This is a genomic window from Winogradskyella sp. (assembly GCF_045105575.1).
Taxonomy (GTDB): Bacteria; Bacteroidota; Bacteroidia; order Flavobacteriales; family Flavobacteriaceae; genus Winogradskyella.
Map to the genome: position 1 here is coordinate 1 of NZ_JBGCDQ010000041.1, position 57,671 is coordinate 57,671.

48 protein-coding genes and 1 tRNA gene (1 of these 49 running past the window's edge) are annotated in these 57,671 nt (G+C 34.4%); 32 read left to right on the forward strand and 17 right to left on the reverse strand.

All coding sequences use genetic code 11. The annotated features are described in order from the left end of the window. Positions 1–138: 138 nt before the first annotated feature. A complete protein-coding gene (locus AB8B52_RS09865) occupies positions 139–816 on the reverse strand; it encodes a ComF family protein (protein WP_406027609.1) in 678 nt (225 codons plus the stop codon). A 70-nt stretch (positions 817–886) separates the two neighbouring features. Here AB8B52_RS09865 and AB8B52_RS09870 point away from each other — a divergent pair, with 70 nt between their 5' ends. Then, the gene (locus AB8B52_RS09870) at positions 887–1,771 is read left to right on the forward strand and encodes a hypothetical protein (RefSeq protein ID WP_406027611.1); all 885 of its coding nucleotides are present in this window, start codon (positions 887–889) and stop codon (positions 1,769–1,771) included. Between the two features lie 73 nt (positions 1,772–1,844). Beyond that, entirely contained in the window at positions 1,845–3,383 is a 1,539-nt protein-coding gene (locus tag AB8B52_RS09875) for a glycine--tRNA ligase (RefSeq protein ID WP_406027613.1), read from the forward strand. A gap of 69 nt (positions 3,384–3,452) precedes the next feature. On the opposite strand, the gene AB8B52_RS09880 is transcribed toward AB8B52_RS09875, so the two are convergent. After that, positions 3,453–6,878 carry a hypothetical protein gene (locus AB8B52_RS09880; RefSeq protein ID WP_406027615.1) on the reverse strand — a complete coding sequence of 1,142 codons (3,426 nt, stop codon included), beginning with the start codon at positions 6,876–6,878 and terminating at the stop codon, positions 3,453–3,455. A 200-nt stretch (positions 6,879–7,078) separates the two neighbouring features. Here AB8B52_RS09880 and AB8B52_RS09885 point away from each other — a divergent pair, with 200 nt between their 5' ends. The 3 genes from AB8B52_RS09885 to AB8B52_RS09895 all read left to right on the forward strand — a co-directional run bounded on the left by AB8B52_RS09885 (position 7,079) and on the right by AB8B52_RS09895 (position 10,283). Beyond that, positions 7,079–7,840, forward strand: coding sequence for an exodeoxyribonuclease III (locus AB8B52_RS09885; RefSeq protein ID WP_406027617.1), 762 nt, complete (start codon positions 7,079–7,081; stop codon positions 7,838–7,840). A 230-nt stretch (positions 7,841–8,070) separates the two neighbouring features. Continuing rightward, the gene (locus AB8B52_RS09890; protein ID WP_406027619.1) at positions 8,071–9,030 is read left to right on the forward strand and encodes an OmpA family protein; all 960 of its coding nucleotides are present in this window, start codon (positions 8,071–8,073) and stop codon (positions 9,028–9,030) included. Positions 9,031–9,245: 215 nt separating this feature from the next. Beyond that, positions 9,246–10,283 carry an aldo/keto reductase gene (locus AB8B52_RS09895; RefSeq protein WP_406027621.1) on the forward strand — a complete coding sequence of 346 codons (1,038 nt, stop codon included), beginning with the start codon at positions 9,246–9,248 and terminating at the stop codon, positions 10,281–10,283. Positions 10,284–10,386: 103 nt separating this feature from the next. On the opposite strand, the gene AB8B52_RS09900 is transcribed toward AB8B52_RS09895, so the two are convergent. Further along, positions 10,387–10,857 carry an Lrp/AsnC ligand binding domain-containing protein gene (locus AB8B52_RS09900; RefSeq protein WP_406027623.1) on the reverse strand — a complete coding sequence of 157 codons (471 nt, stop codon included), beginning with the start codon at positions 10,855–10,857 and terminating at the stop codon, positions 10,387–10,389. Positions 10,858–10,963: 106 nt separating this feature from the next. After that, complete coding sequence (locus tag AB8B52_RS09905; protein WP_406027625.1) at positions 10,964–12,328, reverse strand: saccharopine dehydrogenase family protein; 1,365 nt, start codon at positions 12,326–12,328, stop codon at positions 10,964–10,966. An 82-nt stretch (positions 12,329–12,410) separates the two neighbouring features. On the opposite strand from AB8B52_RS09905, the gene AB8B52_RS09910 reads away from it, so the two are divergent. Both AB8B52_RS09910 and pckA read left to right on the forward strand, forming a co-directional pair. After that, entirely contained in the window at positions 12,411–12,800 is a 390-nt protein-coding gene (locus AB8B52_RS09910) for a DUF423 domain-containing protein (RefSeq protein ID WP_406027627.1), read from the forward strand. Between the two features lie 65 nt (positions 12,801–12,865). After that, positions 12,866–14,482 (forward strand): phosphoenolpyruvate carboxykinase (ATP), encoded by a 1,617-nt coding sequence (gene pckA / locus AB8B52_RS09915; protein WP_406027629.1) that lies wholly within the window; start codon positions 12,866–12,868, stop codon positions 14,480–14,482. Positions 14,483–14,559: 77 nt separating this feature from the next. On the opposite strand, the gene AB8B52_RS09920 is transcribed toward pckA, so the two are convergent. Together AB8B52_RS09920 and AB8B52_RS09925 are read right to left on the reverse strand one after the other, a co-directional pair. Next, the gene (locus AB8B52_RS09920) at positions 14,560–15,309 is read right to left on the reverse strand and encodes a uroporphyrinogen-III synthase (RefSeq protein ID WP_406027631.1); all 750 of its coding nucleotides are present in this window, start codon (positions 15,307–15,309) and stop codon (positions 14,560–14,562) included. Between the two features lie 16 nt (positions 15,310–15,325). After that, complete coding sequence (locus AB8B52_RS09925) at positions 15,326–15,976, reverse strand: DUF4271 domain-containing protein (protein ID WP_406027633.1); 651 nt, start codon at positions 15,974–15,976, stop codon at positions 15,326–15,328. Positions 15,977–16,492: 516 nt separating this feature from the next. On the opposite strand from AB8B52_RS09925, the gene AB8B52_RS09930 reads away from it, so the two are divergent. Genes AB8B52_RS09930 through AB8B52_RS09940 form a run of 3 tightly spaced genes read left to right on the forward strand, consistent with a single transcriptional unit; the run spans position 16,493 to position 19,111 of the window. After that, positions 16,493–17,215, forward strand: a complete 723-nt coding sequence (locus AB8B52_RS09930) for a polyprenol monophosphomannose synthase (RefSeq protein WP_406027635.1) — start codon at positions 16,493–16,495, stop codon at positions 17,213–17,215. 5 nt (positions 17,216–17,220) lie between these two features. Then, positions 17,221–18,564, forward strand: a complete 1,344-nt coding sequence (locus AB8B52_RS09935) for a dihydroorotase (protein ID WP_406027637.1) — start codon at positions 17,221–17,223, stop codon at positions 18,562–18,564. 1 nt (position 18,565) lies between these two features. Then, positions 18,566–19,111, forward strand: a complete 546-nt coding sequence (locus AB8B52_RS09940) for a DUF4296 domain-containing protein (RefSeq protein ID WP_406027639.1) — start codon at positions 18,566–18,568, stop codon at positions 19,109–19,111. On the opposite strand, the gene AB8B52_RS09945 is transcribed toward AB8B52_RS09940, so the two are convergent. Then, positions 19,074–20,087 (reverse strand): NAD-dependent epimerase/dehydratase family protein, encoded by a 1,014-nt coding sequence (locus AB8B52_RS09945; RefSeq protein WP_406027641.1) that lies wholly within the window; start codon positions 20,085–20,087, stop codon positions 19,074–19,076. The genes AB8B52_RS09940 and AB8B52_RS09945 overlap by 38 nt on opposite strands. Before the next feature lie 88 nt (positions 20,088–20,175). Between AB8B52_RS09945 and tyrS the strand changes: the two genes are divergently transcribed. After that, a complete protein-coding gene (tyrS, locus tag AB8B52_RS09950; protein WP_406027643.1) occupies positions 20,176–21,474 on the forward strand; it encodes a tyrosine--tRNA ligase in 1,299 nt (432 codons plus the stop codon). Between the two features lie 330 nt (positions 21,475–21,804). Here tyrS and AB8B52_RS09955 read toward each other — a convergent pair whose 3' ends face one another. Together AB8B52_RS09955 and AB8B52_RS09960 are read right to left on the reverse strand one after the other, a co-directional pair. Further along, the gene (locus AB8B52_RS09955; protein WP_406027644.1) at positions 21,805–22,785 is read right to left on the reverse strand and encodes an acyl transferase; all 981 of its coding nucleotides are present in this window, start codon (positions 22,783–22,785) and stop codon (positions 21,805–21,807) included. Positions 22,786–22,872: 87 nt separating this feature from the next. Continuing rightward, positions 22,873–24,696, reverse strand: a complete 1,824-nt coding sequence (locus tag AB8B52_RS09960; RefSeq protein WP_406027646.1) for a T9SS type A sorting domain-containing protein — start codon at positions 24,694–24,696, stop codon at positions 22,873–22,875. Between the two features lie 235 nt (positions 24,697–24,931). Between AB8B52_RS09960 and AB8B52_RS09965 the strand changes: the two genes are divergently transcribed. After that, the gene (locus AB8B52_RS09965) at positions 24,932–25,618 is read left to right on the forward strand and encodes a response regulator transcription factor (protein ID WP_406027648.1); all 687 of its coding nucleotides are present in this window, start codon (positions 24,932–24,934) and stop codon (positions 25,616–25,618) included. Between the two features lie 29 nt (positions 25,619–25,647). Continuing rightward, complete coding sequence (locus AB8B52_RS09970; protein ID WP_406027650.1) at positions 25,648–26,691, forward strand: sensor histidine kinase; 1,044 nt, start codon at positions 25,648–25,650, stop codon at positions 26,689–26,691. Here AB8B52_RS09970 and AB8B52_RS09975 read toward each other — a convergent pair. Continuing rightward, a complete protein-coding gene (locus tag AB8B52_RS09975; protein ID WP_406027652.1) occupies positions 26,674–27,702 on the reverse strand; it encodes a glycosyltransferase in 1,029 nt (342 codons plus the stop codon). The two genes, AB8B52_RS09970 and AB8B52_RS09975, sit on opposite strands and share 18 nt — an antisense overlap. 147 nt (positions 27,703–27,849) lie before the next feature. Here AB8B52_RS09975 and trmB point away from each other — a divergent pair, with 147 nt between their 5' ends. The 7 genes from trmB to AB8B52_RS10010 all read left to right on the forward strand — a co-directional run bounded on the left by trmB (position 27,850) and on the right by AB8B52_RS10010 (position 32,817). Then, positions 27,850–28,524: a tRNA (guanosine(46)-N7)-methyltransferase TrmB gene (trmB, locus tag AB8B52_RS09980; RefSeq protein ID WP_406027654.1), complete on the forward strand. Its 675-nt coding sequence runs from the start codon at positions 27,850–27,852 to the stop codon at positions 28,522–28,524. A gap of 3 nt (positions 28,525–28,527) precedes the next feature. Then, positions 28,528–29,157 carry a LysE family transporter gene (locus tag AB8B52_RS09985; RefSeq protein WP_406027656.1) on the forward strand — a complete coding sequence of 210 codons (630 nt, stop codon included), beginning with the start codon at positions 28,528–28,530 and terminating at the stop codon, positions 29,155–29,157. Continuing rightward, a complete protein-coding gene (locus AB8B52_RS09990; RefSeq protein ID WP_406027658.1) occupies positions 29,158–29,487 on the forward strand; it encodes an MGMT family protein in 330 nt (109 codons plus the stop codon). It begins immediately after the preceding gene. Between the two features lie 199 nt (positions 29,488–29,686). Next, complete coding sequence (locus tag AB8B52_RS09995) at positions 29,687–30,829, forward strand: P-loop NTPase (RefSeq protein ID WP_406027660.1); 1,143 nt, start codon at positions 29,687–29,689, stop codon at positions 30,827–30,829. Next, positions 30,826–31,068 carry a NifU family protein gene (locus tag AB8B52_RS10000; protein ID WP_406027662.1) on the forward strand — a complete coding sequence of 81 codons (243 nt, stop codon included), beginning with the start codon at positions 30,826–30,828 and terminating at the stop codon, positions 31,066–31,068. The genes AB8B52_RS09995 and AB8B52_RS10000 overlap by 4 nt, the downstream gene beginning before the upstream one ends. A gap of 271 nt (positions 31,069–31,339) precedes the next feature. Beyond that, positions 31,340–32,395 (forward strand): NAD(P)/FAD-dependent oxidoreductase, encoded by a 1,056-nt coding sequence (locus AB8B52_RS10005; RefSeq protein WP_406027664.1) that lies wholly within the window; start codon positions 31,340–31,342, stop codon positions 32,393–32,395. Between the two features lie 89 nt (positions 32,396–32,484). Next, complete coding sequence (locus tag AB8B52_RS10010) at positions 32,485–32,817, forward strand: ferredoxin (protein ID WP_406027733.1); 333 nt, start codon at positions 32,485–32,487, stop codon at positions 32,815–32,817. A gap of 93 nt (positions 32,818–32,910) precedes the next feature. On the opposite strand, the gene AB8B52_RS10015 is transcribed toward AB8B52_RS10010, so the two are convergent. From AB8B52_RS10015 to AB8B52_RS10040, 6 genes are all read right to left on the reverse strand, one after another. After that, a complete protein-coding gene (locus tag AB8B52_RS10015) occupies positions 32,911–33,807 on the reverse strand; it encodes a serine/threonine protein phosphatase (protein ID WP_406027666.1) in 897 nt (298 codons plus the stop codon). 1,329 nt (positions 33,808–35,136) lie between these two features. Beyond that, complete coding sequence (locus tag AB8B52_RS10020) at positions 35,137–35,880, reverse strand: SGNH/GDSL hydrolase family protein (RefSeq protein WP_406027668.1); 744 nt, start codon at positions 35,878–35,880, stop codon at positions 35,137–35,139. 191 nt (positions 35,881–36,071) lie between these two features. Next, positions 36,072–37,250 (reverse strand): acyl-CoA dehydrogenase family protein, encoded by a 1,179-nt coding sequence (locus AB8B52_RS10025; protein WP_406027670.1) that lies wholly within the window; start codon positions 37,248–37,250, stop codon positions 36,072–36,074. A 63-nt stretch (positions 37,251–37,313) separates the two neighbouring features. After that, a complete protein-coding gene (locus tag AB8B52_RS10030) occupies positions 37,314–38,027 on the reverse strand; it encodes a tRNA1(Val) (adenine(37)-N6)-methyltransferase (protein ID WP_406027672.1) in 714 nt (237 codons plus the stop codon). A gap of 48 nt (positions 38,028–38,075) precedes the next feature. Continuing rightward, positions 38,076–38,603, reverse strand: coding sequence for a ribosome maturation factor RimM (rimM, locus tag AB8B52_RS10035; RefSeq protein ID WP_406027674.1), 528 nt, complete (start codon positions 38,601–38,603; stop codon positions 38,076–38,078). Positions 38,604–38,783: 180 nt separating this feature from the next. Next, a complete protein-coding gene (locus tag AB8B52_RS10040) occupies positions 38,784–39,278 on the reverse strand; it encodes a 30S ribosomal protein S16 (protein WP_406027676.1) in 495 nt (164 codons plus the stop codon). Between the two features lie 357 nt (positions 39,279–39,635). Here AB8B52_RS10040 and AB8B52_RS10045 point away from each other — a divergent pair, with 357 nt between their 5' ends. From AB8B52_RS10045 to AB8B52_RS10085, 9 genes are all read left to right on the forward strand, one after another. Next, positions 39,636–40,892, forward strand: coding sequence for a DUF6252 family protein (locus tag AB8B52_RS10045; RefSeq protein ID WP_406027678.1), 1,257 nt, complete (start codon positions 39,636–39,638; stop codon positions 40,890–40,892). A gap of 296 nt (positions 40,893–41,188) precedes the next feature. Next, the gene (dnaE, locus tag AB8B52_RS10050; protein ID WP_406027680.1) at positions 41,189–45,574 is read left to right on the forward strand and encodes a DNA polymerase III subunit alpha; all 4,386 of its coding nucleotides are present in this window, start codon (positions 41,189–41,191) and stop codon (positions 45,572–45,574) included. Positions 45,575–45,587: 13 nt separating this feature from the next. After that, positions 45,588–46,190 carry a DNA damage-inducible protein D gene (gene dinD / locus AB8B52_RS10055; RefSeq protein ID WP_406027682.1) on the forward strand — a complete coding sequence of 201 codons (603 nt, stop codon included), beginning with the start codon at positions 45,588–45,590 and terminating at the stop codon, positions 46,188–46,190. Between the two features lie 1,318 nt (positions 46,191–47,508). Continuing rightward, a complete protein-coding gene (gene trxA, locus AB8B52_RS10060) occupies positions 47,509–47,826 on the forward strand; it encodes a thioredoxin (RefSeq protein ID WP_406027684.1) in 318 nt (105 codons plus the stop codon). A gap of 200 nt (positions 47,827–48,026) precedes the next feature. Further along, positions 48,027–48,956: a DUF58 domain-containing protein gene (locus AB8B52_RS10065; protein ID WP_406027686.1), complete on the forward strand. Its 930-nt coding sequence runs from the start codon at positions 48,027–48,029 to the stop codon at positions 48,954–48,956. Between the two features lie 76 nt (positions 48,957–49,032). Then, positions 49,033–49,106 (forward strand) — tRNA-Asp (locus AB8B52_RS10070). A gap of 796 nt (positions 49,107–49,902) precedes the next feature. Further along, complete coding sequence (locus AB8B52_RS10075; protein ID WP_406027688.1) at positions 49,903–50,076, forward strand: hypothetical protein; 174 nt, start codon at positions 49,903–49,905, stop codon at positions 50,074–50,076. A 181-nt stretch (positions 50,077–50,257) separates the two neighbouring features. Beyond that, a complete protein-coding gene (locus AB8B52_RS10080; protein WP_406027690.1) occupies positions 50,258–52,207 on the forward strand; it encodes an ATP-binding protein in 1,950 nt (649 codons plus the stop codon). Positions 52,208–52,306: 99 nt separating this feature from the next. Next, the gene (locus AB8B52_RS10085) at positions 52,307–52,975 is read left to right on the forward strand and encodes a response regulator (RefSeq protein WP_406027692.1); all 669 of its coding nucleotides are present in this window, start codon (positions 52,307–52,309) and stop codon (positions 52,973–52,975) included. Between the two features lie 464 nt (positions 52,976–53,439). On the opposite strand, the gene AB8B52_RS10090 is transcribed toward AB8B52_RS10085, so the two are convergent. After that, a complete protein-coding gene (locus tag AB8B52_RS10090) occupies positions 53,440–53,937 on the reverse strand; it encodes a DUF456 domain-containing protein (RefSeq protein WP_406027694.1) in 498 nt (165 codons plus the stop codon). Positions 53,938–54,162: 225 nt separating this feature from the next. Between AB8B52_RS10090 and AB8B52_RS10095 the strand changes: the two genes are divergently transcribed. The 3 genes in view from AB8B52_RS10095 to AB8B52_RS10105 are tightly spaced (at most 11 nt apart) and all read left to right on the forward strand, a layout consistent with a single transcriptional unit that may run on beyond the window. After that, positions 54,163–54,522, forward strand: coding sequence for a BlaI/MecI/CopY family transcriptional regulator (locus tag AB8B52_RS10095; protein ID WP_406027696.1), 360 nt, complete (start codon positions 54,163–54,165; stop codon positions 54,520–54,522). A 2-nt stretch (positions 54,523–54,524) separates the two neighbouring features. Then, entirely contained in the window at positions 54,525–56,930 is a 2,406-nt protein-coding gene (locus AB8B52_RS10100; protein WP_406027698.1) for a M56 family metallopeptidase, read from the forward strand. Between the two features lie 11 nt (positions 56,931–56,941). Continuing rightward, positions 56,942–57,671, forward strand: the 5' portion of a protein-coding gene (locus AB8B52_RS10105) for a tetratricopeptide repeat protein (RefSeq protein WP_406027700.1). Its footprint extends 401 nt past the window's final position; 730 of the gene's 1,131 nt are visible here — the first part of the coding sequence; its start codon is at positions 56,942–56,944; its stop codon lies beyond the right edge, outside the window.

Consider the following 57,671-nt stretch of genomic DNA (forward strand, 5'->3'; position numbering starts at 1 on the left):
TCAAAAAAAATTCAAAATTTTTAACACCTAACACCTAACACCTAACACCTAACACCTAACACCTAACACCTAACACCTAACACCTAACACCTAACACCTAACACCTAACACCTAACACCTAAACCCACAACGCAAAAATCAATCAGCAATTGCCATAGTCGCTAAACTTAACGTAATATGATCAATTTTTAACAAAACAGAAGCGCAAGCTTCAACCGTAGCTCCTGTGGTAATAATATCATCGACTAACAGAATATGTTTGCCTGCTAAAGCGGTTTCGTTAGCAATAGCGAATAAGGCTCCATCATCATTCCAACGGGTTAATCTGGTTTTAAAAACTTGTGTTTTAGACGATTTTGTTTTGATTAAAACGGTGTCATTATAATCTGCATTCAGCGCTTTTGCAATTTCTTGTGCAAATTTAGCTACCTGATTGTAGCCGCGTTTTCGTAATTTAGTTTTGTGTAAAGGCACAGGAATAACCACATCAATTTTCTGATAAACTTCTAAAGTAGCCAATTCTGCACCAAACCATTTACCAAAGAATTCACCGATACCTTCATGGCCACGATATTTTAAATTATGAAGTATTTGCTGCACAATTCCTTTTTTAGAAAAATGTAATAATGCACTGGCATTTTCAAGTTTTACCCTACCGTAAACTACTTTTTTTACGGCTTCAGTATCTTCAAAATGAAAGTTAGTTACTGGTAAATGATGTCTGCAGCTAGTGCATAAAACCATCTCATTATCGGTTAATGCATTATTACAAGCTTCGCAAACCTTAGGAAAGAACAAGTTTAACAAGTTTTTCATCACTTCATCGATTAAAATAAATTTAAGCAGACATTACTTCTAATTTCGCATTAAATTAAGAAAATTAATAATGATAGTTAACCCTCAATTATTTAACTATAGATTAATTATAAGTTCTTTGTTGGTTGTTTTAACGGTTTTAGGAATATATAGCTACACTAAGTACAAGTCCATTGAATCTTACGAAGGATTTCTAAAACAAGAAAAAGTGTTGATAGAAAGTGAACTATCAGACCTTTTATCAAGTTACGACGATTTAAGCCAAGATTATAGTCTTATGGCTTCGCAATTAAAAGACGCGAAACTAGAAACTAGGAATGCCCTAGATTCTTTAAGATTATTAAATAGTGATTTGTCTATAATTACTAGGTTCAAAGAGCAACTTGTAGTTTTAAAGTCTAAGAATAAAGTGCTTCTCAGTACTATAGACTCTTTAAATTCTGCAAACAAACAATTGCAGAAAGACAAGCGTTATGCGCTGAATACTATAAAGGAAAATACCAATACAATCAATGATTTAGAACACGTCAATGATTCGTTAAATAAATCCATTGATAATGCAGCAGTCTTAAAAGCGAGCAATATTAGTGCAACATCTTATAGACTAAAATCAGGAAATAAACGTTTTACCGATCGTGCCAAACGTGTCAATGCCATAGATGTTTGTATCACGTTAAACGAAAATCCACTAGCATCAAAAGGAAAAAAAGATATTTATATTCAAATTGTGAGTCCTGGAGGTAATGTAGTTTCAGATCAAGGTGAAGTGACATTTGGTGATACTTCTTTAATTTATAGTAATAAGGAAGTTGTAGATTATAACAATAGAAACCTAGAAATTTGTACAGCGATAGTTGCCGATGAAGACGATAAGCCGTTTGAAAAAGGCTACTATTTTATCAATGTATTTCACGGAAATAAGAAGCTAAGTAGTACAAGTATTGAACTCATATAGTAAAACATAAAATTAAAGATATAATTTTTTAAAAACCGCTCTGTTAATCAGAGCGGTTTTCTATTTTTGTAGCATGGCAAACGACGATCAATTTAAAAAAGTAATCTCTCATGCAAAGGAGTATGGTTACGTGTTTCAGAGTAGTGAAATCTACGATGGACTTAGCGCAGTATATGATTATGCGCAGAATGGAGCAGAATTAAAGAAAAACATACGAGACTATTGGTGGAAAGCCATGGTACAGATGAATGAAAATATTGTAGGTATTGATGCTGCAATATTTATGCATCCCACAACTTGGAAGGCTTCTGGACACGTTGATGCCTTTAGCGATCCGTTAATTGATAATAAGGATTCTAAAAAGCGTTACCGAGCGGATGTTTTAGTAGAAGACTATTGTTTAAAGATTGAAGCTAAAATTGAAAAGGAAGTTAAAAAAGCCGAAAAACGTTTTGGCGAGGCTTTTAATAAAGAAGAGTTTTTGGCAACGAATGGACGTGTGGTTGGTTACCAAGAAAAAATCGATACTATTTTAAAGCGTTTAGGACAATCTTTAGAGAAAGAAGATTTAGCAGATGTGAAGGCTTTGATTGAAGAGTTGGAAATTGCTTGTCCTGTTGCAGGAAGCAGAAACTGGACAGACGTTAAGCAATTTAACCTCATGTTTGGTACAAAGCTTGGCGCTTCGGCAGAATCGGCAATGGATTTGTATTTAAGACCAGAAACTGCGCAAGGTATTTTTGTCAATTTCTTAAATGTGCAAAAAACAGGACGCTTAAAGATTCCTTTCGGAATTGCGCAAACAGGTAAAGCGTTTAGAAATGAAATTGTAGCAAGACAGTTTATTTTTAGAATGCGTGAGTTTGAACAAATGGAAATGCAATTTTTTATTAAACCAGGCACCCAAAAAGAATGGTTTGAGCATTGGAAAGCATCACGAATGAAATGGCATTTATCGCTCGGATTAGGCGAAGACAATTACCGTTTTCACGATCACGAAAAATTAGCACATTACGCAGATGCGGCTACAGATATAGAGTTTAAATTTCCATTCGGGTTTAAAGAATTGGAAGGGATTCACTCACGTACCGATTTCGATTTAAAACAACATGAAGCGTTTTCAGGAAAAAAATTACAGTATTTCGATCATGAAGATAACGAAAGCTATACTCCTTATGTCCTTGAAACTTCTATCGGTTTAGACCGTATGTTTTTAGCGGTATTTTCTAATTCCTTAGAAGAAGAAGATCTTGGCGATGGAAAAACACGAACCGTTTTAAAATTACCAGCAGTTTTAGCACCTGTAAAAGCTGCAATTTTTCCATTATTAGCAAAAGATGGTTTGCCAGAAATTGCGAAACAAATTGTTGACGATTTAAAGTGGGATTTTAATGTGGCTTACGAAGAAAAAGACACGGTTGGGAGACGTTACAGACGACAAGATGCTGCCGGAACTCCATTCTGTATAACAGTAGATCATGATACTTTAGAAGATAATACGGTAACCATTCGTCATAGAGATACTATGGATCAAAAACGGGTTAAGATTGAAGACTTAAAAGATATTATTAAAGCTGAGGTAGGTGTAAAACATTGGCTTCAAAAGATGTAACAAATTCCTGCGAAAGCAGCCATCTAATAATACAAACGCTCATGTCTTTGATTTGAGCGTTTTTTGTTTCTAAAAATAAGCCTTTAACTGAACCGTTCCTGTATGAATAGTTTGAGAGGTCTCCGTTTTTCGACCAAAGTAATTCAAGTTTAAATCTAAGTATTTGGTGAGTTTCTTTTGCGCTAATAAGCTCCACGTAAAGTTCTTTCCAGGTTGTAAACCTTCTAGTATTTGAAAGCCTACTGGTGAATTCGCATTACCAGTAAAATCATTTTGAAAGTAATTAAACTCACCTGTTAAAGCAATTTTCTGAGCATTGTTATAGGTAAAGGAAAAACCATAATTATTTTGGGCTAAGGATTCTAAATCACCAATAGTATTGTCTTTGGAGGTGTATTGGTAAAACACATCAAATTGTGCATTCTCACTAAATAAGTAGCTGAGTTTGGGCTGAAATCGGATGTCTTCAATATTAAAATTTCTATTGGCAAAGTTTTCACTAATACTTTCTTCATTGCCAAAACTGTTAGAGACATTTGCCAGCCAATTGGTAGCAAACTTATGGTTAAAATTGAGTTGATGACTCGATAATCGATTTTCTTGAAAGCCTATAGATAACAAACTCCGACTCGTATTTGTTAAAAAGGTGTAAGAAGAGGTGTAGCGTTGTTTTCCTCGGTTATAGAACAACACATTACGAACGGAATTATTTAATGCCAATTCATTGGCTTCATCTGCTTGAAAAGGGTTGAGGTTAAAATTATTGCCTTCACGTCGTATTTTCCTATCAATCAAATAAGACGTTTGATTGTAAAAATGAGAGAAGAATTTTTCGGTTTTATTTTTAGATTTACTCCATTGTTGAAAATTTAAAGTAACGGTCTGGCTCAATCTATTTTGATGCGTACGTATAAAAATTTGGTTGGGTAGCAGTACTCTAATAAAACTGCCTTGATCTGCAAATTGGGCAATTTCAAATTCATTTAATTCTTGGATACTATTTTCGTTATAATCAATCCATGTGTAAGCTCCTTGGCCAGCTTCAACTTCTACATAAGTAAAATCTTGTTGTGGTAAGGTACCGGAATTGGTTTCAAAACTGGTATTCCAAATAATAATGTTATTGAATAATTTTTGATTAAAATTAAGACGGCTGTTGATGCTTTGTTCATCTTCAACAGTAGTGTCTTCCGATTTTAAATCTCTATAATTTACAAATAGTTGAAGGTTGGTATTGGCATTTTGAATCAATCGCGATTTTAAATAATACGTATCAGACGTGTTAACACGCGCAATACTGTTAGCTCTTAAACTGTCATTAAAACGTTTTATATAACCAACTTCTGCAAATACTTTGGTGCTATCTCCAATACCTACAAAAGCTTCGTAAGCTCTAAATTTTTGACTCAGTGGTGTTAAGGAATCCGTTGCAATAATACGTTGTTCATTGTCTTCTGTGCCAAATTTCACACCTGCCCATTTTTTCTTTTTACCATAAACCATACGATTGAAAGATCGCAAAAAGGTGGAGTTGTTAATGGTACTTTCATTATTTAAAAAACTAGAATTTGAAAAGATTCTGAAATCACCTAAGTTTAAATTGGCAGAGACATTATGACGATTTCCGTTGAAGTTTTCAGCATAATTTAAATGTTCAAAATTATAAGTCGCAACGCCTTTTTTAGAATGCGATAAACGCAAGCCTGAGGTCAATAAGAGTTGGTTGCCAAAATTAAAATTGCCTTGGTCGCTTTCTGCCTCGTCCAAATTCCAATCTCTATTAAATTCTGCTCGGTACAAACGCTGAATCGTTCTAAAATCTTTTTGAATAAAATCAGCATCAACCAATGCAGATAAATTCCAAAGGCTATCGGTTTGAATGACCTTTTGTTTCCACGTCAGTTTTCCTGCAAAACCGTCATTATTACCATCATCTAAATCCGAAAATAAATTATTATCCTTTTTACTACCAGCCACTTCAAAGAAGATGTTTGTTTTTTCAGAAGGTGTAAACTTCCCATTAATTACTGCAATCTGCAAACGTTCTGGTGCAATTAATTGAATAATAGGTTCGTAATTCCCTTGAGGAATGCCAGAAATAGGTGCCACATATTCGTAAATATTACTGATAGCATTGGCATTACTTAAAATGTAATTCCCTTGATTGTTACCAACTAAGGTGAAGCGCACATTGAATAATTCGTCTTCAGGATTAGTAGAGAACACAAAAATTTCTTCTGTTCCTGTTAGTTCTTTTCGATATAAAATTCGGTTTTCAGAAAACTCGGTTGCAGATGCGGAAGCAGCGGTCATTAAAGTTCTGTCATCACCAGCAGCTGCTAAAACTTGCGTTTGTTCGGTAGATAAGTTTTGTTGTAAGGGTTGATTTTTTGCATCACTTTCAGAAAATATAGAGACATTTAAGCTCAAGGTTTCAGTGCTGTAATTGGCTCCGCCAAAAACGGTGAATCGAGAATAATTACGTTCACTAAATTGGTAATCGACCGTAATTCGCATTTCTGAAGTGATGGGAAATGTGGAGTTGAAAATAATTTCACCTGCATTATAATCAATAATATAATCCTTGTTTTCGCCACGTTCTAAGGGTAATCCATTGACGTACACAATTTCGCTTCCTGAGACGATAAGTACAAATAATTCGTTATTAGGACCACGCAATTTATAAGGCCCTTGATTCCCTTCTTGCGCTGTAAATTGTGTGGTGGTAAATTGGCCACGTACTAAAGCTCCCGAAGCAAATACGGAGGTTTTTTCATTCAAATTAGCATTAACCAATAAGCCCTGTACACGCTTTGAGAAACTGGCAAAATAACTTTGAGTATTGTCTAAGTCAATATCTCCTGCGCGTATATTCCAATCGTCGCTAAATAACTCAATAAAAACTTGATCAAACTCATCTAAACGTTGCGAATAACCACTTTCTTGTAAGGGAATATTAGCATCTTGTATAGAAGCTCTTAAGGATACTTTGTCGCTCAATTTTCCAGAAATCTGTAAATCGAGTTCACTATTTAAAACTGAGTTTTGGTTGTTACCAATGGTGACTCCTCTCGAAATACTTCCTGAAGTCGTTAAGCCATCAAAGGGAGTAAAATTTGTTTTTTTAGAGTCATTTTGAAGCGTATAAAGTTGTTGAAATTTAGAAGAGCGGTCTACAATAACCGCATCATCTAATTGTTTATAGACTTGGGTTAAAAATTTAGGATAACGCAAGTATGAAATGGTGATGGTATCCATTTCTAGCGGTTGTTTAAAACGTAAAATGGCTTTGGCAAAATCAACGGTGTAAAGCGTCGAGTCTAAAATCTTAAGGGCTTTGGTTTTTACTACAAATCGCGATGGATTAATACTCACCGAATCAATAAGTATAGAATCTTTTACAGCTACTTTTTTCTGTCTGTAATTACGATCTTGTTCTTGGGAATAGCCCAAAAAGCAAGACAGTAGTAATAGAAAAAGTAAAGTAAACTTCATGTTAAGTTATAACTGTTTTAAGCGCAGAATATTTTATGGTTTAATGGGTATTGATTTCTGTTTTGTTGGTAAAATAAAAATTTGGATCAAGTTCGTTAAATGATGCTTAAAATAATGCTGTAAAAGTAGCGTATTATTTAATTTAGCAGTTAATGGATTGTTTAACTAAAATGAGGGTCTCACTTTTGTGAGATATGCATATGAAAATAGTATCATATAATGTAAATGGCATTAGAGCAGCTGTAAATAAAGGCTTTATAGAATGGTTAAGTGCCACAGATCCAGATGTGGTTTGCTTGCAAGAAATTAAAGCTATGGAAGAGCAACTCGATTTAGACTTGTTTACCGAAGCTGGTTATGAGTATAATTATTGGTTTAGCGCGCAGAAAAAAGGTTATAGTGGAGTGGCTATTTTGTCTAAAACAAAACCTAACCATATAGAATTTGGTACTGGTATTGAATCTATGGATTTTGAAGGCAGAAATATCAGAGTGGATTACGATAACGTTTCTGTAATGAGTATGTATTTACCATCAGGAACCAATGATGCACGTTTAGCCCATAAGTTTGAATACATGGATTTAATCCGTGAGTATTTAAATAACCTACAGAAAGAAAAACCGAATTTAGTGGTTTGTGGTGATTATAATATTTGTCATGAAGCTATTGATATTCACAACCCAAAAATGAAAGGCGTTTCAGGATTTTTACCAGAAGAACGTGAGTGGCTTGGAGATTTTATTGATAGCGGATTTATTGATAGCTTTAGGTATTTACATCCTGAGCGTCAAGAATATTCTTGGTGGAGCTATAGAGCAAATTCAAGAGCAAATAACAAAGGTTGGCGTTTAGATTATGCTATGGTAAGTGCACCATTACAAGAAAAAATAAAACGAAGCGTTATACTAACGGAGGCGGTTCATAGTGACCATTGTCCGATTTTAGTTGAATTGGATGTTTAGTATGGATTCGAATTTGAAATTGAACTCGTCTGTATCCTGCAAGGTTTCAAAAACTTTGTAGGTATAAATCTAGAAGAACTCGAAGCTGAAATTGAAATCTAACCCGATTCTTTCACGCAAAGTTTTTTGGTCGCTGAGCGAAGTCGAAGTGAGGCGAAGTTAAACTTTGAATTAGAACCTAAATCTGAAATTGAAAATCCAGCAAATAACTTAACAAAAAACAACATAAAATGATAAAAAAACTGTTAATATTAGCACTGACACTCACACTGTTTACATCTTGTGTGTCTAAGAAAATTTACACGGATCTTGAAGATAAATATGCAAATTTAAAAAGGGAAAACAGAACATTAACTGATGATGTTGAAGCCTTATCAAAAGAAAAGAATACGCTAAATAACGATTTTGATAAGTTGCAAACTAGTTATGATGACGCATTAAGGTCACTTGATAAATACCAAACCGATTTTGCGGCTGCAAAATCAAATCTAGAAACTTTAAAAGCATCGTACAAAGCGTTAGAAGAAAATAGTTCGGCATCTATTGCGAAGAATTCTCAGAAAAATAGAGAGCTTTTAGCACAACTTGAAGCCAAAGAACAGGCTTTAGCAACTGAAAATGGTCGGTTAAATAGTTTGAAACAAGAATTAGAAAGCCGTTCACAACGTGTTGCAGAGTTAGAAAATATGATTGCTGAAAAAGAGGCTGCGATGCGACAGTTAAAAGATGCCATTTCTAAAGCTTTAACAAATTTTGAAGGTAAAGGCTTAACGGTTGAGCAACGCAATGGTAAGGTTTATATTTCTATGGAAAATAAATTATTGTTTGAATCTGGTAGCTGGTATGTTGGTGCTCAAGGTAAACAAGCGGTACAACAATTAGGAAGTGTCTTGGCTGAAAACCCTGAAATTTCAGTTTTAATTGAAGGCCATACAGATAATGTGCCTTATAAGGGTAATGCGCAATTAAGTGGTAACTGGGATTTATCTGCAAAACGTGCTACTGCTATTGTAAATATCCTTAGAGAAAATGAAATCATTAATCCTGAAAATTTAACAGCGGCTGGTCGTGGAGAGTTTGCACCAATAGCCTCTAATGATACAGCAGAAGGTAAAGCAAAAAACAGACGTATTGAAGTGATCTTGACGCCAAAGCTGGATGAGATTTCTAAACTTTTGAATGATATTTAGACACTAGACACTAGATATTTTATAATAGTGTTAGCGCGCGTTTGCAACGCGTGCTTCTTTAAAATTTATTAACAAACATTTAGACCTCACAGGTTTTTAAAACCTGTGAGGTCTCCTTACTTTTGTAAATATCAAATTGTCACTTCGAACGAAGTAGAGAAGTCTTAAAAATTAAGTCTAACGAAAAACAGATTCCTGCCTTTGCAGGAAGTACTATGAAATACACAACACTCCCACACACAGATATAAAAGTCAGTAAAATTTGCCTTGGCACCATGACTTGGGGCAACCAAAACACCCAGGACGAAGGCTTTGCGCAAATGGATTTAGCTTTAGATAAAGGTGTAAATTTCTTTGATGTAGCCGAATTATATCCAGTTCCTGCAACGGCAGAAACTTATGCCGAAACGGAGCGTATTATTGGTAACTGGTTTGCAAAAACAGGAAACAGAGATAAGGTTGTTTTAGCAACAAAAATTGCAGGTCCTGGTGATTATACAGCACATATTAGAACTACAGGTTTTAGTAAAGACGCACTTAACGAAGCTGTTGATAATAGTTTAAAACGCTTACAAACCGATTATATAGATTTATATCAATTGCATTGGCCAGAACGAACTACTAATACCTTTGGTGTAAGAGATTATACGCCAAATCAAAACGACCAATGGGAAGATAATTTTAATGAAGTACTACATAATTTAGATACCATTGTAAAATCTGGAAAAGTGCGACAAATTGGAATTTCTAACGAAAAAGCTTGGGGAACGATGCGTTATTTAGAAGAATCTAAGCAGCATAATTTACCAAGAGCCATTACCATACAAAATGCTTACTCTTTATTAAATCGTGTTTTTGAAGGCGATATGGCAGAAATTGCACATCGTGAAAATATTGGCTTATTGGCCTATTCACCTATGGCATTTGGTGTACTATCTGGTAAATACATAAAAGGAACAGCCGCAGACAATGCAAGATTAAAGGTGTTTCCAAGATTTGCAAGATATAGCAGTGAGAAAGCTACCGAAGCTACGAAACGTTATTTAAAAATTGCTGAGGAAAATAATATGTCTTTAGCACAAATGGCTTTAGCATTTGTAACGGATAGACCTTTTATGACCAGTAATATTATTGGAGCGACTAATATTGCGCAATTAGAAGAAAATATTGACAGTGCAAATATCTCTTTATCCGAGGATGTTATAAAAGCTATAAATGCTGTGCATGCTGAGATTCCTAATCCTGCGCCATAATATTTATTATTTGGTTTAGCACTCGTCGCAGACGAGCGCCAGCTACTAAATATATTAAGAGTTAGCGCTCGTTTGCAACGAGTGCTATTATTTACTTAAAAACTTATATTTTAATCTGCCGATTAATTTGTTCCTGTAAAGAAATAAAAGTCTCTGTCCTAGAAACACCTTTGATACTTTGTATTTCAGAATTAAGCACATGCATCAAATGCTCATTGTCTTTAGATAAAATTTTAATAAAGATGGACCAGTTGCCTGTGGTGTAATGACATTCTATCACTTCAGGAATTTTCTGTAATTGTCTTACCGCTTCCGGATTACTAATCGCTTTATCTAAATAAACTCCAACAAAAGCCATAGTGGTATAACCTAATGCCTTCGGATTAATAATAAATTTAGAACCTGCTAATAATCCAGATTTTTCCAATTTCTTTAAACGCTGATGAATGGCAGCTCCCGAAATACCCACATTACGCGCAATTTCAAGAATTGGAGTTCTGGCATCTGCCATTAAAGCACGCAGTATTTTTTTATCAATACCGTCAATGTAAATACCATTATCGTTGATCTTCATCTTATGTTCACTTTAAATTTGAAAGTCTAAAATAAGAAAATGATTTCAAATTGAAACAATTAATTGTCTTAATTCTAACAGCACAGCGGTCTTTAAGTTTTTTTAATTAAATATTCAAAGGATTATAACCAAGATAAGGCACGTCATATTCTTTAAATACAATATCGTAAGCTTCTAATTCTTTTAATATAGGCGTATAAACTTCTTCTGTAATTGGTATTTGCACTCCTGGTGTTTTTATTTTGCCGTTAAGTATGGCTAAGGTGGCTATTGCCACTGGTAATCCAACGGTTTTTGCCATGGCAGTGTAGGTTTGATCTTTTCCAAGGGTCACCATGGTAGCATCAATCTGATATTTTTCGCCATGAAGTTCGTATCCAAATTTATGATACATTACCAGCATGTCTTTATCCTTTGGACTAAGCGTCCAGCTATCCATTAAAATCTTTTGAAGAATTTGGGCAGGCGTGGCTTTATCTAACTCCACCATTTTTTTAGGATTAAAAATATCAAGTTCTAAAAACTTATCCCAAACAATATCATCTTGGTCAATTTTTAGGGCATGCCTAAATTTAAGTTCAACAGAATCGGTTGGACTATAAGGTAAAAACGAATTTACAAAATCGCGATAACTCATGTTAATGCTATCGTCAATGGTGTAGCTATCATCTGTCATACCTAATTGTACAAAAACATTCCAAGCTCTACTGAATCCGACACGTCGCATCGTACCGCGATACAAGGTTTTAACATGGTCTAAACTGTAAACATCTTGGTATTTTAATGAATCGCGATTGGCATAAGCTTCAAAACGACCAAAACCTTCAACATCTAAAAATTCGGTACGTCTAAATAAGCGGTTATACGGAATGTACTTAAATTGATTTTCTTGCAAAAATTTAGCAGCTCCACCTTGTCCTGCCACCACAACGTTTCTTGGGTTCCATGTAAATTTATAGTTCCACAAATTGTTATCGCTTTCTGGAGCTACAAGGCCTCCAGTAAAGGATTCAAACAAAATTAATTTACCACCTTTCGCTCTAATACGATTAATAACTTGCATCGCACTCATATGATCTAAGCCAGGATCTACACCAATTTCATTCATAAAAATGAGGTTATTAGCTTTAACGTCTTTATCTAGGGCTTGCATTTCTGGACTTACATAAGATGCTGTAACCATATGTTTTTTGTAAGTAATACAATCTTTAGCAACTTCAATATGAAAACGTGCAGGTAGCATAGAAATGACGATATCTGCTTTTTTAACAGCGTCAACGCGCGAGTGTTCATCAAAGACATCTAAATGAATAACGTCAGTACTTGGATGATGATCCACCAGTTTTTTCGCATTGTCTACATTGAGATCTCCAATGGTGATATGAAGCTCTTCAGACTGAGATTTATCTAGTAAATATTTTATAAGGTATGATGAAGATTTACCTGCACCAATAATTAAAATGTTTCGCATAATGGGTTTATATAACTAATTTTGTACTTCACGAAAGTAGTAAATAGAATAGGCATTAAAAACCGAAAAGCCATTTTTAATTATGAACAAAACACTATTAATTACCGGAACTATTTTAGGCATTTTAGGCATTATTTTAGGAGCTTTTGCAGCACATGGTTTAGAGAAGTTGGTGGATGCAGATGCTATTAAATCTTTTGAAACAGGTGTGCGTTACCAGCTCTATCATGCTTTTTTTCTTTTAATACTCGGTAGCACGTCTTTTGTGAGTTTAAAATCTAAAAAAATAATCTTCTACTTGGTTCTTTTGGGAGTCCTTTTCTTTTCAGGTTCTATATTTGGTTTGGCAACAAATACGCTGTCAAGCTTTGATTTTAAGACGATTGCTTTAGTTACACCCATTGGTGGATTGCTATTAATTATGGCTTGGATGGTGATGTTAATCGGCATAATAAGAAGTAAGGTCGATTAATGTTAATCTCCTATGCGTTTTAAAAATAATATTTTAGTTTTGCAGCACTAAATACTATATATATTATGGCAAACCATTCTCAATCAACGAAAACGATTTCGTTGGATCACTATGGAATTAAAAATGCAAAAATCAATTACCAACTTTCTTCAGATGAACTTCATGCTGAAACCATCGCTAAAAACCAAGGAGTAGATTCCGCTTCGGGAGCTTTAGCAGTCAATACTGGTGAGTTTACAGGACGTTCTCCTATGGACAGATTTATTGTGAAAGACGACATCACAGAAGATAAAGTTTGGTGGGGAAATATTAACATTCCGTTTGAGAGTGATAAATTTCAGAAATTATATGATAAAGTCGTTGCCTATTTGTCTGAAAAAGAATTGTATGTGCGTGATAGTTATGCATGTGCAGACGAAGATTATAAATTAAATATTAGAGTTATTAACGAATATCCTTGGAGTAACATGTTTGCGTACAACATGTTTTTACGTCCTACGGAAGCTGAGCTAAACGGTTTTTCGCCTGAGTGGACAGTTGTAAACGCTCCAGGTTTTATGGCAGATCCAGAAGTAGATGGCACACGTCAGCATAACTTTGCAATATTAGATTTTACACGTAAGATTGCCTTAATAGGTGGTACTGGTTATACAGGTGAAATTAAAAAAGGGATCTTTTCTGCTCTAAATTTTATTCTTCCTGTATTTAAAAACACCTTACCAATGCATTGTAGTGCTAATGTGGGTAAAGAAGGAGATACCTCAATTTTCTTTGGTTTATCTGGCACAGGAAAAACAACCTTATCTACAGATCCTAATAGAAGTTTAATTGGTGACGACGAACATGGTTGGACGAAAGAAAACACCGTATTTAATTTTGAAGGCGGTTGCTACGCTAAAGTAATTAATTTGTCGCAAGAGCAAGAACCAGAGATTTTTGCTGCGATTAAAAAAGGAGCGATTCTTGAAAATGTGATTATGGACGACCAAGGCAATGTTGATTTTGCCGATACGTCTATAACTCAGAATACAAGAGTAAGTTACCCTATATATCATATCGATAATATTAGAGAGCCATCTGCAGGTAGCAACCCAAAAAATATATTTTTCTTAACGGCTGACGCGTTTGGAGTATTACCTCCAATATCTAAGTTAACACCAAGTCAGGCAGCATACCATTTTATTTCTGGTTACACAGCGAAAGTTGCAGGTACAGAAGCAGGTGTTGTAGAGCCAGTACCAAGTTTTTCGGCTTGTTTTGGTGCGCCTTTTATGCCTTTACATCCTACAAAATATGCCGATATGTTAAGCAAAAAAATGCTCGAAGCTGGAGTGAACGTTTGGTTGGTAAATACAGGTTGGACAGGCGGTCCTTACGGAGTCGGTACACGTATGAAATTAAAATACACACGTGCTATGATTAACGCAGCTTTAAATGGTGATTTAGGTGATTATACATATGAAGATTATCACATCCATTCCGTATTTGGTGTGGCACAACCAAGATCTTGTCCTGGTGTACCAACCGAAGTGTTGAGCCCAAGAACAACATGGAATAATGACGAAGCGTATTATAAAATGGCTTTTAAATTATCGAATTCGTTTAGACACAACTTTAAGAAATTTGAGTCGTATGCGTCTGAAGAAATTAGACGTGGCGGACCACAACGTTATGCCTTTTAGTACTAAGGTTTAAAACTAAAAAAGCGATTCTAAATTTAGAATCGCTTTTTTTTATGTTTTCAAGTATGAATCTTTAGTTACTTTCCTTTATTAATAGCATCTATATATTTCTGTAAAGCCATACTCATAGATGGTGTTTCAGGTGTTGGTGCAGAGATATCTACACGTAATCCTTTTTCTTCAACGGCTTTTACAGTGGTGTTTCCAAATACAGCAATACGTGTTTCGTTTTGCTGAAAATCAGGAAAATTATGAAATAAGGAATCGATTCCAGAAGGACTAAAAAATACTAAAATATCATAGGTAACATTAGATAAATCAGATAAGTCACTAATGACGGTTTTATAAAATGTAGCTTGTTTCCAACGTACACCTAAATCATTTAATATTTCTGGTATTACAGGTTTTACTTTATCCGTAGTCGGTAATAAAAAAGCTTCGTCTTTATATTTTTTTATTAAAGGGATTAAATCTTCAAAAGTACGTTTACCTACATATATTTTGCGCTTTCTGTACACCACATATTTCTGTAAATAATAAGCAACAGCTTCGGACTGGCAAAAGTACTTTAACGAATCGGGCACTTTAAAGCGCATTTCGTCTGCAACTCTAAAGAAGTGATCGACTGAATTTCTACTTGTAAGAATGATAGCTGTATATTGACTAAGATCAACTTTTTGTTGTCTTACATCTTTTGATGATACACCTTCAACATGTATAAAGGGTCTAAAGTCTACCTTAACCTTTTGCTTTTCTTGTAAATCAAAGTAAGGAGAGTTCTCTATTTTAGGCTCTGGCTGTGATACTAAAATTGTTTTCACTTTCATACGGAAACCTTGTGTTTTAAGCGTTATATTCCCTAATAACCTTATACAAAAGTACATAAGGCCCAATTTCGAGAGCGCAAAGATACAACAAAAAATAGAAAAAATTGGGATTAATTAATTTTTGATAGGTTTTGAAAGAGGTTAAAAACCCAATGAGATTAATGAGACAAACCACAGATATACAAGTAATAATGAGGCCTTTGGTATAGCGATCTGTATAAAGTAGAAACAAATTTGTGGCTAAAAATATAAGACCAGAAAAGTTTTTGAAGGTTGTTTTTTGAAATAAATAAAAATCAATGACGCTATCCATTTCAAAAAGGCTACCAATAAGCCGCTCTAAAAGAATTTTAATAATTATAATGGTTGAAACAGCAAATAATAATTTTAAGAATGTTACCAATTCAAAACCTAGTGGAGATACAAAGGTGGAATAGGTGAAATATATAAAGATACTGAACGATACGCTGAGGTTTATAAAGAGAAAACTATCAAATTGATCTATAAATTTTTGATCCTTACTATAAATTTTTAGATATTTAGAATTCCCAATAACATACATAAAGTCATTAAACCGAAGTGTATTTAAATATTTTGCAACCACAATAGCAAATAAGCCTATGATTGTAAAAATGGTAAACCACTCGTGTGTAACGTAATTCCGCATTTGGCTAAATTATAAAGAAAAGTGAGGTAATCCCAAATGAATTTTAAAATGATTTACCAATCCGTCGCTCCACGTAAACATAGCACTATTTAATTTGTTTCTTTTTTCGCCTGTTTTCTTTATTTCTAAACATATGATTTTAAGAGGTCACTTCATAACGTTAAAGCTTCACTTCGTAAAAATTGTCTAAAAATGACATCAAATTATAAAAACGGCTTATTTACAACCAGACTCTAAATATATTAGAAATACAATTTTTCAGAGTCAATATCCCAGATTTTAAATATAAATCTGAACATAATTTTAAGATAAGTTGCCAAACGTTTTACAATGGTGTGTGACATAGGTGAGTTAGATTATGAGAATAAGCCCAACTTCTAAGCGTTAAAAGCGTAGTGGTCTTATCTCTCTTTTTCTTATTTATCAAAAAAGTTAATTCGAGCCTATAATCCATTAAAAACTTTATTTTTGTTAAAATTCTAAGCACTGCGCAGTAGTGTATTTAAAAGTGATTTCATGTCTGACGCTATTGTCATCATCCCAACCTATAACGAGATTGAAAATATAGAATCAATCGTGAGAGCTGTATTTTCTCAAGAAAAGGCATTTCACATCCTAATTGTAGATGATAATTCGCCTGACCATACAGGTGACAAAGTAAAAGAACTTCAATTAGAATTTAAAGATCAATTATTTTTGCTAGAGCGGAAACAAAAAAGCGGTCTAGGTTCCGCGTACATTGCTGGTTTTCAGTGGTCTTTAGAAAAAGCATACCAGTATGTTTTTGAAATGGATGCTGATTTTTCGCATAATCCAGATGATTTGCAACGATTGTACGATGCCTGTGCCATAGATGGAGCCGATATTTCAGTGGGTTCGCGTTACGTAAAAGGCATTACAGTAGTCAATTGGCCAATGTCACGGATCTTATTATCTTATGGTGCCTCGCGTTACGTAAGATTGATAACACGGATGACAGTTAAAGATTCTACTGCTGGCTTTGTCTGTTATAAAAGGGCGGTTTTAGAAGCCATTGATTTAAATAAAATAAAGTTTATAGGTTATGCGTTTCAAATTGAAATGAAATTTAAAGCCCATAAAAAAAATTTTAAAATTGTAGAAATACCAGTTATATTTAAAGATAGAACCAAAGGAAAATCCAAAATGAGCAGCAGTATTATTTCTGAAGCTATTTTTGGTGTCATCAGTTTAAAGTTAAAAAGTTTATTTTCTAATTAGAAATCATGAAACGAAGTACCCTCATAAAAAACGCAAGAATCGTCAACGAAGGAAAGATCATTGAAGGTGATATTCTTATCGAAGACAATATCATTAAACAAATAGACACATCCATCAGTGTTAAGTCGGCTGATATGGTTTTAATTGATGTTGAAGGCAATTATGTATTGCCAGGTATGATTGACGATCAGGTACATTTTAGAGAACCAGGATTAACGCATAAAGCCAATATAGAAACAGAATCGAGAGCAGCCTTAGCTGGTGGTATTACGTCATTTATTGAAATGCCTAATACAGTGCCGCAAACGACAACTGTAGAAAAGTTAGAAGAAAAGTTTGCCATTGCAGCAAAGTCTTCTCACGCTAATTATTCGTTTATGTTTGGTGGTACTAACGATAATTTAGATGAAATTTTAAAGGTAGACTCTAAGACCGTAGCAGGTTTAAAAATATTTTTAGGGTCGTCTACAGGAAACATGTTAGTGGATGACCCAAAAGTATTAGAAAAAATATTTTCGAGTACTGATATGGTAATTTCTGTACATTGTGAAGATGAAGCTACTATTAGAAAAAACCTCGCAAAGTATACCGCTGAGTATGGTGATGACATTCCTATGGAGCTTCATCCGATTATTCGAAGTGAAGAAGCTTGTTACTTATCATCTTCAAAAGCAATTGAATTGGCAAAGAAAACAGGAGCACGATTACATGTCTTTCATCTATCAACAGGAAAGGAAACCAATTTGTTTTCAAATAAAATACCACTAAAAGATAAAAAAATAACGGCTGAGGTGTGTATTCATCATTTATGGTTTACGGATCAAGATTACGCCAAAAAAGGAAGTCATATTAAATGGAATCCTGCCGTAAAAACCGCTAGCGACAGAGATCAACTTTGGAAAGCTTTGCTGGATGACAGAATTGACGTGATTGCAACAGACCACGCACCACATACTTTAGAAGAAAAAAATAACCCTTACATCAGCGCACCATCTGGTGGACCCTTAGTGCAACATGCCCTTGTGGCTCTTATGGAAGCACATCATCAAGGTGAAATTTCAGTCGAAAAAATTGTGGAGAAGGCTTGTCATAATCCTGCGATATTATTTGATGTAGAAAAACGAGGTTATATAAAAGAAGGGTATTTTGCAGATTTGGTTATTATAGATCCTCAAAATCCTTGGACAGTTAATAAAAGTAATATTCTCTACAAATGTAGTTGGTCTCCTTTTGAGGGCAACACATTTAAAAGTAGAATTACACATACCTTTGTAAATGGACGTTTAGCTTACAACAATTTTAAGGTTTTGGATGTTAAAGCAGGCGAACGATTAACTTTTAATAGATAACATGTTAAAACATATTGGTATCATCATACTATTAGGTGTTTTTGTTTTTGCCTGTAATGGTTCAAACAATCGTAAGAAACCAGATAACCTAATATCAAAAAACCAAATGTCAGATCTGTTGTATGATTTGTACCTCATTAACGGAGCCAAAGGTGTTAATAGAAAATTACTAGAAAAAAACGGTCTTAATCCAGAAAAGTACATCTTAGAAAAATACAATATTGATAGCGCACAATTTGCAAATAGCAATACTTATTATGCCTTCGATACCGAGACTTATAAAGCGATTGTGGATAAGGTGAAAGCCAGATTAGAAAAAGAAAAGGAAGCGTTTGAAGTCATTAAGGAAAGAGAAGAAGATTCTATTCAAAAGCGAAAAGATTCCATTAGGGAACAACGTGAAAAGTTAAGAGATTCTTTGAAAAGTAGCGATAGTTTGGCCTTAAAAATAGATAGTTTAGATTTTAAAGAATTCAAGCCGAAGTCTACACGTGCTAAAAATAGAATAGCTAAAGATCTTTTAAAAATAGTTGACTCACTTCGTTAATAGATGTTTTAATAGGTTTAAACTGAAAATTTAAAGCATCTTTTATTTTTGAAGCATCATAAACAGTGACACTAATAGCGGAGGTTGCAGTTTGTTTAGATAAGCTTCTACGTTTTCCTAAAATTAGGTGACTAAGCCAATCTAATCTCCAAGCCATACCTAACAACCAAGGTTTAGCTTCCTTTTTTGGAGGCTTTACATTGAGAGATTTAGCAGTTTCGGTGAAAAAGGTTTCAAAACTTAAATTTTCTGAAACTAAAATGAAACTTTCATTTTTAATAGGACTTGCCATCAGTTGCAGCATTGTTTGAACCACATCCCAAATATCTACATAACCAGTCATACCTTTTGTATAATACTTAGTGCCCTTATAAATACGTTTAAAAAAATGACCACTACTGGCTCCATGCCAATAACCAGCACCTAAAATAATACCTGGGTTTACAATTACGGCATCCAAGCCTTCTTGCGTACCACGCCAAACTTCAAGTTCTGCTCCATATTTTGTTATGGCATAAACACTATTATCATCTTCAGGATTCCAATCTGTTTTTTCTGTGATTAATTTTTCAGGATTTGCATAATGTCCTAAAGCTGAAATAGAACTCACATAACACAATTTTTTTACGTTATGGCTTAAACATAAATTAACAATATTGGCCGTCCCTTCAATATTTATTTTTCGTAAAAGTTTGTATTTGTCAGGTTCAAAAGATACAAATGCAGCACAGTGATATACAGAGGTAATATCTTTAAAGGCATGTTGAAGTTGAGGAATATTAGTGATATCAGCTTCGACCCATTCAATTTTATTAAAAAGTGTATCAGCATCATCGCTAAAATAGGAGAAGACGTGTTTAACGCGTTCTAGTGTTTTTTCGCGTCGGTAAATGGCACGTACAGCTGTATGACTTTCTGTAAGTTTAAAAAGCAAATGCGAACCAACTAAGCCTGTACCACCTGTTACTAAAATCATAGGGTAAAGTTACGCTTTTTTAGATTTGTCTTTTGTCTTTACGGACGGAAACATATCTTTGTACGAATATAATTAGAACAAAAATATAATGGGAAAGCATTTTGTAGAAGAATTAACATGGAGAGGCATGTTGCACGATAGTATGCCTGGCGTAGAAGAACATTTAAGTGAAGCCATGCGCAGGGCTTATGTTGGTTTTGATCCAACGGCAGATTCTTTACATATCGGAAATTTAGTACCTATTATGTTGTTAGCACATTACCAACGTTGTGGACACAAACCAGTAGCTTTGGTTGGTGGAGCAACAGGTATGATTGGTGATCCTTCCGGAAAATCAAGCGAGCGTAACCTCTTAGATGAAAAAACATTACGTCACAATCAAGAAGCGATAAAAAAGCAATTATCTCATTTTTTAGATTTTGAAAGTAGTGCAGATAATGCGGCAGTTTTGGTGAATAACTATGATTGGATGAAAGACTTTTCATTTCTTGAATTCATAAGAGATGTAGGCAAGCATATTACCGTAAATTATATGATGGCTAAGGATTCTGTAAAGAATAGAATTTCTAGCGAATCTACTAATGATGGCATGAGTTTTACCGAATTCACGTACCAATTGGTGCAAGGCTATGATTTTTTACATTTATACAGAGCTAATAATTGTAGCATCCAAATGGGTGGAAGCGATCAATGGGGAAATATCACTACAGGTACTGAGCTGATAAGGCGTGTTGGAGGTGGAAAAGGTTATGCCATTACTTGTCCGTTAATTACAAAAAGTGATGGTTCTAAGTTTGGTAAATCTGAAGGTGGAAACGTATGGCTAGATGCTAACAGAACATCACCTTATAAGTTTTACCAATATTGGTTAAACTCTAGTGATGAAGATGCCGAAAAATATATTAAAATTTTCACGTTTTTAACCCAGTCTGAGATTGAAAGTATTATTGAAGCCCATAACACTGATCCTGGATTTAGAGTTTTACAAAAACGTTTAGCTGAAGAAATAACCACAATGGTACATTCTAAAGACGAATTTGAAAATGCAGTAAAAGCATCTAAAATTTTGTTTAGTAAATCGTTTAAAGAAGAGATTACCACTTTAAATGAAAAAACATTTTTAGATATTTTTGAAGGAGTAAAGCAAGCAGAAATATCAAAATCCGAGTTTAACGAAGGTCTAGATATGATTGGCGCTTTAGCTGCAAAAACAAACTTTCTAAGTTCTAATGGAGATGCAAGACGTGCTTTGAAAGAAAATGCAATTGCCGTTAATAAAGAAAAAGTAAAAGACGACTATATTTTGTCTTCTGAAGATTTAATAAATGATAAGTATATCATTTTAAGCCGAGGAAAGAAGACTAACTTTATTTTAAAGGTGGTTTAAGTTTGTGTCTTTAATCGGTTATGATTAGACTTCAAAGGTTTTTAAAACCTTTGAGGTCTTTTTTTGTATAAAAAAAAGTGCCCAAAATTTCTTTCGAGCACTCTCAACCAATCAATCAACTTATGAAAATCTTTCTTTTTCATAGCAATACTTAAGTCGTAATGTTATGCTTTTCCTTACAAGATGTTTAATATTTAAAAACAAAGTATGGTTTTGAGTTGCTATAAACATCAAATTGGTCTAAACAAATGCCGTGAGTACGACATCAAAATACGAAAAGCGTAGTGCTGAAGTATTTTTTATATCATTCCTAAAAAATAAGCGTTAAGCTTACAAAGCCATTAAATTACAGCCGCGAATATCAGAATTATCAAAGCGTCCTATAATTTCAAATGTGCCATTATCAAAGGTTTTTCCTAAATCTTGTGTAGCAATGAATGCGCACGAATTTAGATTAGCCAAATCAATCACATTGATACCTCCAGTTTTGTTTGGTAGCTGAAGCATGAGTGCATCTTCAGTATCTCGTGTTAAGATTTTCATCCAAGGCGGACATTCAAAAACACCATTTCCTTTAGAATACGCCTGACTCAAAAGTTCAGTCATTCCATATTCGCTATGGATGTGGTTCACTCCAAATCCCGATTCTAAAATCTGGTGAAGCTCTTGCCTTATGAGTTCTTTTCGCCTGCCTTTCATACCACCAGTTTCCATAATTGTTGTATGTTTTAAGCGCAATTGAAACTGCTCAACTAAATCTAATAGTGCAAAAGACACACCAATGAGTAAGGTTTTTTGTTTCTTAGCTTCAAGAGTTTGTAACGTGTTTGCTAAGTCGTTGAGATTATTTAGATAAAAGCCACTTTCTGGGTGTTTAGATTGTTTAATTAAATCATCTACCATGTAGATTAAAGACGAACCTTCGCGTTCTAAATAAGAGGGTAACAAGGCTAAAATGACATAGTCTTCAATGTTGCCGTAAAAGTGCTTAAAGCCTGAAAGGTAACTTTCTTCGTATAGTTTTAAATCTGTAATGAGATGTTTGCTGGTGGTATCTCCTGTAGTGCCAGAGCTAGTAAATGTTTTTTTTATAGGTAATCTAGAGCTTAAGACTTCACGAGATTTGAAAAACTGAATGGGTAAAAAAGGGATCTCAGAAACCGTTTTTATATCTGAAGGATGTTTGTATAGCAAGTCGCAAAACGAGCGATAGACCATATTGTTTTCAAACTGAAATTTAAAAACGTCTAGAGCCAATGCATTGAATTCAGCATTAGATTTTATATTAAAAATGGCGTTTTTAGATATCATTTTACAAAAGTAGGTAAAGAAGTGATTTAAATAAAAAAGCGTCCCGATAATTATCAGGACGCTTGTTATATAGAATAAAAATGAGATTTACTTAATTACTAATTTCTTAGTAGATGTTGTATTGTTTTGGGTAATTCTCATAATGTAAACACCAGCCTTTAAGCTAGATACATTTAGACTATTGCTAGTTGTTAATGTATCGTTCTTTACTTGTTTTCCTAAGATATCAAAAACTTGTACCATCATTGTACCAGCCTTAGACGATGTAATATTTACAACACCTGTATCTGTTGGGTTTGGGTAAACTCTTAAATCTGCCATTGTAAACTCCTCATTTGATAAGGTTGTCGGTGTAACATCAGCATAAGATGTACCTACTCTTAATTCATCAAAAAGAATAAAAGGAGTTTCTGTTTCAGAATCTTGTCTTATTAAAAATTGATTTACACTAGGAGCAATATTCGCAGCTGTCTCTGTAGCACTTGCAGCAGGTGCAGTACCTCCAAAACTAGAATCACTTGGGTTTATCCATGCATTCATAGTTCCAGTAGCGACATCATAACTTAATACAACTAATACTGTAGCACCTGTTGTTAGTACATTTGTATCTAAGGCACCAGCAGTTGGAGCTGTATTTACATTAGAAACACCAAGCTGATATTCTCCAGCATTTGCTCCAGGTACAACCCATAATCTTACATCAAAGTCACCTAAAATAGCGAAATAACCAGCTGATGTTGCAGCAGTATTATCCGTGATATTCATTAAAAATGAAGCATATACAGTTCCGCTTGTAACTGCAGTGAACTCTATTGAAGGATCTATACCAGCACCATCAAAAGCAATATGATTCCCTGTTTGTGTAGAAGAGGCTAAATTAGTGTATGATAGTCCACCAGGTCCACCAATCACTATTTCATCGCCACTATTAGAATTTGACCAATTAGGTTGATCTCCTAAGTTTTCAGCAACCGTATAATCAAACCCTTCGTAAAGTGGTAAATCAAGAGAAGGCACGCATTCAGCAGCAAATATTGTTGAATCGATATCGCAAATCGCTCCATCTTGAACGTTAATTACAACGTCCGATCCTTCGGTTACACCAGTTACTGTGATTGTTCCTGTTTCATCGGTAGTTGGGTTACCACCTGATAAATCCACGGTTCCAGAATCTGCCGTCACTGTATAAGTTGAAGTCCCTCCACCTGTAAAATCAACAGTTGCAGTGTAAGTATCAGTACCCATAGTAATAGCATCACATACAGCTGAAGGATTAATTAAAGCCAAACCACATGTTTCAGTTCCCCAAGCACCTGGATCGTAATCTCCTGGAGCCGTTCTTGGTGCATTCTGATGAGAGGTACAACCTGTAACATCTGAATCTGCCCAAATATTCCATTCAGCTTCATTAAAAGCAACGCTTCCAGCAGTTATTGTGGTTAAACGTTCTGCTCTACCGTCTTCGTATTCTGCACAACTTCCAGTATTATCAACACCTGTAACACCAAAAGCGTCAACAATTGCATCTGTGCCATCCACTAGGAATAAATCGTCATCTCCATTACTGCCTGCTACACCATTGTTTACATCGTCTAATTGATCTGGTGCAAATCCGTAAACAGTAGCAAAAGTACCATCTGTATTGTTATAAGCAATAATATAGAAACCACCAGCAGGAATTGTTCCGGTAAGATCAATAGATATAGATACATCAGCACTAGCATTAGTGTATTTGTCAATTTGCCAACCATTACCTTCTGTAAAATCAACAGCAGTGGCACCAAGGTTGTGTAATTCTATAAACCTGGCTTCTGCATTGTTGTTAGGATCTGCAATTTCTGTTATAATAACTTGTGAGAAAGAAAACAAGCTGAAAACAGATAATAAAAATAAAAAGTAAATTTTCTTCATAATTGATTTTTTATAAAAGTTAGATGACAAATATAACAACAAATGTTCACTTTCAAGAACTCAAATAAGGATTACTTACCCATTTTTACAATAAGTTAATATGGTAACTGTCAGGTGCTTCTTAGATTCAACGACTTAGTATTTTTAATGTTAGGGAATTGTTATCAATTTAATATTTATAGGGTATTTGATAGAGATATATTTTATATTTACAGATACTAAAAACGCAATACCATTGAAAAAGAAAGACATTAAAATACTGCTTGTAGATGATGAACCAGATATTTTAGAAATTGTGGGTTATAACTTATCAGCAGAAGGTTATGATGTTATAAAGGGCGAAAATGGTTTAGAAGCAGTTGAATTGGCACAAAAACATAAACCACATTTAATTATCTTAGATGTGATGATGCCAAAAATGGATGGTATTGAGGCGTGCGAGCGTATTAGAGAACTACCAGAATTAAGCGAAACCGTGATTACGTTTTTAACAGCAAGAGGTGAAGATTACTCTCAAGTTGCTGGTTTCGATGCTGGTGCAGACGATTATATTGCAAAACCAATAAAGCCAAAAGTGTTAATTAGTAAAGTGAAAGCTTTACTTAGACGTTTTAAGCATACAGAAACCAATGCCGAAACTATTATGAAAATAGGTGATTTGGTTATTTATAAAGAAGAGTATAAAATCACGATTAAAGGTGAAGAAATAACGATGCCAAGAAAAGAGTTTGAATTGTTATCTCTTTTAGCAACCAAACCTGGTAAAGTCTTTAAACGCGATGAAATTTTAGATAAAGTTTGGGGCAATGAAGTTGTGGTTGGTGGCAGAACTATAGACGTTCATATTAGAAAACTACGTGAAAAAATAGGAGATAAATCCTTTAAAACGGTTAAAGGTGTTGGTTATAAGTTTGTAGACTAAAACCAAATTAAACCCTTAGCCTTTGTGTCATGCAAAAAAGTAATTTTAAAAAAACCTATAAATTTGCCATTCGTACGTCACTGTACGTAACCATCTTTGTAACACTCTTAGTGAGTGTTTTTTTACATTACTACCACACCTTCAATTGGCAGGTCGTATTATTTCCACTGATTTGTTTTCCACTTTGTTTTGCTATCGTGCAATATCGTGTAGAGCGTTTTATTTATAGACGTGTTAAAAAAATATACGATGACTTAACGCTCTTAGAATCTACAAGCTTAAGACAGCAACCTATTACAACGGATATGGGAACGCTGACAAAAGAAATTGATAAGTACGCAAGGGATAAAAAAATTGAAATTGAAACTTTAAAAATTAGAGAAGAATACCGAAAAGAATTTATTGGTAATGTTTCGCACGAGCTAAAAACACCACTATTTACAGTTCAAAGTTATTTGCTTACTTTATTAGATGGTGCCATTGCTGATGAAAAAATCAGAAATAAATATCTCGCTAGGGCAAGTAAAGGAGTAGAACGACTTACCTATATCATTAAAGATTTAGACATGATTACCAAACTCGAAGTTGGTGATTTGAGTCTTGAAAAAGAAAATTTCGATATGGTAAAACTTGTGCAGAATGTGTTTGATCTTTTTGAAATGAAAGCTGCCAAAAAGAATATTACCCTAATTTTTGATATCGATTACTCAAAACCTATTATGGTTTATGCTGATAAAGAACGTATTCAGCAGGTATTAACCAACCTCATTGTAAATTCTATAAAATACGGACGCGAAAAAGGCACTACCGAAGTGAGTATAGAAAACCTTATAAAAAATAAAGCCATTATTAGAGTTACTGATAATGGAGAAGGTATTGCTAAAGGTAATTTAAAACGTTTATTTGAGCGTTTTTACCGCGTAGATCGAAGTGGCTCACGTAAAGAAGGAGGTTCTGGTTTAGGTTTATCTATCGTAAAACATATTATTGAAGCGCACGAAGAACGTATTTATGTAGAAAGCGAACTGAGTGTTGGTAGTGAGTTTTCGTTTACCTTAGAAAAGTCGAAATAATTGCTCATAATCAATCTCAAAAGATTCAAATTTGAAACCACTATAATTCTGAATGCCTCTTAGTTTTTCAATAGTAAAGTCATTTTGATTGCAAAAAGGAGCGACGCCTTCAGCTTCTAATTTTTTTGCTAAATAGTCTTGTTCAAATTGTCCTGGAGTAGGAATAAAAAAGGCCTTCTTTTCTAGTTTTGCCAAATCCATAAGTGTCGTATAGCCAGAACGACTTAAGATCAGCTCACTTGCGTTAATTGTATGTTCCAGTTCCGTACTGGTCATATAATTATAATTAGTAATGTGGTTTGTTTCAATCTTAGTTTGTTTGGGTTCAATAACACCTCTTACAATGCAGACTTTCCCTTTAAAGGTTTGTAATTCACATCGTAATTTTTCTTCTAAAAAAGTGCGTTGAGGTTCTGGTCCAGAAAGTATAACTAAGAGTTGATACTTTATTTTCAATGCTTGTTTTTCAAAGCGAGATAAAGGTCCTAAATAATTTAAGTTCCCTTTAAAATCTTTAACGTGTCCTAAAATACCACTAAGGTTTTTCTCGTGTTTATAATCAGGAATCCAACAATGATCAAATTTCGAAATAATGTTTTGATGCATTTTACTGCTCAGCCAAGTGGTGTTGCCACTTAAAACTTGCAACTGATGGGTTATAAAAACGCTAGGCACATCATTAGATCTTACACCAAAACGATTGTCAGAGATAATACCTGAAATTGCATGGGTTTTAAGGAACGCTTCTACAAGGTGCTTTTCGTTTTTGATGGTTTTTACAATATGTGGAGTGTCTTTTAAAAGTTTTAGTTTTAGATGTTTCGGGTTTTTTGAATAGGTGATGTTATAAGAAGGTAATTCTAAAGTTTCAAGATTTGGAAACTCTTTTATTAATAATTCAAGTGCCATACCATCACTAGCAATTATAGGTTCAAAATTATACTGAAGTAATGCTTTGATGATTGGAATACAGCGTGTAGCATGTCCTAAACCCCAATTTAAAGGTGCCACTAAAATTCGTTTTCTATGCGGATCTTGGATGTGCTGAACGTGTTTCAGTGTTTCAGTATGTTTTTATTTGAAGATGAATTGCGGAAACAAAGATAAACCTAAAATCTTTGCTTAATTTTACCGAATTATTAGAAAATAGTAACAGTAGTGGGAAGTAAAAACAAACAGAAACGCTTTAGAGAAAACGAAACTTTTCATAACGTGTATCAACCAACGCGAGAAGAATTGGTAGATGCCACCTATAAATTAAAAGGTAAGTGGAAGGCAGAAGTGTTTAAAAATGATCATCCTTTGGTTTTAGAATTGGGCTGTGGTAAAGGCGAATATACCGTTGGTTTGGCGCAGCGCTATCCCAATCGTAATTTTGTTGGCATCGATATTAAAGGAGCGCGTTTTTGGCGTGGAGCTAAAACCGCAATTGAAGAAGGCATTCCGAATGCCGCCTTTATAAGAACTCAAATTGAACTGATTGACTGTGTTTTTGAAGAAAACGAAGTTGATGAAATTTGGATTACATTTCCAGATCCACAGATAAAATATCAGCGTACCAAACATCGTATGACCAATCTTCAGTTTTTAGAACGCTATAAAAAAGTACTAAAACCAGATGGGCTAATGCATTTAAAAACGGATAGTGAATTTATGCATGGCTATACGCTTGGTTTGTTACATGGAGCTGGTCACGACGTATTATATGCCAACCATAATGTGTATAAATTAGAAGGCAGTCCGGAAGAAGTAACTGAGATTCAGACTTTTTATGAAAATCAGTATTTAGAAAAAGACAAAGCAATTACGTATATTAGATTCAAAATCAATTAAAATTTGAGTATTACTGTCATTTTCTTTTTAGGGCTTTTTGTGGCGATGGTTGGTGTAGTTCCACCAGGATTACTAAATATGACGGCTGCAAGAATAAGCTTAAAAGAAGGAGCAGGACGCGGTATTATGTTTTCCACAGGTGTCTGTATTGTGGTATATGTTCAAACGTATATTGCAGCGATTTTTGCGAGATACTTATCTAATCACCCAGATATTGTAGAGATTCTTCAACGTGTGGCTTTTGTGATTTTTGTGCTTATCACTATTTATTTTTTGGTCTTAGCATCTCAGCAAAAAGAGCCAAAACAAAAAGCCGAAATTAAAAGCAAGCATGGCAGATTATTGCATGGCATGTTGTTGTCTGCGTTGAATGTATTTCCAATTCCATACCAGGCTTACATGACCATCACTTTGGTGTCATTCGGTATAATGAATTTTGAAAAATTAAGCATCGTAACCTACGTTACAGGTGCTGCAACAGGCACATTTGTAATGCTTTATTTTTATATTTTCTTTTTTGATAAGATTAAAGACCGAAAATTCACCTCTCAAAAAAGTATGAATTTGAGTATAGGTATTATTACAGGAATTGTGGCTCTAATTACGTTTATCAATATTTTAAGAGAACTCTAAATGCAACCAGAAACCCTCAGTTTTTTTGAAAAAGTATATGAAGTCGCAAGGCTAATCCCTTACGGAAGGGTTACAAGTTACGGAGCCCTTGCCAAATACTTGGGTGCAGGCAAAAGCGCCAGAATTGTAGGTTATGCCATGAATAATTCTCATAACAAAGATGTGCCAGCACATAGAGTCGTCAACCGAAAAGGCCTCTTAACAGGTAAGCATCATTTTGAAGGTACTAACTTAATGCAACAACTTTTAGAAAGTGAAGGTATTGAAGTTGTGGAAAATCAAATTCAGAATTTAGAAGCTTTGTTTTGGGATCCAGCTAAGGAATTGTAATCAGTCTTTGCTAGTTTCTGACTTTGGTAAGATTTATAAATGTTTTTACTATCAGAAAATCAAATCGACCTATTAATCAATTCAATTTAAGTCTTATAAAATCTAAAGGTTTTGCAGTATCTTTGCATTTAGAATTAATCTTAATAAGAAGAATTTGAGTCTATAATCTATGCTCTATATTCTTGAGTCTTTTTAAAATATGAAACTAAACAAACAAGATATACTCAACGCACTCAAAACCATTACAGCACCTGGTGAAGGTGAAAACATGGTCGATAGCGGAGCGGTTACAAATGTAATGACTTTTGCGGATGAAGTCATTGTAGACATCACTATAAAAAATCCAACACTTCAAGCACGTAAAAAGACCGAAGTCGAGATTTTACAAACCATTCATAAAAAAGTTTATGAAAAAGCCAAAATAAAGGTCAATGTAAAAGTTGATGCACCTGTGGCAACGCCAAAAAATGAAATTAAAGGGAAAGCAATTCCTGGTATTCAAAATATTGTAGCTGTAGCTTCTGGTAAAGGTGGAGTCGGTAAATCTACAGTTACGGCTAATTTGGCAGTAACTTTGGCTAAAATGGGTTTTAAAGTCGGTATTCTCGATGCTGATATTTACGGACCGTCAATTCCAATAATGTTTGATGTTGCCAATGAGCGTCCGCTGTCTGTAAACGTAGATGGAAAATCTAAAATGAAACCTGTAGAAAACTATGGAGTTAAAGTTTTGTCTATTGGATTTTTTACAAAACCAGACCAAGCGGTAATTTGGAGAGGACCAATGGCATCTAAAGCATTAAACCAAATGATATTTGATGCGGCTTGGGGAGAATTAGATTTTATGTTGCTCGATTTACCTCCTGGAACAGGCGATATTCATTTAAGTATTATGCAAGCCTTGCCTATTACAGGAGCGGTTGTGGTCAGTACGCCTCAAAATGTAGCCTTAGCTGATGCTAAAAAAGGAGTGGCGATGTTTCAACAAGATAGTATCAATGTTCCTGTTTTAGGAATTATAGAAAACATGGCTTATTTTACACCAGCCGAATTACCAGAAAATAAATATCATATCTTTGGTAAGGAAGGCGCTAAAAATTTAGCCGAAGATTTGAATGTACCATTTTTGGGTGAAGTGCCTTTAGTACAAAGTATTAGAGAAGCGGGTGATGTTGGGAGACCAGCAGCATTGCAAACAGCGACTCCAACAGCCGAAGCTTTTGAAGCAATAACGCGCGAAGTAGTTCAGCAAGTCGTCAACAGAAATGAAGCATTACCAGAAACTGAAGCTATTAAAATCACAACAATGGCAGGTTGTTCTGCAGTAAATAAAAATAAATGAGTCCAGAAGAACTAGTATTAAATGTTGAAAAAGCATTAGATGAAATAAGACCATTTCTGCAAAGTGATGGAGGTGATATTAATTTATTGTCTATCGACGATGGTAGATTTGTAAAAGTTCAATTAGTGGGTGCGTGCACATCGTGCAGTGTCAATCAAATGACTTTAAAATCGGGAGTAGAGATGACCATAAAAAAATACGCTCCACAAATTGAAAAAGTTATTAATGTAGAGAAGTAATGTGATCTTTGTCACATTCAGAATAAAAACACATTAGTAATTTTGTATAAAGAAGAACGTTGAATTGAAAATAACCTGCAAGTTGAGTTGCTGAACTTTGGTTAATAAACCAAGTCGAAGTGAGGCAAAGGATGCTTTTGCTAAAATGATAAATTTACAACCTGCGCGGTTTTTAAAATGGTGTAGGTTTTAATTTTAAAAGCATAAGAAGAGGAATCAATCTAATCTTGACAGGAATATAAAAGAGATACCCACTTTTGTGGGCATTATTATGATTAAAACAGATATACTTATAATTGGTGCAGGTCCTACAGGACTTTTTACAGTTTTTGAAGCAGGACTTTTAAAATTGAAATGCCATTTAATCGATGCCTTACCGCAACCTGGTGGTCAATGTTCAGAAATTTACCCTAAGAAACCCATTTACGATATACCAGCCTATCCAGAGATTTTAGCAGGAGATTTAACGGATAAATTAATGGAGCAGTGCAAACAGTTTGAACCTGGTTTTACCTTGGGTGAGCGTGCTGAAACAATTGAAAAACAAGACGATGGCAGTTTTATTGTCACCACAAATAAAGGCACAAAACACCAAGCACCTGTAGTCGCTATTGCTGGTGGTTTAGGAAGTTTTGAGCCAAGAAAACCATTATTAGCTAATATTGCTGATTTTGAAGATAAGGGTGTTGAGTATATCATTAAAGATCCAGAATTTTATCGTAACAAAAATGTGGTAATTGCAGGTGGAGGAGATTCTGCACTAGATTGGAGTATCTTTTTATCAGATGTGGCATCTCGCGTGACTTTAATTCACAGACGTAATGAATTTAGAGGGCATTTAGATTCTGTTGAAAAAGTACAAGAGTTAAAAAATGCTGGTAAAATCAATTTAATTACTCCAGCTGAAATAACAGCAATTAACGGATCTAATAAAGTAGAAAGTGTTGAAGTCACTAAGAAAGACGAAGCTCCAATTGTATTAGAAACAGATCATTTTATTCCGTTATTTGGATTGTCACCTAAACTTGGACCTATTGGAGATTGGGGACTTGAGATAGAAAAAAACGCCATCAAAGTAGATAACTCATTAGACTACCAAACCAACATACCCGGAATTTTTGCAATTGGAGATGTCAATACTTATCCAGGGAAATTAAAATTGATTCTTTGTGGTTTTCATGAAGCAACCTTAATGTGTCAAGCAGCCTATCAAATTATTAATCCAGGGAAACGTTATGTTTTAAAATATACAACAGTTGCTGGTGTTGATGGATTTGATGGCACCAGAAAAGAAGCACCTAAGGCGGTTGTGAAAGCAATAGATTAAAAAAAGCCTCTTTAATTCAATTCTCCAGAGGAGAAAACTAAATGAATAGATTTAGCAGGTTTTCAAATTCAGCAGGTTTAAAATATAAAATGGAACAAGATATTAACATCACCATCATAGACAGAGACGGAGTCAAACATCAAATTGAAGCTCCTACTGATATGGCTATGAATTTAATGGAAGTGGTGCGTGCTTTTGAGTTGGCTCCAGAAGGTACGATTGGAGTTTGTGGAGGCATGGCCATGTGTGCTTCTTGCCAATGTTATGTGTTAAGTGAAACCGAATTACCAGAAATGCAAGATGATGAAGAGGCCATGCTTTCTGAAGCGTTTTATGTAAAGGACAATTCGCGTTTAGGTTGCCAAATTCAAATGACTCCAGAAATGGAAGGTTTGGAGGTTGAGTTGGCGCCTGAATCATGAATTGAACCGTCATTGCGAGGACGAAGGACGAAGCAATCTGTTTGTTTTTTGTTCCGATTTAAAAGATTGCTTCAATAAGTTCGCAATGACGATTCACGAGGTTCTATAATCAATCAACTGAGTAGGCCCTTCCAACAAAAACCGATCAATTTTCAAAGTCCCATCTTCAGTAGTTACAATCTGCCATTTAATTAAAGAAATTTTACCATCTTCAATTTCAATACCAGTAATACTTCTGGGATGCACACAACTACCATCATTAAAAAAGGGAATGGCTCCAGGTTCAGGAAAACGAGGTCGATGTGTATGTCCTGTTATGGTGATGCGATTTTGGTTTTCGGTAATCCACTTTTTAGTACGTCGCTCTATTTTAATGAGTTCGGTGTAATTTTTTGCCGGACTTGTAGGATCTGCAATACCCATAACATTTAAAGGTTTCCAAAGTATGCGCACTAAAAAGCGACTCCATTTCCAAAAAATATAATTCCACCAATCGGCTTGATGACCATGAGTTAAAAATAATTCTTGTTGGGTTTCAGCATGTTGTAAAACGATGCCTTCTTGATAGTTGAGATCACAGAACAAATCTTCATCTTGTCCAGTTTTTGGATCAAAATAGGTCGATAAATATTTTTTCACATATTTGGGATCGCGATACACCATATCATGATTTCCCCAAATAAGATGCAGTCGTTCCTCGTCATGAAACTGTTTCATGAGCATAAACACGTTCTTATGTGCGTAGAAAATAGATTGAAATGATAAATTTTCCCAAAGTTCGTCGCCATCACCAAGTTCGCAATACTCAAACCCTTCTTTATAATAATGCTTTAATGCATGAAAGTAGATGTTTCTATTATTTGCAAAATCATCGGCAAAGCTATTGTCTCCTCTGTGACAATCACTAAAAAGTATAAATTTAGAATTATCATTAAATGAAATGTGTTTGGCATTTTTATAAGCGCGATCTAATCGGGTTGTTGAAGACATGGAGAATATTTTAACTAAAATAAGTAGAAATAAAATAGAGCGAATTAAAGTTGGAATAATTTTTCATCAAAACGGATAAAATCTAGCTTGACTTTAGGAGTTGAATAGGTACTAGTAAGTTTAACTCAGCATTGCCATAACATATATTTTGAATGTGATTTTATAAAGCCATTTTAGTGTCTATTAAAAATTGAGAATAAAAACAAAAATGCATGCTATGGGTTTATTTTTAATTTTCTGTTATGTTAGCAGACCTCAAAGGTTTTTAAAACCTATCAGGTCTTAATTATCATAAAAAGTCCGAATTGGATTAGAATTATTTCTTAACAGATACAAGATAAAACTTAGTTAAAAAAAGTACGACTCCTCTGGAGCCGAAAGCTATAGCTGATAATCTTTTTACAAAGGTTCAATCCCTCTGGGATTAGATTTTGAGTGTGTTTATAAAGTCATTATCAATAATGTAAAACACGATTTTTTTAAACTTAAATACATTAACAGATTTTAATTGATACTGTAGCGATTTCTGATGCCATAGGCATTAAATGTTTATAAAAAAGTGCGTTTCGGTTAGCCACGACTCCAGAGGAGTCGAACCTTGTCAAACAAGTTTAGGAAAAAAAGTGTTACTCTTTTGGAGTCAAATGAAACAGACTATTAATTTTTTTACAAATGTTAATGTCACTGGGATTATACTATTGGTAGATTGACAAGGTTATTTTGAAGAATTCAAAATTCGAATACTTAATCATACCAATAAAGCTCATTCAATTTTTTCTACTGCTTTAGGTTTATTTTCTGTTGTGCTAGCAGACCTCAAAGGTTTTTAAAACCTTTGAGGTCTTAATTGTTATAAAAAAAGTCCGAATTGGATTAGAATTATTTCTTAGCAAATACAAGATAAAACTTAGTTAAAAAAAGTACGACTCCTCTGGAGTCGAAGGCTATAGCTGATAATCGTTTTACAAAGGTTGAATCCCTCTCGGATTAGATTCTGAGTGTGTTTATAAAGTCATTATCAATAATGTAAAACACGATTTTTTTAAACTTAAATACATTAACAGATTTTAATTGATACTGTAGCGATTTCTGATGCCATAGGGATCAAATGTTTATAAAAAAGTACGTTTCGGTTAGCCACGACTCCAGAGGAGTCGAACCTTTTCAAATAAATTTAAGAAAAAAAAGAGTTCTACTCCTGTGGAATCAAAGGGAACAGACTATTAATTTTTTTACAAATGTTAATGTCACTGGGATTATACTATTGGTAAATTCACAAGACTATTTTGAAGAATTTAAAATTTGAAGATTTAATCATATCAATAAAATTTATTCAATTTTTTCTACTGCTATAGGAAGTAAGCGCTGAACAAATCGTGTATAAGCTAATTCTGAAGGATGCAAGCCATCAGAAGCAACCAAAGCTGTGTTTGTTAAACCTTGACGTGTAATGTCCGTAATATTTACAAACGTAATATTTTGTGCATCACAATAGCTTTCTGCAAAGACATTGTATTGGTCTATCTCTAAGGAGGTGTTTGTTGGATTTCCGGTGCCTTGACCAAAAGGAGTAAACGCATAATCTGGTATGGACACCACAATAACATTGTTTTTGTCATTTTTTGCCAAAGTGATTGCTGTAGTTACCAATTCTGGGAACTCAGCTTCATATAATGAAAATGGTCGACCTTGAAACTGATTGTTGACACCAATTAGAAGTGTGACTAAATCATGGTCGTTAGCAGGGTTTTCATTGATAATAGCATTTTTGAGACTGGTCGTCGTCCAGCCAGTTTGGGCAATTACAGAAAGGCTAAAGGTGTCTTCAATAGGAAATATGCTGATTAAGCTATCCTTTAATTGTTCAGGAAAGCGACAAGTCTCGCAGACACTTTGGCCTATGGTATAACTATCGCCAAGCGAAAGAATTTTATAAGCATTCGGAATTACTTCTTCTTCTTCCTCCTCTTCGAAATCTTCAGTGACATCTTCGGCTGTGAGCATCCTATCACTAGTGCAACATGTTAATAGCATGAAGCATCCAAATAAAACGATTTGAAGATAATTTTTCATAACATAAAGATACGACATGATTTTGAGTTTTTAGTGTGTCGATTTATATGTTTGAATTTCATAAAAATGCTTCTCATCCCAATATTTTTTTGGAAGAGAAGCATGTTATAACTTGTATAGGGTTCTAAACTAAGGTTCGTTTAGTTCGAGGCTGAGATTCCTCCTGATAGCTATCGGGTTTCGCAGGAATTTTATTTAAAAGCATTTAAGCCAGTAACATCTAAGCCAGTAATTAACAAATGAATATCGTGTGTACCTTCATAAGTCACTACACTTTCAAGATTCATCATGTGTCTCATTATAGAATATTCACCGCTAATACCCATACCACCTAACATTTGTCTGGCATCTCTAGCAATGGTTAAGGCCATATCGACGTTATTTCGTTTCGCCATAGAAATTTGTGCTGAGGTTGCAGTCCCATTTTCTCGCATTACTCCAAGTCTCCAGGCCAATAATTGTGCTTTGGTGATTTCGGTAATCATTTCGGCTAATTTCTTTTGTTGTAATTGAAATTGCCCAATTGGTTTGCCAAATTGTATGCGTTCTTTACTGTAACGTAAAGCCGTGTCGTAACAATCCATTGCTGCACCAATAGCTCCCCAAGCAATACCAAAACGAGCGGAATCTAAACAACCTAATGGTGCTCCTAATCCAGATTTATTTGGTAATAAGTTTTCTTTTGGCACTTTTACGTTGTCAAAAATAAGCTCACCAGTAGATGACGCTCTTAATGACCATTTATTATGTGTTTCTGGAGTTGAAAAACCCTCCATACCTCGTTCTACAATAAGTCCGTGAATGCGTCCACTTTCGTCCTTTGCCCAAACTACGGCAACTTGACAAAAAGGGGAATTACTAATCCACATTTTAGCTCCATTTAAAAGATAGTGGTCTCCCATATCTTTAAAATTGGTAGTCATGCCTCCAGGATTAGAACCGTGATCGGGTTCGGTTAATCCAAAAGAGCCCATCCATTCGCCAGAAGCTAATTTTGGTAAGTATTTTTGGCGTTGTTCTTCGTTTCCATATTTCCAAATAGGATACATGACCAGCGACGACTGAACAGAGGCTGTACTTCGTACTCCAGAATCACCACGTTCAATTTCTTGCATAATTAAACCGTAAGAAATTTGATCTAAGCCTGCACCTCCATATTCTTCGGGAATGTAAGGGCCAAAAGCGCCTATTTCGGCTAAACCTCCAATAATAGATTTTGGAAATTCGGCTTTTTGTGCTGCTTCTTCAATAATTGGCGAAACATCACGTTTTACCCATTCTCTTGCTGCATCGCGCACCAATTTGTGCTCTTCAGTGAGTAATTCGTCTAAGTTATAATAATCTGGTGCTTCAAATAAATCTGGCTTCATCTCTGTTATTTACTAAATGAATAACAAAGGTAACGAAAACGTTTTCAGTGAACAATAGCTTAACTACATTTTCAGATAAAAATCTTTGGTGAGATTCATGTAATCTTCAGTGTAGTTATGCCGCTCAGTTTCGATAATTAATTCTGAGATTTGCACTGTGCTTTCTGTGTAGGAGAATTCTATAAGGCTTCTTTTTATTTCAGAGTTTTTATGCCCTCTAACTCTTAGGATACGATTTGGAAAGAGATCAATTAAACTGACTTCTTCAATGACTGTTTCCTCTTCTTTATATGGAATTATAATAGAAAACTTACCTTTATCTGAAAGAAAGTTTATCACAGCAAAAACAATGTGTTCTAATGGCATGGCATCACTAAAACGAGCTAAATTTCTGGACGTATCTTTCGTTTTGTAGTCTTCTGAATAGAAGGGTGGATTGCAGATTATTAAATCAAATTTTTCATCTACCGCTTCAATATATTCCAATAAAGAGGCATGAAAACAGAATAACCTATCATTCCAAGGTGAGTTTTCAAAATTTTCAGCACACTGCTCAAAGGCATCATCATCAATTTCTATAGCTTCTATTTGATTGGCATCACTTCTTTGTGCAATCATTAGGCTAAGGATTCCTGTGCCAGCACCTATATCTAAAACATTAAAAGGATGATGTGCAACAGAAGCCCAAGCTCCAAGTAAAACTCCATCAGTACCAATTTTCATGGCACAACGGTTTTGTTGGACTGTAAATTGTTTGAATTTAAATGGTTTAGTCATATGATAGGAAGTCTTTCGTTTTGCAAAGGATATAGCGAAGGCTTTTATTTACTCTAGGTATAAATCAATCAAACCTTCAGGCGTATTCAGTAGAATTGTTTTGTTTTTCCGATCAACCTTCACCATAAATTCGTCATTCATAGGAATCAAAATTTCAATACCATCGCGATCAATTTCAAATAAGGATTGCGCCGTAGAATCGTTGATGCTTTTCAAAATACCAACCTCACCAAAATTTTCATCTTTAATTGTAAAACCAATCACTTCATGAAAATAGAATTTGTTTCCTTCTAGTTTTGGTAATAAATCTAAGGGTAGGTACAAATGGGTTTTCATTAAGGCGTCAGCATCAGCTTCGGTATTAACATCTTCAAATTTTAAACGTAATAATTCTGATTTGTGTAATTGCGACGATTCTACAAAGAAAGGAATTAAATTCCCTCTCAGATCAATAAATATAGCATCTAAATTATCGTATAAGTCTGGTTCATCTGTATCTAGTTTGGCCAAAAGTTCTCCTTTAAAGCTGTACTTCTTTACAACCTTACCTAAATAAAAACAATCTTCTTTTTTCATGACAAAATATGGATTTGTCACCCTGAATTTTGTTTGTGCTGAATTTATTTCAGTATTTCAGGGTTTTCATTATTAAAGTTTTAGATGCTGAAACAAATTCAGCATTATGCAAAAGAAAGTTTTTTGCATAAAAAACCCAGACACATTAGGTCTGGGTTTAAAAGTATAAAAAATATTTTTTTATTCTTCTTCGTTAGAAGCAGTTTCTTCTGCAACTTCTTCAACAACTGGTGCTGCAGCGGCAATACGCGCTTCATTTACAGCTTTTTCAGCGTCTAAGGCTTTTGCTTTTGCTTCTGCATGAGCTTTAGATAAACCATCAGTTTTTGCTTCAACTTTTGCCGTTTTTTCTTCTAACCAAGCATTAAACTTTGCTTCTGCTTGCTCTTCTGTTAAGGCACCTTTTCTAACTCCACCAGCTAAATGATTTTTTAGCATCGCACCTTTATAAGATAAAATTGCTTTTGCAGTGTCGGTTGGTTGTGCACCATTTTGTAACCATTGTACAGCTCCGTCAACATTTAATTCAATAGTTGCAGGATTTGTGTTTGGATTGTAAGCTCCTAATTTCTCAAGGTATTTACCATCTCTTTTAGAGCGTGAATCCGCTGCTACGATCCAGTAATAAGGTTTTCCTTTTTTACCGTGTCTTTGTAATCTAATTTTTACAGGCATAATAATTAATTAATGAGGTTCTCGACCTCTGTTATTAATGAGGGCGCAAATATACTATATTTTTTTAATTTGTAATGTAGCTTATGTGTTTTGTTTAGCTAAAAATTTACATGATTAAAGTGAGAACGAGGATTTCATTACGACCATGGTATTTTGATGGATAATAAATGAACGAAAACATCTCTAAATTTAAATTATCTTTTTGTCTCTAGGAAACGAGAATGTCAGTACTCATAGCGTTTTATTGCTTTTTAGCGAAAAGAAAATACCAAGATGGCGACAATAATAAAAAATATTATACATTTGATATTCTTGTTTCCTTATATTTGAAACGAAGATAAAAGACACTTTTAAATGATGAAAAAATTAATCCTCTTATCTCTTGTTTTTCTAACAGTATTGAGTTGTGGTGACGAAGTACAATTTAGTTCTCCTGCATTTCAAGGCTCTTTTAATAATCAATTGTGGAGAGCACAAGCCTTCAATGCAACAATAGATGCAGCTGGATCATTAACAATTAAAGGTATTAATAATGCCCAGACTTTAGAGTTGTTTTTACCATCCGTAGCGACAGGAACTTACGTTTTAGGTGATGTTAATGCAATAGAAGCAAGATTTACAGGCGCAGATGGAACCGTATATTCTACAAATAATGAACCGTCTTCACCGAATACTACAGGCTATCCTAATGGCGGTGAGATAAGGCTGACCGAAATTTTAAACAATACGTTTACAGGAACATTCCGATTTAATGCTTTTGATATTACAGGACAAAGAGTCGTTAACTTTACTGGAACGACTAATGATGGTACTCCAGATGACCCAATTTTCGGTGGTATATTTTTCAGAATTCCTTTACTGTCTGGCACTATTCCAGCAAACCCAATAACGTGCACTGATGTAGAAACTGCTGCAGAAGCTGCTGAAATGGTCTACCTAGCAACTACTTCAAATGTAGAATTTATAATTAAAGAAGATTTTGAAGCTGCTTGTAGTGCTTATGTTGATGCCTTGATTGCTCAACGCAATTTTTGTGGTGATATTAATGGTACAATTCAGTCCCAGATTGAGGCAATTGATAGCTGCGCAATGACTTGTGCACAAGCTACGGATAATGTTACAGAAGCTTTTACACAAAATAACAATGCCTTAATTGGTGATTTTGTTGAAAAATGTGCACAGTACCTGTTTTATCTGCAAGAACAAATTGAAATTTGTGGAGACATGAATGGTAGTATTCAAGATAAAATAGATGCTTTAGATTGTGGTGACGCAGATAATGATGGTATTCCTAATGTTTTTGAGAATTTTGATGGTGATTCTGAAGGTAATTTAGAGGGTCCTGGCGATGATTCAGATCTTGATGGAATATTTAACTATTTAGATAATGATGATGATGGCGATGGGATACTAACGCAATTTGAAGCAGTTGATGCTGATGGTAATCCAATTGATACCGATGGTGATATTACCGTTAATTATTTAGATGCAGACGATGATGGTGATGGTATTTTAACAATCAACGAAAATGCAGATCCAAATGGTGATGGTAATCCTAATGATGCACTTGATACCGATGGTAATGGTGTGCCAGATTATTTACAGCCTAACTAAAGCGATAAAACTATAAATTATTTAAACGTTATTCTTAATTGAATAACGTTTTTTTTTGTTTAAAACTCTTTACAATTTCATTCTAAAAAAGTAGAAATTCTACGTAAATTTATAAGCTAACTTTTTATTTGTAATACCTTGTCATTTCGAGCGCAGTCGAGAAATCTCGAAGTCGTATTTGTTTTTTTAAAAGATATGCCTACTACGCTCAATATGACAATTTATGAAATATTAAACTTCAGAAATAATTAGAATAACAGTTTTTCCCCTTTGGGGAAATTAAAAGGGGCTTTTTTATGTACTTAATATTCGATACCGAAACCACAGGATTACCAAAACGCTGGGATGCACCAATTACAGATACCGATAATTGGCCAAGATGTATTCAGATTGCATGGCAATTGCACGATGGTATGGGCAACTGTATTGAGCATCAAGATTATTTGGTAAAACCAGAAGGCTTCAATATACCTTATGATGCCGAAAAAATTCATGGCATTTCTACCGAATTAGCCCAAGAACAAGGAGTTTCATTGTCTGAGGTTTTAGAAAAGTTTAACATAGCCTTATCCAAAACCAAATTTGTAGTCGGACAAAATGTAAAGTTCGATTTAAATATTATGGGAGCAGAATTTGTACGTGCAAACGTGACGAATCCACTTCAAGAATTACCCGTTTTAGATACCTGTACGGAACACACAGCAACCTTATGTCAACTGCCTGGTGGACGTTATGGAAAATTCAAACTACCAACATTAACAGAATTACACCAATATTTATTCAACAAACCGTTTGGAGAAGCACACAATGCTACCGCAGATGTCGAAGCCACCACGCGTTGTTTTTTAGAATTAATAAGACGCAAACAATACGCCAAAGCACAGTTAGACGTCGAGCCTGATTATTTTGAACAATTCACGCAAGAAAATCCTGCTGAAATTCAACTCATCGGTTTAAAACATATTAACCTTAAAAAAGCGAGTGCAGCCATTAACGCACGACTTCAAAAAGAGCAAACCGAAGCCATACCAGCGCAAGTCGATAAAGACGTTGTTGCGCAATTAGCTGATGTCGATTTTGTGCATTTACACAACCATTCGCAGTTTTCCATTCTGCAATCCACTATAAGTATTAAAGATTTGGTGGCAGCAGCAGCCAAAGAAGGTATGCCAGCTGTAGCCTTGACCGATCATGGAAATATGATGGGTGCGTTTCATTTTGTAAGTGCTGTTTCCAATCATAATAAAGGGGTTAAAGCACAACATAAACAAGCTGAAGAAGCCGGATTAGAGAAAAAAGGAAAACTTATAAAGCCTATAATTGGTTGTGAGTTTTTTGTCTGTGAAAATCATACGGACAAAACCAGAAAAGATAATGGCTATCAAATCGTGCTTTTAGCAAAGAACAAAAAAGGCTATCACAATCTCGCAAAATTATCATCTGCGGCATTCACAGAAGGGTTTTACTACTTACCAAGAATCGATAGAAAACTAATTGAGCAATACAAAGACGATTTAATTTGCTTGACAGGAAACCTCTATGGCGAAGTGCCAAGTAAGATTTTAAATATAGGTGAAAACCAAGCTGAAGAAGCGCTGCTTTGGTGGAAAGACACCTTTCAGGACGATTTGTATATTGAGATAATGCGTCACGATCAAGAAGATGAAAATCGTGTGAATCCTGTGTTAATTCAATTAGCAAAAAAGCACGATGTAAAATTAGTCGCATCAAATAATACCTATTACGTCGATCAAGAAAATGCCAATGCACACGATATTTTACTCTGTGTAAAAGATGGTGAAAAGCAAGCCACACCAATTGGTCGTGGTCGTGGTTATCGTTATGGTTTACCAAATCAAGAATACTATTTTAAGTCTTCGGAAGAGATGAAGGCACTCTTTAGAGATGTGCCAGAATCGATTGTAAATATTCAAGAAGTGGTTGATAAGGTAGAACCTTATGAACTAGCACAAAGTGTATTATTACCAGTTTTTGATATTCCTGAAGAATTTAAAGATACAGCAGATATAGCTGATAAAGGCAAACGAGGTGAAAATGCTTTTCTAAGACACCTCACCTACGTAGGTGCAAAAAAACGTTATGGAGACATTACACCAGAAATTGAAGAACGTCTCGATTTTGAGTTGAGTGTTATCGAAAAAACAGGCTATCCAGGCTATTTCTTAATTGTTGAAGATTTTATTCGCGAAGCCCGAAAAATGGACGTTTCCGTTGGTCCTGGTCGTGGATCTGCAGCAGGTTCGGTAGTTGCGTACTGTTTGTGGATTACCAATATCGATCCTATTAAGTACGACTTACTTTTTGAGCGTTTCCTAAATCCAGATCGTGTGAGTATGCCAGATATCGATATCGATTTTGATGATGAAGGTCGTGGTCGTGTTATGGATTATGTAATTGATAAATATGGTTCTAATCAAGTGGCTCAGATTATTACTTACGGCACCATGGCTGCAAAATCTTCGATTAGAGATACAGCCAGAGTTTTGGATTTACCATTAAATGAAGCCGATCGTATTGCCAAGTTAATTCCGTTAATGTCCAAACTCGGAAAGATTTTTGGACTCACAGAAAAGGAATTGGCTAAAAAGTTTAGAGCTGAAGATTTAGAGAAAGTCAACGAACTGCTCAATATTTCTGATGGTGAAGATTTACAGGCCGAAACTATCAATCAAGCCAGAATCTTAGAAGGGTCCGTTCGTAATACAGGAATTCACGCTTGTGGAGTAATTATCACTCCAGGCGATATTACCAACTATGTCCCTGTGGCTTTGGCTAAGGATTCCGATTTATATGTCACCCAATTTGATAACTCTGTTGTAGAAGATGCAGGTTTATTAAAAATGGATTTCTTAGGATTAAAAACCTTAACCTTAATTAAGGATACGGTGAAGATTGTAAAGGCGAAACATGATATAACTCTAGATCCAGAGAATTTTCTTTTAGATGATGAGAAAACATACGAGTTATTCCAAAAAGGCGAAACGGTTGGTGTATTTCAGTATGAATCGCCAGGCATGCAAAAGCACATGAAGAATCTAAAGCCAACGGTTTTTGATGATTTAATTGCCATGAATGCCTTATATCGTCCAGGACCAATGGAGTATATTCCAAGTTTCATTGCGCGTAAACATGGAGATGAAGAGATTGTGTACGATTTACCAGAAATGGAAGAATACCTCAAAGAAACTTATGGTATTACAGTTTACCAAGAGCAAGTAATGCTACTGTCTCAGAAATTGGCAGATTTTACCAAAGGTGAAGCCGATGTTTTGCGTAAAGCCATGGGTAAAAAGCAAATTGCGGTTTTGGATAAGATGAAACCAAAATTCATTGAACAAGCCGGAGCCAAAGGACATGACGCGAAAATCTTAGAGAAAATTTGGAAAGATTGGGAAGCCTTTGCACAGTATGCTTTTAATAAAAGTCACTCGACGTGTTATGCATGGATTGCCTACCAAACGGCCTATTTAAAAGCGCATTATCCAGCAGAATATATGGCTGCGGTTTTAAGTAATAACATGAATGATATTAAATCCGTCACCTTCTTTATGGAAGAATGTAAACGGATGCGTTTGCCAGTTTTAGGACCAGACGTTAATGAGAGTTATTATAAATTTTCGGTAAATAAAGACAATGCCGTTCGTTTTGGAATGGGAGCGATAAAAGGTGTTGGTCATGGTGCTGTAAAAACCATTGTTGAAGGCAGAAAAGAAGATGGTCCTTACAAATCTATTTTCGATTTGGCCAAGCGAATCGATTTGCGTGCAGCCAACAAAAAAGCCTTCGAAGGTTTAGCTAATGCTGGTGGATTTGATTGTTGGTCAGATACACACCGCGCACAATATTTTGCGCACGATGGTGATGGCATTACCTTTTTAGAAAAGGCCGTTAAATACGGAGCCAAACATCAAGAAAATGAAAATTCTGCCCAAGTGAGTCTATTTGGTGCTGCAAGCGATGTTCAAATTGCAGAACCAGAAGTGCCACCATGCGAAGATTGGGGAACGATGGAAAAACTCTCACGCGAACGCGAAGTGGTTGGTATTTATATTTCTGGGCATCCTTTAGATGATTTTAAAACCGAGATGAAAACCTTCTGCAACGGCACCATAGATTTATTCAATAATTTGGAAGCCATAGTGAACAAAGAAGTCACGTTTGGAGGTGTCGTTACAGACGTACAACATCGTGTGAGTAAACAAGGAAAAGGTTGGGCGATTTTTACGGTTGAAGATTACAGAGACAGTTTTGAGTTTAGAATATTTGGAGAAGACTATTTAAAGTTTAGACACTTTTTTGTCATCAATTCTTTTGTTTACATAAGAGCGTTTGTGCGTGAAGGTTGGGTCAATAGAGACACAGGTAAAAAAGGTGATCCAAGAATTCAGTTTAACAGTTTCCAGTTGTTGCATGATGTGATGGATACTTATGCTAAAAAATTATCCATACAATTAAACATAAAAGATTTAGAACAAGATAAAATTTCGGTGTTGTACGATTTAATTAAGTTCCACGAAGGCAGCCAAACCCTCAACTTTGTAGTGTACGATAATAAAGAAAAAATAAAAGTACAAATGCCAAGCCGAAAAAATAAGGTTAAGATTTCACAGGAACTTTTGGATGGCTTGAAGGAGGCTGATGTTATGTATAAGTTGAATTAGAAAAGAGGGTACTATGAAGTCTGAAATAATAAAATCATCAGCAGATAATTTTGAAAACCATTCTCAAACAACTGAAAATGGAATTGAATTTTGGTTTGCAAGGGATATTCAACAATTATTAGGATATAAAGAATGGAGGAATTTTCATAAAGTTATTGTTAAAGCCCAAATTTCTTGTGAGGCATCTGATAATCTAATCTTAGACCATTTTGTTGACGTCAACAAAATGGTATCAATTGGTTCTGGAAGTAGCCGAGAGATTGAAGATATTATGTTGACAAGATATGCTTGTTACTTGATTGCACAAAATGGAGATCCAAGAAAAGAACAAATTGCTTTTGCTGAGAATTATTTTGCTATTCAAACTAGAAAGTTTGAAGTAATTGAGCAAAGAATAAAAGATTGGGAAAGATTACAAGCCCGTTTAAAACTTACTTCTTCAGAAAAAGAGCTTTCAGAGCTTATATATAAAAAAACAGGAAGTGATAAAAATTTCGGTTTAATAAGAAGTAAAGGAGATAAAGCTTTGTTTGTTAAAACAACGCAACAAATGAAAAATAAACTTGGTGTTCCTAAAGGTAGGGCATTAGCAGATTTTCTTCCGACTAACAATTAAAGCTAAGGATTTTGCTACTGAGATTACTGTATTTAAAACAAAGGAAAAAGGGTATATAAGAGAAAGTAGTATTTCTCATGAACATATTAAGAACAATAAAGGAGTTAGAGGATTACTTATCGAAAGAGGAATTAAACCAGAAGAATTACTTGCGGAAGAGGATATTAAGAAATTAGAAAGGAGGGTTACTTCTGAATCTAAGAAATTGGGAAAAAATCCAGATAAATTAAAATGACAAATTAAATCATAGCCGTTGTAAGTGTTTCTGCTAAAAATACAAACCCTGAATTTTTTGATAATAACTAATTTAACTAGTCGGTTTTTTAACCATTTTACTGACGTCAAGAAAATGGTCAAATCATGTCTTCTATTAAGAACTTATTAAGACCTTTCAGGTTTTCGTCACTAACCGAAGCTTTAGCGCAGGTTAGAAACCTCAAAGGTCTGGTAGCTTAAAACCTTAGGTAGCAAGATCATAAATTGGAGAACTATCCTGCAAGGTTTCAAAAACCTTGTAGGTATATATTAGGCTTCCCTCAGTTATCATCAGTATTAAAAATGTTGAATGTTCAATAGTCGGTGCGTCCCGTTAGGGACTTTATATAGGTAATAACATAAACACTACACGTGTTAAGCGTGCCTTTAGGTACGCCATATGTTATACCTAAAGGCGCATTTTTTAAACGGATTTTTAACTTTTATCAATATGAAGTCCCTAATGGAACGAATAATCTTTTCAATATCAAACCTATGTCCTGTTCCGCAATTTTTGGCGATTGCCATTGACAATTTCCCAAAACAAAATTATTACTTGCGAAATCTATATCAAAAACACCACATTTCGTAAGTAATAATTAATACCTACATATAGGAATTCTTAATTTTATCGTGACAAAGACCTTTCAGGTGTGGTGGCTGAGCGAAGTCGAAGTCAAAAATTGAAAGGTCTCGAAATAACTCAGCCTTATATTAAAGAATAACTCAACTTGTTAAGACGCGTATAAATGTTACTCAAGCAAATAATGAATGTCGTCAGAATAAAGGAACTATTTTGCAAATAAGCCAAGCGCAAAGGATAGGAACGGCATCCTTTTTTGCTTTGGTTGCTGAGCGAAGTCGAAGTAAAAAGCAAAAAAGATATAGTGGATAGCCTGACCCTTTGGGTTGCGCCCAAAAGCATATATATTTCACTAATAGCATCATAATCAAATCAAATACTTGCATTGTAAGGTTTCGGAAATATTTTGACTAATTTTGTGTGCTTGTTAAAAGATAAGCATAGTAACTAAAGTAGAATTCAATATTAAAAATAAATATTATGGCATTAGAAATAACAGATGCAACATTTGAAGAAACAGTATTAAAGAGTGATAAACCAGTTGTGGTTGATTTTTGGGCTGCTTGGTGTGGACCATGTCGTATGGTTGGACCAATCATTGACGAAATTAGCGCAGAATACGAAGGTAAAGCTGTTGTTGGTAAAGTAGATGTGGACGCTAACCAAGAATTTGCGGCAAAATACGGAGTAAGAAACATACCTACGGTTTTGGTTTTTCAAAACGGAGAAGTTGTTGGGCGCCAAGTTGGTGTTGCACCTAAAAATGCATATTCAGACGCTATTGACGCACTTTTATAGTCGATACTCAGAATAGTTCTAAAAGAAATGATAAAAGGTTTGCCAATGCGGCAAACCTTTTTTAGTTTGGACAAGCCTTAGGTATTAGGTCATAGGTGCCAGGTATGATTGGGTGAAAAACTAAGAATTCGTTTTTAGCGAAATAGATAAACACAAGTAGCAAATTCCTTCCCTCTGGGAAGGTTAGGATGGGCTTTTTTATGGACATACAACAAGAACTAAATAAAGCAGGAGGTTTTAAAAACCTCGAATTACTCGCCAAACAAGTGGTAGAAGGTTTTATTGCAGGTATGCATAAAAGTCCGTTTCATGGATTTTCGGCAGAATTTGCGGAGCACAAAATTTACAATCAAGGAGAAAGCACCAAACATATTGACTGGAAACTCTATGCCAAAACAGACCGACTATATACCAAGCGTTATGATGAGGAAACCAATTTGCGTTGCCACATTATTTTAGACAATAGTACCTCTATGCATTATCCGGAAACGGCTGGTACATCTATTGATAATCTTAACAAAGTCGCATTTTCGGCTTTGGCAAGTGCGTCGTTAATGCATATTCTTAAAAAACAACGCGATGCGGTTGGCTTAAGTATTTACAGTGATAATTACGATTTTTATTCACCAGAAAAGGGTAGTGAACGTCACCACCAAATGCTACTGCATAAATTAAGCGAGGCCGTGGTGTCTAAACCCGAAACTAAAACCACGGAAACGTACAGGTATTTGCATCAGATTGCAGAGAAGATTCATAGAAGATCTTTAATTTTTGTGTTTACAGATATGTTTCAAACTGCGGAAGACGACGAAAAATTATTTGAAGCTTTAAGACATTTAAAGCATAATAAGCATGAAGTGGTTTTATTTCATGTATTCGATAAAGAAAAAGAATTGACTTTTGATTTTGATAACAGACCAAAGCGATTTATAGATGTAGAAACAGGTGATTATATTAATTTGTATGCTGATAATATAAAAGATAACTACGAAAAAGCTGTACGCGACTACTTTACAGATTTGCGCATACGTTGCGGTCAATATAGAATTAAGTATGTTGAAGCCGATATTAATGCTGGCTTTAATAGCATATTAACGACCTACATGATAGAGCGTCAAAAATTTGCGTAAATAAATATCTATTTTTTTAGTTTTTTGTTTGCGGTATTAAAAATGCAGTGTATATTTGCCCTTGCAATTAAGCAACGGTCTGGTAGTTCAGTTGGTTAGAATGTCGCCCTGTCACGGCGAAGGTCGCGGGTTCGAGTCCCGTCCAGACCGCTAAAATTGCTCAATTAAAGCTTCAAGAAATTGAGGCTTTTTTTAAGCAAGATTCTCAATTTTATATGGGAATTAAAAATGTTGTGTTGTCTCAGAGAAATCTGAGAAGTAGTTTACCAAAGCAATTTGGTAATCCAATGAGAAGCTTTCCTTTCTTTAGTATTCTGTAGCCTTGGCGAAAGAATATTTTTTGAGATTGGGATGCTTTTTTGTTTTGTAACAGATATAGAGGTTTTAAATTCAACTAATTGTTGGACGCTAGACACGTTCATTTACCGTATCATATTTAGTATTGACTGTTCTAATAAATTGAATTAACGTGATAAAAAGCGAGTGTTATAAAAAGGACGATTAACTTTGGTAAAAAATAGCTTACAAGCGGTTATTGTACTTATTTAGGCGCTGTTATTACCATATTTTGAAGTTAAACAGCTATATATTAGAAATTTAAAATATGAGTTCTGTCGTCTAAAGTAATTGTTTTCAACAGGTTATGAACAATTTAAACGTGTTTCATCGGTAAAATAATACATTTTATCTGTAAAATATTTGTCTATTTCATAATTATATCTATATTTGTAGTCCTTCGTAAGACCTCAAATCGCTTATCAAGGAACATTTAATCCATTTTACGCTTAGGCATGTAAGTGTCTGAAAAAAACGTCCCTCGTTTTAATTTTAGTATCGTTTTAGGCTTTGCCTATTACAATTAATAATCCATTCCTTCCCTCGGAATACCATTTTGTGTGAAGCATTTTTTAATGCTGATTATTTTGTAACCCTAAATTAATACTATATGAAAACCCTAAAAATTACCTTAGCCCTTGTCGCAGTTTTATTATTGACCGTTTCTGGTGTCAACTCAGATACTGTTGTGGTTAATGAAAATGCGGCTACTGTTAAAGAGTATAGTCCTACTGATTTATTAGCTGTCAATAAAAAGAAGTTAAAATTACAAACGAACGGATAAGGACATATCCATTATTTGTCTTATACAAAGCCTTTATTCTAAATAAAGGCTTTCCTTGTTTTATGTCGCCTAATTTGTCTATTTTTATTTTTAAATACGAAATCAATTGCGGCGATTATTATTTTTTGTTATTTGTTTTTTATTGGTTCTAACTTGTTCATATTCTCAAAGTAAAGAGAAATTGGATTCTATTAATTATTATATTGAACTTTCTGAAAATTCTCAATTTAGTTTAGAAAATAGATTAAAATATGCTTTAAATTCTCGTGAAATATCAGATGAAATTGATATTGATTCGATTAGTTTGAGAGTGCAACGAAATTTATCTTTAGTCTATTTTTATAATGAAATGTATAATGAATACATATCAATAAATCGAGAAAACCTTTCATTAGCTAAAACTTTACAAGATTCCGTGGCAATAACTGTTGCTGCATCTAATCTAGGTTCTTATTACAGATATACTCAACAGAACGATAGTTCTTATTATTACTATTCTAAGACTTTAGAGTTCTTTCCTACAAACGAAATATCTGAAAAGAAGGCAAATGCTCTTTTGTATATATCCGATATACAGCAAATTGAGAAAATTTATACTGGTGCGGAGGAAGATGCGATTAAAGCACTTTCAATTTTAAATAAACTGCCTAAAACAGAGTATGGATTAGATATGTATTGGAGTCTGTATAATTTACTTGCTATAAATGCTTATGAGTTAGAAAATTATAAGAAGTCGATAGAATATTATGACAAATCTATTCAATATGCTAAGGAAATGCAAGATGGTTTTATTAATGAGATTTATTCAATAAATAATAAGGCAAATGTTTATAGGGAAATCGGAGAATATCAAAAAGCAATTAAGTTATATGAAGAGCTTTTACTTTTAAAATCCAAGTACGAAGAGGATGATCCTACGTTTTATGCTGTACTTATTAATAATATAAGTAAAGCCAAATTTGAATCAAACAATTATATTTTTTCAGAACTCGAATATGATTATAAGAAGGCTTACGAGATTGCAGAGACCTTAAATGACGAAATAACATTAATGTCATTTTCGTTGGATTTATCAGATTTTTATTTAAAAAACAATTATCAAGATTCTGTTAGAAAGTACGGAAAAAACGCTTTGGAAATCTCAAAAAGGGTGTTTGAAAATGAAGTGAGACAGAAGGCTTTACTTAACTTATCATATGTAACTAATGATAGTGAAAGTAAAAATCTATTATTAGAACATATTCGCTTATCAGATAGTCTGAGAGCAGAAGAAAGAAACGTTAGAAACAAATTCGCAAGAATAGAATTCGACACCGACCAAATAGAAGCCGAAAACGAACAAATCTCTAAGGAAAATTTATATCTAGGTATTCTCTCAATCGGCTCAATTTTAACGGCTTTACTGACGTATCTTTTCATTTCGCAACGTGCAAAAAACAGAAAATTGAAGTTAATACAAGTGCAACAAAAAGCAAATGAAGATATCTATAACCTTATGCTTGGCCAACAAGACAAGGTCGATGAAGCAAGGGCAAAAGAAAAAATAAGAGTGTCCGAAGAATTGCATGACGGTGTTTTAGGACGTCTTTTTGGTGTGCGTTTAAGCTTAGACAGTATCAACTTTAACGAAGGCAAAGAGGCGATGATGACTAGGGCAAAGTATATTGCCGAACTTCAAACCGTTGAACAAGAAATTCGTAAAATATCTCATGAGTTAAATACCGATTTTGTGTCAGGTTCAGGATTTATAGACATAGTTTCAGAACTTATTGAAGCCCAAACTAGTGCTTACGATTTAGCATACCAGTTCAATTCTTCCGACGATATTAGCTGGGATCTGGTAAGTAATAAAACTAAAATCAATATCTATAGAATTATCCAAGAGTCGATGCAAAATATCCATAAACACGCGCATGCAAAGACGATAAAAATTAGTATTCTATTAGAAAATGACGTAATTTGCTTAAACATCAGCGATGATGGTAAGGGTTTTGATGCTTCTCGAAGTAAAAAAGGAATTGGACTCAAAAATATGACATCTCGAGCAGAAGACATTAATGGTAAAATAAATTTTATATCTAAAACGGGGCATGGAACAGAAGTAAAAGTTGAAATTCCTTACACGGACTAACGCAAGTTTTATCGTCTAGGTTTTAGGACTTAAGTTTCTTTTTTGAATCTTTAGGTTAGATTTTAGAACTATCTTAGAGCAAATATCACAAAGACACCAATGAAGCATATTAACATTTTAATGGTAGACGATCACCCAATTATAATTGAGGGTTATCAGAATGTGTTAATGGCAACAAAGCAAGAAGATCAAACCTTGCATATCGATACGGCAAATAATTGTGATGAAGCTGTTTCAATGATCAACCGTGCTTCAAAAAAATATCCCTATCACGTTTGTTTTTTTGATATTAGTTTACCACCATCCCAAGACGGGAAATATGCATCTGGAGAAGATTTAGCACTTTTAGCAAAAAAGTTAATGCCTAGAGCTAAAATTGTTATTCTTACCATGTTTAATGAAACCTTTAGAATTCATAATATTATTAAAGAAATAGATCCACAGGGTTTTCTTATAAAAAGTGACCTAACGTCTATGGAATTGGCTGACGGCTTTCAGCAAATATTAAAATCACCACCGTATTACAGTAGTACTGTAAATAATTATTTGAAACAAACCATTTCAAGTGATATCTATGTTGATGATATTAACCGCAAAATTCTTCACCTTTTGTCTCAAGGGATTAAAACTCGAAGCTTAAATGAATATATAGACATTTCTACGAGTGCGATAGAAAAACGTAAAAAACATCTTAAAGTATTGTTCTCTGTTGAGGACGGAAAGGACGAAACGCTGTTAAAAGCGGCAAAGGATAAGGGTTATTTATAAAAAACAGGAAAAAACACACATTTTTTCAAGATAAAAATCGCTCGTAACCGTTGTTAATACTGAAAACTACGGTTTTTCCACAGCAAGTTTGCGGTTTTTCCACAGCAAAAAGTTAATGCAGTCACTTATATTGCACCATCAACAAGAATTAATTAATCCCTCATTAAGTAATTGTTGAATTAATAGCAAGAGCAAACCTAGTCACATTTTATGTGGCTAGGTTTTCGTTTTAATTAGAGTTCGTTTTAATGTTTGTTTACAGTTTAAATGGGCTTTTCTTCAATTTGTACTAAAAATTAATCATAATTAATTGATCCTATAATATTTGAATTATTAATAATTGTCCGTTCGAGCGTAGTCGAGAACTATTGATGTACTTCTGGTAGGTTTCGACTGCGCTCAACCAAACAGTGGCTAATTAATTATCAATTCTCAGAAGCAACTATCTACTGATCTCTATTGATTTAATACCAGTTTCCGCCATGTTCTGATAGCTTCACAATAAAAAATCCCAAATAGACAATGGCAACAATAAATTTTAAAAATGTTGAAGCTATAAATCCAAGAAAAGAACCAAAAGCCGCTTTTAGTGCTTTATCCATATCATTTCGGTGCATCAGTTCACCAATTAAGGCACCAATAAAAGGACCAATTATAATTCCGAACGGAATGGGAGAAAGTAATCCTATAATTAAGCCAAGTGTGGTGCCAATCATTCCGGCTTTACTGCCACCAAAACGTTTGGTGCCAATAGCAGGAATAATATAATCGAGCACATAAATAAAAATTGCGAATAACAAGGTAGCGATTAAAAACGTCTGACTCAATTCTACACCTTCCGTAAAATGAAGTACTAAAAGACCAGCCCAACTGGTTAGTGGTCCTGGTAATATGGGTAAAAAGCTACCAACAATGCCTAAAATAATAAGAAGTAGTGCAAGAAGCACTAAAAAAAGTTCCATAGTAACGTATTAAATTTACAGATAAGACGCAACAAACAGACCAAAGTTACATTTTAACAACTAAAAACTTAGTTGAACTAATTTTCTAGTTATATTTGCAACATGTTTTCCTACAATCACGTTGTAATCCTGAATTTGTTTCAGGATCTTATAATCAATTAACCAAAAGAATTTTATTAAATCTTAATTCGATTTAATCAGGTTTTGAAACAAGTTCAGAATAAAATGAAACAACTCACAAAAGCAGAAGAAGAAATAATGCAAGCCTTATGGCAGCTAAAAAAAGCGAACGTTAAAACCGTTATCGATTTGTTGCCAGAACCAAAACCTGCCTATAATACGGTTTCGACAATAGTAAGAATTTTAGAAAGTAAGGGCTTTGTAGATTACGAAAAAAAAGGTAAAGGTCATGTGTATTTTCCTATTGTGGCGAAGGAAGTCTATAGCAATCAGTCCATAAATAAATTAGTAGATAATTATTTTCAAGGTTCTTTTAAAAGTATGGTGTCGTTTTTTGTTCAAAAAAATGATGTGGACGTTAAAGACATAGAGACATTATTAAATGAAATTAATAAAAACGATTAATAATGCTGTATTCTATTCTTCAAATTATAGCCTTTCAAGCCTTATTTTTATTGGTTTACGATTTGTTTTTAAAACGAGAAACCTTCTTCAATTATAACAGAGCTTACCTAATCGTCACCGCGATACTTTCTTTGGTATTGCCATTTATAAAGTTTTCAGAATTAAAAATAATGGCAACTAAAGATTTGGTAATTCATTTGCCCGAAGTGTTTATTGGCGAAAAAACACCAACGGTTTATGATGTGCAAATAGCCGAGCAGGCTGGTATTATTTTAGAACAACCACCAACTCCTATTTGGCAAAGTATTGCTATGGTTGGTATGGCAATTGCTACCTTAATTTTTCTATATAAAATAGTAAAACTTTACAGCTTAAAACATAAAAATCCAAAACGTTGGCAAGGGAATGTACTCATTGTAAAGTTGATAAAAAGTAGTGCAGCATTTTCATTTTTCAACACTATTTTTTTAGGTGAACAGATTTCCGAAGACGAAAAACCTACCATTTATCAGCACGAATTGGTACATATTAAAGAACTACACACCATAGATTTATTGTTTTTTGAACTGCTACGCATCCTGTTTTGGTTTAATCCTTTGGTCTACATGTATCAAAACAGAATCAAAGAATTACATGAATATATTGCAGATGCCAAAGCTGTAAAACAAAGTGGAAAAGCCGATTATTATAAAAGTTTACTCACACAAGTCTTAGACGTTAATCACGTTTCATTTACCAATACATTTTTCAAAAAATCATTAATCAAAAAACGAATCGCTATGTTACAAAAAACGAAGTCCAAACAGTTGCATCTTATCAAATACGGATTGCTAATTCCTATGGTATTTGGCATGTTAATTTATACGTCTGCGGAAGTGAGGGCTCAGGAAAAGACAGATGAGATTCAAGAGTTGAATCAAGAGTTGACTGATGCAGAACTTATTCAAAAGTATTATGATGAATTTGTGCAAATGGAAAAAGATGGAGCTACATTTTTTGAAATTATGGATTATGGTGGTTTTAATGAAGAAAGTCGTTCTAACTATTTGGATTCAAAAAATGACTTTTTTAAATCTAGAGCACTGTTGAATTATATTTCAGATATGGGAATTCAACGTAAATCCCAGAACGGCACTTTAACGCAATACGATATTGATAGCTCGGAAGATATGAAAAATGCAGGTCTTAAAACTTATGAAGATTATTTGGAATGGAAAAAAACCAAAGAAGCTAAAGATTTATGGGAAGCTAGTGCAGGAGATGGCGAAATTAGACTATTTATTGAGGATTTTGGAAACATGACTAATAAAGAACAGAATCGTTACGATCTATCTGTAAAACAAATAGAAACAGACGCAAATTTTAACAAGTTAATTGTTGCTACACCTCGTTCTCTTATGGTCTTAACAGATTTTAAGAAGTCAAATTCTATGAATTCTTTAACGATTTCAGGTAGTAGTCAATCAACCGAAGTCCCATTCTCAGTAGTAGATGAAACACCAACAACGGTTGATTGTAAAGATTTAGCAACTAATAAAGAGCGCAAAGATTGTATGAGTGCTTTTGTCAATAAACATATTGGTAAAAATTTCAATACGACTCTAGGCGACAGCTTAAATCCAGGAAAAAAACGAATTTTTGTAGCTTTTAAAATTGATAAAGAAGGTTACGTTAAAGACATAAAAGCCAGAGGACCAAGTGTTATTTTAGAACAAGAAGCCAAACGTGTGGTGGCTACCTTACCGCAATTTATTCCAGGCAAACAAGATGGTAAGTTGGTAGTAGTGCCATTTTCTATTCCTATTGTATTTCAGGTGGCTGGTGATGCTAAAACAAACAACACCAAATCTTATGAAGAACTCGTTGCGCAGCGCGATCGGATTTTAAAAAATTCAAATGATAAGAATCCAGCGGTTGTGTACTTGAATCAGCAGATTGAGGCTTTAAAAAAAGAGACTATGGAAACAGTTGCTAAGGAGACGCATATTGAAATTATAGAGGAGGAGATTATAGAGGTTACTGAAAATTCAGATGAAATTCCGTTCAGTGTAATAGAAGTGGCACCAACGCACCCAGATTGTAATTCCTTTTCTGAGGAGACGAAACGAAAAACCTGTACGTCAGCTGCTGTTAACCAACTTGTAGGTAAAAATTTCAATACCAATTTACCGAAGACCTTAGGGCTACCTTCTGGTCCAAAGAGGATTTTAGCTCAATTTATAATCAATAAACAAGGTGAGATTACAAATGTAAACGCAAGAGGTCCGCATCCTCAATTAGAAGAAGAAATTGTTAGAGTCTTAAAATTATTACCAAAATTTACACCAGGTAAACAAAAAGGCAAACTTGTAAATGTCCCTTTTTCATTACCAATTGTGTTTACTATTAAAGGTGATAAAAAAGAGTAATAACCTATTCTATGAAATTAAAATTAGTGATATTCTGTGCCGTTTTTATCAACTATTTAGATGCTCAAAATCTAAAAGAGCAAGCAGACGATTTGTATGCCAATGGTAATTACACAAAAGCCATTGCCACGTATAAATCAGTATCGAATTTAGACGATGTTTATGATAATGTCGCTAAGGCCTACATCGCTATTGGTAATTATGGAGAAGGTGTAAATTATTATGAAAAGGCAACACAAGCAAACACCGACAACCTTTTATTAAAATACGAATTTGCCAAACTATTAACCAAAACGAAGAAATACCCAAAGGCAAATCAATTGTTTAATGCCTTAATTGTTTCAGATAGTATGAATCCTAATTACCATTACGAGTTGGGTGTGGTTTTAGAAAAGCAAAAGGATACTGCAGCGTTGCAACGGTTTATAACAACTTATGAGCTGGATGGTACACACCAAAAAGCCATTTTTAAAATCGCAAAATACCACCTAATGAAGCGCGAGTTTATAATAGCACATCAATTTATAGATCGTGGTTTAGAAAGTTATGATACAAATGTAGAGCTGATTAGTTTAAAGGCCCAAACCTATTATTACCAAGAATATTATACCAAAGCGATTGTATGGTTTAAGAAGTTATTAGACTTAGGTGAGCAGTCGGAATTTATTCATGAAAAATTAAGCTTAAGTTATGCGCGGAATTCAGATTATGAAGATGCCATTTATCATAGAAAACAAGTGC

Excerpts from the sequence above, each read along its gene's own strand:
- AB8B52_RS10030 (WP_406027672.1), bottom strand. The coding sequence starts at position 38,027 with ATGACTAAACCATTTAAATTCAAACAATTTACAGTCCAACAAAACCGT.
- AB8B52_RS09895 (WP_406027621.1), top strand. The coding sequence starts at position 9,246 with ATGAAATACACAACACTCCCACACACAGATATAAAAGTCAGTAAAATT.
- AB8B52_RS09885 (WP_406027617.1), top strand. The coding sequence starts at position 7,079 with ATGAAAATAGTATCATATAATGTAAATGGCATTAGAGCAGCTGTAAAT.
- AB8B52_RS09955 (WP_406027644.1), bottom strand. The coding sequence starts at position 22,785 with ATGATATCTAAAAACGCCATTTTTAATATAAAATCTAATGCTGAATTC.
- AB8B52_RS09910 (WP_406027627.1), top strand. The coding sequence starts at position 12,411 with ATGAACAAAACACTATTAATTACCGGAACTATTTTAGGCATTTTAGGC.
- AB8B52_RS09995 (WP_406027660.1), top strand. The coding sequence starts at position 29,687 with ATGAAACTAAACAAACAAGATATACTCAACGCACTCAAAACCATTACA.
- AB8B52_RS10025 (WP_406027670.1), bottom strand. The coding sequence starts at position 37,250 with ATGAAGCCAGATTTATTTGAAGCACCAGATTATTATAACTTAGACGAA.
- AB8B52_RS10000 (WP_406027662.1), top strand. The coding sequence starts at position 30,826 with ATGAGTCCAGAAGAACTAGTATTAAATGTTGAAAAAGCATTAGATGAA.
- AB8B52_RS10045 (WP_406027678.1), top strand. The coding sequence starts at position 39,636 with ATGAAAAAATTAATCCTCTTATCTCTTGTTTTTCTAACAGTATTGAGT.
- AB8B52_RS09960 (WP_406027646.1), bottom strand. The coding sequence starts at position 24,696 with ATGAAGAAAATTTACTTTTTATTTTTATTATCTGTTTTCAGCTTGTTT.
- dnaE (WP_406027680.1), top strand. The coding sequence starts at position 41,189 with ATGTACTTAATATTCGATACCGAAACCACAGGATTACCAAAACGCTGG.
- AB8B52_RS09930 (WP_406027635.1), top strand. The coding sequence starts at position 16,493 with ATGTCTGACGCTATTGTCATCATCCCAACCTATAACGAGATTGAAAAT.
- AB8B52_RS10085 (WP_406027692.1), top strand. The coding sequence starts at position 52,307 with ATGAAGCATATTAACATTTTAATGGTAGACGATCACCCAATTATAATT.
- tyrS (WP_406027643.1), top strand. The coding sequence starts at position 20,176 with ATGGGAAAGCATTTTGTAGAAGAATTAACATGGAGAGGCATGTTGCAC.
- AB8B52_RS10090 (WP_406027694.1), bottom strand. The coding sequence starts at position 53,937 with ATGGAACTTTTTTTAGTGCTTCTTGCACTACTTCTTATTATTTTAGGC.
- dinD (WP_406027682.1), top strand. The coding sequence starts at position 45,588 with ATGAAGTCTGAAATAATAAAATCATCAGCAGATAATTTTGAAAACCAT.
- AB8B52_RS09925 (WP_406027633.1), bottom strand. The coding sequence starts at position 15,976 with ATGCGGAATTACGTTACACACGAGTGGTTTACCATTTTTACAATCATA.
- AB8B52_RS10020 (WP_406027668.1), bottom strand. The coding sequence starts at position 35,880 with ATGAAAAATTATCTTCAAATCGTTTTATTTGGATGCTTCATGCTATTA.
- AB8B52_RS10010 (WP_406027733.1), top strand. The coding sequence starts at position 32,485 with ATGGAACAAGATATTAACATCACCATCATAGACAGAGACGGAGTCAAA.
- AB8B52_RS09990 (WP_406027658.1), top strand. The coding sequence starts at position 29,158 with ATGCAACCAGAAACCCTCAGTTTTTTTGAAAAAGTATATGAAGTCGCA.
- AB8B52_RS10015 (WP_406027666.1), bottom strand. The coding sequence starts at position 33,807 with ATGTCTTCAACAACCCGATTAGATCGCGCTTATAAAAATGCCAAACAC.
- AB8B52_RS09880 (WP_406027615.1), bottom strand. The coding sequence starts at position 6,878 with ATGAAGTTTACTTTACTTTTTCTATTACTACTGTCTTGCTTTTTGGGC.
- AB8B52_RS09935 (WP_406027637.1), top strand. The coding sequence starts at position 17,221 with ATGAAACGAAGTACCCTCATAAAAAACGCAAGAATCGTCAACGAAGGA.
- AB8B52_RS10005 (WP_406027664.1), top strand. The coding sequence starts at position 31,340 with ATGATTAAAACAGATATACTTATAATTGGTGCAGGTCCTACAGGACTT.
- AB8B52_RS10095 (WP_406027696.1), top strand. The coding sequence starts at position 54,163 with ATGAAACAACTCACAAAAGCAGAAGAAGAAATAATGCAAGCCTTATGG.
- trxA (WP_406027684.1), top strand. The coding sequence starts at position 47,509 with ATGGCATTAGAAATAACAGATGCAACATTTGAAGAAACAGTATTAAAG.
- AB8B52_RS10100 (WP_406027698.1), top strand. The coding sequence starts at position 54,525 with ATGCTGTATTCTATTCTTCAAATTATAGCCTTTCAAGCCTTATTTTTA.
- AB8B52_RS09945 (WP_406027641.1), bottom strand. The coding sequence starts at position 20,087 with ATGATTTTAGTAACAGGTGGTACAGGCTTAGTTGGTTCGCATTTGCTT.
- pckA (WP_406027629.1), top strand. The coding sequence starts at position 12,866 with ATGGCAAACCATTCTCAATCAACGAAAACGATTTCGTTGGATCACTAT.
- AB8B52_RS10040 (WP_406027676.1), bottom strand. The coding sequence starts at position 39,278 with ATGCCTGTAAAAATTAGATTACAAAGACACGGTAAAAAAGGAAAACCT.
- AB8B52_RS09940 (WP_406027639.1), top strand. The coding sequence starts at position 18,566 with ATGTTAAAACATATTGGTATCATCATACTATTAGGTGTTTTTGTTTTT.
- AB8B52_RS10065 (WP_406027686.1), top strand. The coding sequence starts at position 48,027 with ATGGACATACAACAAGAACTAAATAAAGCAGGAGGTTTTAAAAACCTC.
- AB8B52_RS09905 (WP_406027625.1), bottom strand. The coding sequence starts at position 12,328 with ATGCGAAACATTTTAATTATTGGTGCAGGTAAATCTTCATCATACCTT.
- AB8B52_RS09870 (WP_406027611.1), top strand. The coding sequence starts at position 887 with ATGATAGTTAACCCTCAATTATTTAACTATAGATTAATTATAAGTTCT.
- AB8B52_RS09900 (WP_406027623.1), bottom strand. The coding sequence starts at position 10,857 with ATGAAGATCAACGATAATGGTATTTACATTGACGGTATTGATAAAAAA.
- AB8B52_RS09920 (WP_406027631.1), bottom strand. The coding sequence starts at position 15,309 with ATGAAAGTGAAAACAATTTTAGTATCACAGCCAGAGCCTAAAATAGAG.
- AB8B52_RS09865 (WP_406027609.1), bottom strand. The coding sequence starts at position 816 with ATGAAAAACTTGTTAAACTTGTTCTTTCCTAAGGTTTGCGAAGCTTGT.
- AB8B52_RS09875 (WP_406027613.1), top strand. The coding sequence starts at position 1,845 with ATGGCAAACGACGATCAATTTAAAAAAGTAATCTCTCATGCAAAGGAG.
- rimM (WP_406027674.1), bottom strand. The coding sequence starts at position 38,603 with ATGAAAAAAGAAGATTGTTTTTATTTAGGTAAGGTTGTAAAGAAGTAC.
- AB8B52_RS10075 (WP_406027688.1), top strand. The coding sequence starts at position 49,903 with ATGAAAACCCTAAAAATTACCTTAGCCCTTGTCGCAGTTTTATTATTG.
- AB8B52_RS09890 (WP_406027619.1), top strand. The coding sequence starts at position 8,071 with ATGATAAAAAAACTGTTAATATTAGCACTGACACTCACACTGTTTACA.
- AB8B52_RS09970 (WP_406027650.1), top strand. The coding sequence starts at position 25,648 with ATGCAAAAAAGTAATTTTAAAAAAACCTATAAATTTGCCATTCGTACG.